This window comes from Mediterraneibacter sp. NSJ-151 (assembly GCF_022487435.1).
Lineage (GTDB): Bacteria > Bacillota > Clostridia > Lachnospirales > Lachnospiraceae > Schaedlerella > Schaedlerella hominis.
In genome coordinates this window covers 1-57671 of the sequence record NZ_JAKVPP010000003.1, presented here as the reverse complement: position 1 = coordinate 57671, position 57671 = coordinate 1, and the positions used below count along the sequence as shown (strand labels likewise).

General features: G+C 36.8%; 52 protein-coding genes and 2 tRNA genes (1 of these 54 running past the window's edge). 9 read left to right on the top strand and 45 right to left on the bottom strand.

The annotated features are described in order from the left end of the window. From gltA to LQE94_RS03600, 13 genes are all read right to left on the bottom strand, one after another. A protein-coding gene (gene gltA / locus LQE94_RS03660; RefSeq protein WP_022076085.1) for an NADPH-dependent glutamate synthase crosses the window boundary here: on the bottom strand, positions 1–61 show its start. It extends 1328 nt beyond the left edge of the window; only the first 61 of its 1389 coding nucleotides appear in the window; the start codon lies at positions 59–61; its stop codon lies beyond the left edge, outside the window. Next, the gene (locus LQE94_RS03655) at positions 61–951 is read right to left on the bottom strand and encodes a sulfide/dihydroorotate dehydrogenase-like FAD/NAD-binding protein (protein ID WP_118687774.1); all 891 of its coding nucleotides are present in this window, start codon (positions 949–951) and stop codon (positions 61–63) included. Before LQE94_RS03655 ends, gltA begins: the two co-directional genes overlap by 1 nt. 190 nt (positions 952–1141) lie before the next feature. Beyond that, positions 1142–2323: an iron-containing alcohol dehydrogenase gene (locus LQE94_RS03650; protein WP_240577041.1), complete on the bottom strand. Its 1182-nt coding sequence runs from the start codon at positions 2321–2323 to the stop codon at positions 1142–1144. Positions 2324–2592: 269 nt separating this feature from the next. After that, entirely contained in the window at positions 2593–3912 is a 1320-nt protein-coding gene (locus LQE94_RS03645; RefSeq protein WP_240577040.1) for a chitobiase/beta-hexosaminidase C-terminal domain-containing protein, read from the bottom strand. 12 nt (positions 3913–3924) lie between these two features. Then, a complete protein-coding gene (folD, locus tag LQE94_RS03640) occupies positions 3925–4761 on the bottom strand; it encodes a bifunctional methylenetetrahydrofolate dehydrogenase/methenyltetrahydrofolate cyclohydrolase FolD (protein WP_022076089.1) in 837 nt (278 codons plus the stop codon). Positions 4762–4776: 15 nt separating this feature from the next. Further along, complete coding sequence (locus tag LQE94_RS03635) at positions 4777–6447, bottom strand: formate--tetrahydrofolate ligase (RefSeq protein WP_240577039.1); 1671 nt, start codon at positions 6445–6447, stop codon at positions 4777–4779. Positions 6448–6449: 2 nt separating this feature from the next. Next, positions 6450–9056, bottom strand: coding sequence for an FtsK/SpoIIIE family DNA translocase (locus LQE94_RS03630; RefSeq protein WP_240577038.1), 2607 nt, complete (start codon positions 9054–9056; stop codon positions 6450–6452). A 44-nt stretch (positions 9057–9100) separates the two neighbouring features. Continuing rightward, the gene (locus tag LQE94_RS03625) at positions 9101–9817 is read right to left on the bottom strand and encodes a ClpP family protease (protein ID WP_118736971.1); all 717 of its coding nucleotides are present in this window, start codon (positions 9815–9817) and stop codon (positions 9101–9103) included. 143 nt (positions 9818–9960) lie between these two features. Then, entirely contained in the window at positions 9961–10692 is a 732-nt protein-coding gene (locus tag LQE94_RS03620) for a YebC/PmpR family DNA-binding transcriptional regulator (protein ID WP_118736972.1), read from the bottom strand. Between the two features lie 106 nt (positions 10693–10798). Continuing rightward, positions 10799–11146, bottom strand: a complete 348-nt coding sequence (locus LQE94_RS03615) for a type II toxin-antitoxin system PemK/MazF family toxin (protein WP_022076094.1) — start codon at positions 11144–11146, stop codon at positions 10799–10801. A 116-nt stretch (positions 11147–11262) separates the two neighbouring features. Continuing rightward, positions 11263–12429 carry an alanine racemase gene (alr, locus tag LQE94_RS03610; RefSeq protein ID WP_240577037.1) on the bottom strand — a complete coding sequence of 389 codons (1167 nt, stop codon included), beginning with the start codon at positions 12427–12429 and terminating at the stop codon, positions 11263–11265. Positions 12430–12452: 23 nt separating this feature from the next. Then, on the bottom strand, positions 12453–13946 hold the full coding sequence (locus tag LQE94_RS03605) for an NAD(P)H-hydrate dehydratase (RefSeq protein ID WP_240577036.1): 1494 nt from the start codon (positions 13944–13946) through the stop codon (positions 12453–12455). Positions 13947–14139: 193 nt separating this feature from the next. Next, the gene (locus LQE94_RS03600) at positions 14140–14787 is read right to left on the bottom strand and encodes a redox-sensing transcriptional repressor Rex (RefSeq protein WP_022076097.1); all 648 of its coding nucleotides are present in this window, start codon (positions 14785–14787) and stop codon (positions 14140–14142) included. A 226-nt stretch (positions 14788–15013) separates the two neighbouring features. Here LQE94_RS03600 and abc-f point away from each other — a divergent pair, with 226 nt between their 5' ends. The 3 genes from abc-f to LQE94_RS03585 all read left to right on the top strand — a co-directional run bounded on the left by abc-f (position 15014) and on the right by LQE94_RS03585 (position 18761). Then, the gene (abc-f, locus tag LQE94_RS03595; RefSeq protein WP_240577035.1) at positions 15014–16963 is read left to right on the top strand and encodes a ribosomal protection-like ABC-F family protein; all 1950 of its coding nucleotides are present in this window, start codon (positions 15014–15016) and stop codon (positions 16961–16963) included. A 218-nt stretch (positions 16964–17181) separates the two neighbouring features. Then, on the top strand, positions 17182–17868 hold the full coding sequence (locus LQE94_RS03590; protein ID WP_240577034.1) for a helix-turn-helix domain-containing protein: 687 nt from the start codon (positions 17182–17184) through the stop codon (positions 17866–17868). Beyond that, positions 17868–18761 carry an IS3 family transposase gene (locus LQE94_RS03585; RefSeq protein ID WP_330638870.1) on the top strand — a complete coding sequence of 298 codons (894 nt, stop codon included), beginning with the start codon at positions 17868–17870 and terminating at the stop codon, positions 18759–18761. The genes LQE94_RS03590 and LQE94_RS03585 overlap by 1 nt, the downstream gene beginning before the upstream one ends. A 103-nt stretch (positions 18762–18864) precedes the next feature. Here the strand turns inward: LQE94_RS03585 and LQE94_RS03580 are convergent, their stop codons facing one another. From LQE94_RS03580 to LQE94_RS03530, 11 genes are all read right to left on the bottom strand, one after another. Next, complete coding sequence (locus tag LQE94_RS03580) at positions 18865–20061, bottom strand: NADP-dependent isocitrate dehydrogenase (protein ID WP_118723689.1); 1197 nt, start codon at positions 20059–20061, stop codon at positions 18865–18867. 53 nt (positions 20062–20114) lie between these two features. Further along, positions 20115–20783, bottom strand: a complete 669-nt coding sequence (locus LQE94_RS03575; protein ID WP_240577033.1) for a GntR family transcriptional regulator — start codon at positions 20781–20783, stop codon at positions 20115–20117. A 21-nt stretch (positions 20784–20804) separates the two neighbouring features. Then, positions 20805–22193 carry a 2-isopropylmalate synthase gene (locus LQE94_RS03570; RefSeq protein ID WP_118723690.1) on the bottom strand — a complete coding sequence of 463 codons (1389 nt, stop codon included), beginning with the start codon at positions 22191–22193 and terminating at the stop codon, positions 20805–20807. Between the two features lie 254 nt (positions 22194–22447). Further along, positions 22448–23614 carry a phosphoglycerate dehydrogenase gene (locus tag LQE94_RS03565; RefSeq protein WP_240577032.1) on the bottom strand — a complete coding sequence of 389 codons (1167 nt, stop codon included), beginning with the start codon at positions 23612–23614 and terminating at the stop codon, positions 22448–22450. A 1-nt stretch (position 23615) separates the two neighbouring features. Then, on the bottom strand, positions 23616–24698 hold the full coding sequence (gene serC, locus LQE94_RS03560) for a 3-phosphoserine/phosphohydroxythreonine transaminase (RefSeq protein ID WP_240577031.1): 1083 nt from the start codon (positions 24696–24698) through the stop codon (positions 23616–23618). 30 nt (positions 24699–24728) lie between these two features. Further along, on the bottom strand, positions 24729–26402 hold the full coding sequence (gene ilvB / locus LQE94_RS03555; protein ID WP_118723692.1) for a biosynthetic-type acetolactate synthase large subunit: 1674 nt from the start codon (positions 26400–26402) through the stop codon (positions 24729–24731). A gap of 13 nt (positions 26403–26415) precedes the next feature. Continuing rightward, complete coding sequence (gene ilvD / locus LQE94_RS03550) at positions 26416–28089, bottom strand: dihydroxy-acid dehydratase (RefSeq protein ID WP_022075116.1); 1674 nt, start codon at positions 28087–28089, stop codon at positions 26416–26418. A 32-nt stretch (positions 28090–28121) separates the two neighbouring features. After that, positions 28122–29210: a 3-isopropylmalate dehydrogenase gene (gene leuB / locus LQE94_RS03545; protein ID WP_022075115.1), complete on the bottom strand. Its 1089-nt coding sequence runs from the start codon at positions 29208–29210 to the stop codon at positions 28122–28124. Positions 29211–29438: 228 nt separating this feature from the next. Then, positions 29439–29723 carry a preprotein translocase subunit YajC gene (gene yajC, locus LQE94_RS03540; protein ID WP_022075114.1) on the bottom strand — a complete coding sequence of 95 codons (285 nt, stop codon included), beginning with the start codon at positions 29721–29723 and terminating at the stop codon, positions 29439–29441. A gap of 108 nt (positions 29724–29831) precedes the next feature. After that, positions 29832–30965 (bottom strand): tRNA guanosine(34) transglycosylase Tgt, encoded by a 1134-nt coding sequence (gene tgt / locus LQE94_RS03535; protein WP_022075113.1) that lies wholly within the window; start codon positions 30963–30965, stop codon positions 29832–29834. 117 nt (positions 30966–31082) lie between these two features. Then, positions 31083–32819, bottom strand: coding sequence for a L,D-transpeptidase family protein (locus tag LQE94_RS03530; RefSeq protein WP_240577030.1), 1737 nt, complete (start codon positions 32817–32819; stop codon positions 31083–31085). A 210-nt stretch (positions 32820–33029) separates the two neighbouring features. Between LQE94_RS03530 and aroC the strand changes: the two genes are divergently transcribed. After that, the gene (gene aroC, locus LQE94_RS03525) at positions 33030–34130 is read left to right on the top strand and encodes a chorismate synthase (protein WP_240577029.1); all 1101 of its coding nucleotides are present in this window, start codon (positions 33030–33032) and stop codon (positions 34128–34130) included. Positions 34131–34205: 75 nt separating this feature from the next. On the opposite strand, the gene LQE94_RS03520 is transcribed toward aroC, so the two are convergent. The 5 genes from LQE94_RS03520 to dnaG are packed head-to-tail and all read right to left on the bottom strand — an operon-like array spanning position 34206 to position 40355. Next, positions 34206–35876, bottom strand: coding sequence for a nucleoside kinase (locus LQE94_RS03520; protein ID WP_240577028.1), 1671 nt, complete (start codon positions 35874–35876; stop codon positions 34206–34208). A 28-nt stretch (positions 35877–35904) separates the two neighbouring features. After that, positions 35905–36687, bottom strand: a complete 783-nt coding sequence (locus tag LQE94_RS03515) for a Nif3-like dinuclear metal center hexameric protein (protein ID WP_022075109.1) — start codon at positions 36685–36687, stop codon at positions 35905–35907. Then, complete coding sequence (locus LQE94_RS03510; RefSeq protein ID WP_022075108.1) at positions 36677–37390, bottom strand: tRNA (adenine(22)-N(1))-methyltransferase; 714 nt, start codon at positions 37388–37390, stop codon at positions 36677–36679. The genes LQE94_RS03515 and LQE94_RS03510 overlap by 11 nt, the downstream gene beginning before the upstream one ends. Before the next feature lie 11 nt (positions 37391–37401). Then, entirely contained in the window at positions 37402–38514 is a 1113-nt protein-coding gene (gene rpoD, locus LQE94_RS03505; protein ID WP_022075107.1) for an RNA polymerase sigma factor RpoD, read from the bottom strand. A gap of 56 nt (positions 38515–38570) precedes the next feature. Further along, positions 38571–40355 carry a DNA primase gene (gene dnaG / locus LQE94_RS03500; RefSeq protein WP_240577027.1) on the bottom strand — a complete coding sequence of 595 codons (1785 nt, stop codon included), beginning with the start codon at positions 40353–40355 and terminating at the stop codon, positions 38571–38573. Between the two features lie 245 nt (positions 40356–40600). Between dnaG and LQE94_RS03495 the strand changes: the two genes are divergently transcribed. Beyond that, positions 40601–40685: transfer RNA gene (locus LQE94_RS03495), tRNA-Leu, on the top strand. A 45-nt stretch (positions 40686–40730) separates the two neighbouring features. Further along, a tRNA-Leu gene (locus LQE94_RS03490) sits at positions 40731–40815 on the top strand. 109 nt (positions 40816–40924) lie between these two features. On the opposite strand, the gene LQE94_RS03485 is transcribed toward LQE94_RS03490, so the two are convergent. After that, positions 40925–41203, bottom strand: a complete 279-nt coding sequence (locus LQE94_RS03485) for a hypothetical protein (RefSeq protein ID WP_240577026.1) — start codon at positions 41201–41203, stop codon at positions 40925–40927. A gap of 179 nt (positions 41204–41382) precedes the next feature. Then, positions 41383–41595 carry a helix-turn-helix transcriptional regulator gene (locus LQE94_RS03480; RefSeq protein ID WP_172696939.1) on the bottom strand — a complete coding sequence of 71 codons (213 nt, stop codon included), beginning with the start codon at positions 41593–41595 and terminating at the stop codon, positions 41383–41385. Positions 41596–41762: 167 nt separating this feature from the next. On the opposite strand from LQE94_RS03480, the gene LQE94_RS03475 reads away from it, so the two are divergent. Then, complete coding sequence (locus tag LQE94_RS03475; protein ID WP_240577025.1) at positions 41763–42098, top strand: helix-turn-helix domain-containing protein; 336 nt, start codon at positions 41763–41765, stop codon at positions 42096–42098. Between the two features lie 51 nt (positions 42099–42149). Here the strand turns inward: LQE94_RS03475 and rplT are convergent, their stop codons facing one another. The 3 genes from rplT to infC are packed head-to-tail and all read right to left on the bottom strand — an operon-like array spanning position 42150 to position 43268. After that, positions 42150–42506 carry a 50S ribosomal protein L20 gene (gene rplT / locus LQE94_RS03470; RefSeq protein WP_022076029.1) on the bottom strand — a complete coding sequence of 119 codons (357 nt, stop codon included), beginning with the start codon at positions 42504–42506 and terminating at the stop codon, positions 42150–42152. Between the two features lie 30 nt (positions 42507–42536). Then, on the bottom strand, positions 42537–42734 hold the full coding sequence (gene rpmI / locus LQE94_RS03465; RefSeq protein WP_022076030.1) for a 50S ribosomal protein L35: 198 nt from the start codon (positions 42732–42734) through the stop codon (positions 42537–42539). A gap of 39 nt (positions 42735–42773) precedes the next feature. After that, complete coding sequence (gene infC / locus LQE94_RS03460; RefSeq protein WP_022076031.1) at positions 42774–43268, bottom strand: translation initiation factor IF-3; 495 nt, start codon at positions 43266–43268, stop codon at positions 42774–42776. A 407-nt stretch (positions 43269–43675) separates the two neighbouring features. On the opposite strand from infC, the gene LQE94_RS03455 reads away from it, so the two are divergent. Further along, on the top strand, positions 43676–45043 hold the full coding sequence (locus LQE94_RS03455) for a spore germination protein (RefSeq protein WP_240577024.1): 1368 nt from the start codon (positions 43676–43678) through the stop codon (positions 45041–45043). A gap of 46 nt (positions 45044–45089) precedes the next feature. On the opposite strand, the gene LQE94_RS03450 is transcribed toward LQE94_RS03455, so the two are convergent. The 9 genes from LQE94_RS03450 to cls form a co-directional block, all read right to left on the bottom strand. Next, positions 45090–45602: a hypothetical protein gene (locus tag LQE94_RS03450; protein WP_022076033.1), complete on the bottom strand. Its 513-nt coding sequence runs from the start codon at positions 45600–45602 to the stop codon at positions 45090–45092. A 54-nt stretch (positions 45603–45656) separates the two neighbouring features. Then, on the bottom strand, positions 45657–46832 hold the full coding sequence (locus tag LQE94_RS03445) for an aminotransferase class I/II-fold pyridoxal phosphate-dependent enzyme (protein WP_240577023.1): 1176 nt from the start codon (positions 46830–46832) through the stop codon (positions 45657–45659). 42 nt (positions 46833–46874) lie between these two features. Next, positions 46875–47801 (bottom strand): homoserine O-acetyltransferase MetA, encoded by a 927-nt coding sequence (gene metA, locus LQE94_RS03440; RefSeq protein WP_022074618.1) that lies wholly within the window; start codon positions 47799–47801, stop codon positions 46875–46877. A 2-nt stretch (positions 47802–47803) separates the two neighbouring features. Continuing rightward, positions 47804–49192 carry an AI-2E family transporter gene (locus LQE94_RS03435; protein WP_240577022.1) on the bottom strand — a complete coding sequence of 463 codons (1389 nt, stop codon included), beginning with the start codon at positions 49190–49192 and terminating at the stop codon, positions 47804–47806. 181 nt (positions 49193–49373) lie between these two features. After that, on the bottom strand, positions 49374–49697 hold the full coding sequence (locus LQE94_RS03430) for a DUF1540 domain-containing protein (protein ID WP_240577021.1): 324 nt from the start codon (positions 49695–49697) through the stop codon (positions 49374–49376). A gap of 67 nt (positions 49698–49764) precedes the next feature. Next, on the bottom strand, positions 49765–50280 hold the full coding sequence (locus LQE94_RS03425; RefSeq protein ID WP_240577020.1) for an SEC-C metal-binding domain-containing protein: 516 nt from the start codon (positions 50278–50280) through the stop codon (positions 49765–49767). Positions 50281–50685: 405 nt separating this feature from the next. Further along, positions 50686–50853, bottom strand: a complete 168-nt coding sequence (locus LQE94_RS03415; RefSeq protein WP_240577019.1) for a hypothetical protein — start codon at positions 50851–50853, stop codon at positions 50686–50688. Positions 50854–50999: 146 nt separating this feature from the next. Beyond that, a complete protein-coding gene (locus LQE94_RS03410) occupies positions 51000–52280 on the bottom strand; it encodes an adenylosuccinate synthase (RefSeq protein WP_240577018.1) in 1281 nt (426 codons plus the stop codon). 126 nt (positions 52281–52406) lie between these two features. Then, positions 52407–53966 (bottom strand): cardiolipin synthase, encoded by a 1560-nt coding sequence (gene cls, locus LQE94_RS03405; protein WP_240577017.1) that lies wholly within the window; start codon positions 53964–53966, stop codon positions 52407–52409. A 177-nt stretch (positions 53967–54143) separates the two neighbouring features. On the opposite strand from cls, the gene LQE94_RS03400 reads away from it, so the two are divergent. Continuing rightward, positions 54144–54347 carry a hypothetical protein gene (locus LQE94_RS03400; RefSeq protein ID WP_022076411.1) on the top strand — a complete coding sequence of 68 codons (204 nt, stop codon included), beginning with the start codon at positions 54144–54146 and terminating at the stop codon, positions 54345–54347. A 39-nt stretch (positions 54348–54386) separates the two neighbouring features. On the opposite strand, the gene pdxR is transcribed toward LQE94_RS03400, so the two are convergent. Next, on the bottom strand, positions 54387–55796 hold the full coding sequence (pdxR, locus tag LQE94_RS03395) for a MocR-like pyridoxine biosynthesis transcription factor PdxR (protein WP_022076412.1): 1410 nt from the start codon (positions 55794–55796) through the stop codon (positions 54387–54389). Between the two features lie 5 nt (positions 55797–55801). After that, positions 55802–57472 (bottom strand): glutamine--tRNA ligase/YqeY domain fusion protein, encoded by a 1671-nt coding sequence (locus LQE94_RS03390; protein WP_240577016.1) that lies wholly within the window; start codon positions 57470–57472, stop codon positions 55802–55804. Between the last annotated feature and the right edge of the window lie 199 nt (positions 57473–57671).

Below are 57671 nucleotides of genomic sequence, written 5' to 3'. Positions count from 1 at the left end.
TAGTTGCACGTACTTTTGGATCCTGTTCTCTTACAGGAACTTTCTTTAATACATCTGCCATTAGTTGTCACCTCCGCAATTTCCGCAGCCACCGTGATGTGTATCACCTTCCTGCAGTTTCAGAATCGCACGACCCTCTTCTGTCTTATACATCCGACTTCTCTTCATTGCCTGATCGAAATCTACAAGATGTCCATCAAACTCTGGTCCATCTACACATGCGAATTTAATTTCATCACCGACCTGCAGACGGCAAGCTCCACACATTCCTGTACCATCAACCATGATCGGGTTCATGCTGACAATTGTAGGAATCTCTAATTTTTTAGTTAACAGACAAACAAATTTCATCATAATCATTGGTCCGATTGCGACACATGAATCATATGTTTTTCCTTCTTTGCTAACCAAGTCTTCTAAGGTAGCTGTAACCATTCCGGAACGTCCGTAAGAGCCATCGTCTGTTGTTACATATAAATTACCAGCAACTGCTTCCAGTTTCTTTTCAAGAATTACCATATCTTTTGTCTTTGCACCAAGGATAACATCTGCTTCAATTCCATGAGCATGTAACCATTTTACCTGTGGATAAACAGGTGCGGCACCAACACCTCCAGCTACAAAAACGATTTTTTTCTTCTTTAATTCTTCGAGATCTTCATGAACAAATTCTGATGGACATCCAAGTGGTCCGACAAAGTCACGGAAGCTGTCTCCTTCTTTCAGATCAGCCATCTTTATCGTAGATGCTCCAACTTCCTGAAATACAATTGTGATTGTTCCGGCTTCACGATCATAATCGCAAATAGTAAGTGGAATTCTCTCTCCTTTGTCATCCATCTTTACGATAACAAACTGTCCCGGCTGACAGTGACTTGCAACACGTGGTGCATGTACATCCATCAAAAAAATCTTATCAGCCAGTTTTTCTGCTTTTAAAATTTTATACATGATCTTCCTCCTTTTATTTAGGTTTCTCTTATTCCTCTTTCATTTCTAACTCAATACCTAGTTCGGAAATAAAAAACGCCCTTTAATTATAATACGCTATATGGTTCAGCTTGGCAAGTGAAGATTTTAACGATACAACAAAAATGGGGCCGATGTTCTACTGACACCCGCCCCTTTTTTGCAAATTAAATTAGAAATCTACTTCTGTACCATAGTATGTGCATGTTAACAGTTTTTCCATGTTTGCAGGATCGATTGCACGTGGGTTAGAGCCTGTACATGCATCACCAACTGCAAGCTCTGCAATCTTGGCAACTTTTTCTTTGAATTCGTCTTCGTTGATTCCAAATTCTTTCAATGTCTTTGGAATATTCAATTTTGTATTGAATTCATCGATTTTGTTGCAAAGGCTATTGATCAATGCCTGCTCTGAAACACCTTCCAGTCCCATTCTACGTGCGATTTCAGCATAACGTGAAGCTGCTACAGGATCTTTTGCATTGTATTTGATAACGTATGGCAGATAAATAGCATTTGCACAACCATGTGGAATATGACCTGTTGAGAATGCTGCTCCTGTTTTGTGTGCCATAGAATGTACGATACCAAGCAATGCATTTGAGAATGCCATACCGGCAAGACACTGTGCATAGTGCATCTGCTCTCTTGCTACCATATTGCAGTTGTATGATGCTGGAAGATATTCCAGAACCATCTCGATTGCCTGCAGTGCAAGAGGATCTGTGAATGGGCAATTCAATGTTGATACATACGCTTCAATAGCGTGTGTTAAAGCATCCATACCTGTGTACGCAACCTGTTTTACAGGAAGTCCTGCAACAAGATCTGGATCTACGATTGCAACATCTGGAGTGATATTAAAGTCAGCAAGTGGATATTTTACACCTGTCTGATAGTTTGTGATTACTGAAAATGCTGTTACCTCTGTTGCAGTTCCAGATGTAGATGGAATTGCACAGAATTTTGCTTTCTGTCTTAATTCTGGAAAACTAAATGGAGTAATCAAATCTTCAAAAGTAACTTCTGGATATTCATAAAATGCCCACATTGCCTTTGCTGCATCGATTGGTGATCCTCCACCCATTGCAACAATCCAGTCTGGCTGGAATGCACGCATTACTTCAGCGCCTTTCATAACAGTCTCTACAGATGGATCCGGCTCAACGCCTTCGAATAATTCTACTTCCATTCCTGCCTCTTTTAAGTAGTTCACTGCTCTGTCAAGAAAGCCCTGACGTCTCATAGAGCCACCACCTACAACGAGGATTGCTTTTGTTCCTTTCAAATTTTTCAGTTCTTCCAGACATCCTTTTCCGTGATAAATGTCTCTTGGTAATGTAAATCGACTCATTATACTGCATCTCCTTCAATGTGTTATTTTTTTAACATGTTTATATTATAGCACTGTTAATCTTTTCACACAAGGCAATCTGGAAAATTAGATGAAGAATTATCACCAAAATTTTTTCTTTATTTTTGGTAATAAATACACTGGATTTTTTCAAAATTGCCGTTCTAAAAATCAGACTTCAAATGCATGCTATTTTTACTGTTTTTAATCTCATAAACAAAAAAAGAAATCTGAAGGATTCTTTTTTATCCAACAGATTTCTTTTTATATTATTGTAAATTCAATACATAATTTCTTTTTGTGACCTGTGTTGTTTTTCCATTCTTGTTGACAAGAATCGCAGAAAAAATCGTCTGTCCCTCCGGCATGTCAATTGGACCGGTGTATTGCGTTGATGCTGTTGTTGGTGTTGTATTATCCATTGTATAATATGCTGTATATCCTTCCGGAACTGTAATACTGATCTGCGTTGCAGAAGTATATTGCCCGGTAGATGGTGTAACAGCTGGTGCATCTTCAATTGGAATCTCAACCTGATATGTTTTGGTCGCAACCAAACTAGGGATTCCCTTTTTATTTACACAAATTGCTTTTATAACAACCGTACCATCTTCAATCAGAATCGGCTCAGTATATAACGTACTGTCAGTTGTCGGTTCATTCCCGTCTGTTGTATAATAAATTTTCCCATTTCCAGACAAGGAAACCTGTTGCACTTCTGTATATGTTCCTTCTTCCAGACTAAATTCCGGCATGTCAGAAACATAATCACTCATCTCTTTTAAAACATTTTTGCTACTGCCGTCCAAAGTACCTGAAATTTTATCTGCCTGATCCGTCTTGATATAAAATTGTGCAAGAGCCTCATACAAATCTGCATTTTCCGGCTGTGAATCAATCGCATTTAAGAACATGTTTTCTGCTTTATCCAATTCATCCTGGGCAATATATACTTTTGATAGTCCTACATATGCTGTCGCACGCGTATTATCTTTTGCAATTGCAAGATTGTAATACCGAATGGCTTTACTATATTCACTAGACTGATAAGCTTTCTCTGCTTTGTTTAAAGTTCCCGAATAAGAATTCTGATAAAGAAGGATCCCACTAATTCCAACTGCAACTAAAATAACCATAACAACAATCATCGTATTTCGACGTTTCTTTTTTGCCTGCTGCATCCGCAATGCTTTTTGACGCCGTCGTTCATCCGCTGTTCTATAATCCGTCTGTTGTGCCCTTGTATCACGTCCTGTTGGTCTGATCCTCTCTTCTCTAACTGTATCTCTCCCGCGATAATTGCTTTTTTGAGATGTCCGCATCTGATTTGAACGGATACGGTCTAACTCTCCCTGACTCAATACACGCGTTGAATTCTGTGGTTGTTGTCTTGAACGATTTCTTTGCTGCTGTACCTGACCACTGCTATTAGGCAACGGGCGTGTCACATCCTCTACAGAACCTTTTACTTCACGAGTAAGTACATCATCTAAAGGATTATAGTCCGGAACCATCTGAACTTCTGTGCCACAGTCAGGACATATAAGCATTCCCGCTGGAATATCTGCACCACAATTTGCACATTTCATAAATGGTTCCTCCTATTTTCTTACTGTTTCTACACAGTTGTTCATTAGCATTGCAATCGTCATCGGTCCTACGCCGCCTGGAACCGGGGTAATTGCAGATGTATGCTCTGCTACTTCGTCAAATGCAACATCTCCGCAAAGCTTATTATTCTCATCACGATGCATGCCCACATCGATAACAACTGCACCCTCTTTTACATAGTCTGCTGTTATAAATTGCTTTCTGCCAATTGCAACAATCAAAATATCAGCTCTCTTTGTAATATCTTTTAAATTATTTGTATGTGAATGCGTAACTGTAACTGTTCCATTTTCTCTTAAAAGTAATGCAGCCATCGGTTTTCCTACGATATTGCTACGTCCGACAATCACACATTCTTTTCCATCTATTGTAATCCCGGAACGTTTTAATAACTGAATAATACCTGCCGGAGTACAAGATAAAAATCCTTTCTCTCCAATCCACAGACGTCCTACGCTGACTGGATGAAATCCGTCTACATCCTTATCTGGAGAAATAGCACGTATGATCTTATCTTCGTCAATATGGGCCGGAAGCGGCAACTGAACCAGTATTCCATTTACATGTTCTTCTTTATTCAAACGATCAATTAAAAGCAATAACTCCTCTTCTGTTGTCTCTTCTGCCAGTTCATAGCTTTCTGATTCGATACCAATATAAGCACAGGCTTTCTTTTTGTTATTTACATAAACTGAAGATGCCGGATCGTTTCCCACTTGAACAACAGCAAGACACACTTCTTTTCCATTCGCCTTTAATACGGCTACTTCTTCTTTTAATTCATCCTTAATTTCTTTTGAAATCTTTTTTCCATCGATTAACTGCATTGTTTTTGTTTCTCCTTAAAACAGTCCTGTAATTTTTCCATCTTCAGACACATCGATATTATTGGCAGCTGGCACTTTTGGAAGTCCAGGCATAGTCATAACCGAACCTGTCAGTGCAACAACAAATCCTGCTCCTGCATCAACATAAACCTCACGAATATGAATATCAAAGTTTTCTGGTCTTCCCAGCTTCTTTGCATCATCTGAGAATGAATATTGATTTTTCGCCATACATATTGGAAATTTGCCAAATCCCATTGCTTCTATTTTTGTAATCTGCTTTTGTGCTGCCGGCTCATAAACCACACCATCTGCACCATAAATCTCTTTTGAAATTTTCTCGATTTTTTCTTTCAAAGACAATTCGTCTTCATAAAGCGTATGGAAGTGACTTTCTTTATTTTCCAATGTATTCAATACCTTTTCTGCAAGTGCAATTCCGCCTTCTCCGCCCTTTTCCCATACTTCTGAAAGTGCGAATTCACAGCCTCTTTCTTCGCAGAACTGACGAATATATTCATTTTCAGCATCTGTATCTGTTATAAATGAATTCAGTGTAACTATTACAGGTACTCCGAATTTCTGTATATTTTCAATATGTTTCTCTAAATTCACGATTCCTTTTTTCAGTGCATCCAGATTCTCTTCTGCCAAATCAGCTTTGGCAACTCCACCATTATACTTCAATGCTCGTACTGTTGCAACTAAAACAACAGCATCTGGTTTTAAACCTGCTTTTCTGCATTTGATATCCATGAATTTTTCAGCACCGAGATCTGCACCGAATCCAGCTTCTGTGATTGCAATATCTGCCATTTTTAAAGCCATCTTTGTTGCACGCACACTGTTACATCCATGTGCGATATTAGCAAATGGACCTCCATGTACTAAGGCCGGAGTGTGTTCCAATGTCTGAATCAGGTTCGGTTTGATTGCATCTTTGAGTAATGCAGTCATTGCACCTGTCGCCTGTAAATCATCTGCTGTAACAGGATCTCCGTTAAAATTGTATGCAACGATGATTCTTCCCAGCCTGCGTTTTAAATCCTGAAGATCATCGGCAAGGCAAAGAATTGCCATAATTTCAGAAGCTACGGTAATAACAAAATGATCTTCACGAACCATTCCATCCATCTTATTTCCAAGGCCCACAACAATATTACGCAATACTCTGTCATTCATATCAACACAACGTTTCCATACAACCTGTCGTGGATCGATCTGAAGAGCATTTCCCTGCTGAATATGATTATCTAACATTGCAGCGAGCAGATTATTAGCAGATGTAATTGCATGGAAATCTCCTGTGAAATGTAGGTTCAAATCTTCCATCGGAACAACCTGTGCATAACCGCCACCTGCAGCTCCTCCCTTAATTCCGAAACAAGGTCCAAGAGATGGTTCGCGAAGTGCAATGATTGCTTTTTTATCTAACTTGGCAAATGCCTGTCCTAATCCAACAGATGTTGTTGTTTTTCCCTCTCCTGCAGGAGTTGGATTGATTGCTGTTACCAATACCAGTTTTCCATCCGGATTATCTTTAATCTTATCCCAGAAATCTTCTGAAAGCTTTGCTTTATATTTTCCGTAAAATTCTAAATCATCCTCTGTAATACCTGCGTTTGCTGCCACCTCTTTAATTGGCAGCATCTGTGCCTCCTGTGCAATTTGAATATCTGTTTTCATTGCTAATCCTCCTTCTTACCTGTTCCTAAATACTCTTCAAATTCTTCTTTGGTCATCAATACCTTCCTCGGTTTTGTACCTTCTTCGGGTCCTACCACCTGTGCTTCTGCAAGCTGATCCATAATTCTTGCGGCTCGATTAAATCCTATTTTGAACATTCTCTGTAGCATTCCAATCGATGCCTTTTCTTTTTCTATAATGAAGAAGCCTGCATCCGCAAAATAATGATCCCGATTATCTTCCGTTTCTGAGGAATTTCCGGAAAAGACTGCACTACCGGAAAGTTCTACGGAATTATCATTACTTAGATGTTCTTCTAAGTCACTACTATAATTTGCCCCTCCATTTTGATTGATCAGGTAATCCACAACCTGCTGAACCTCTTTATCAGAAACAAAGGAACCCTGTACACGTACTGGTTTTGGATAACCAGTCGGATAAAAGAGCATATCTCCTTTTCCAAGAAGCTTTTCTGCTCCATTCATGTCTATAATCGTTCGAGAATCTACACCCGAAGATACCGCAAATGCAATACGTGATGGCATATTGGCTTTAATCAATCCTGTGATAACATTTACAGATGGTCTTTGCGTTGCCAGAATTAAATGTATACCAGCAGCACGTGCCAGCTGAGCCAAACGACAAATTGCACCCTCTACATCTTTTGGAGCTACCATCATCAAATCTGCCAGCTCGTCGACAATAATCACAATCTGAGCCATTTTTTTCGGATTATTTTCAGCTGGTTCGAGATTTGAAATTTTTTCATTAAATCCTTTCAAATCACGTACATTATATTCTGCAAACAATTGATATCGTTTCATCATCTCTGCAACTGCCCAGTTCAAAGCCCCAGCCGCTTTACGAGGATCTGTCACTACCGGAATAAGCAAATGTGGAATTCCATTATAAACATTTAATTCTACAACCTTTGGATCAACCATGATCAATTTGACATCTTCCGGATCTGCTTTGTAAATAAGACTCATAATAATTGTATTGATACACACGGATTTTCCAGAACCCGTTGCACCTGCCACAAGTAAATGAGGCATTTTTGCAATATCAGCTACAATTACTTTTCCTGCAATATCTTTACCTACAGCAAATGCAAGTTTTGCTTTACTTTTCTGAAATTCAGGTGCTTCTAAAAGATCTCGGAGCATTACTGCTGTATTTTCTTCATTAGGTACTTCAATCCCGACTGCTGCTTTTCCAGGAATCGGAGCTTCAATTCGAAGATCTGACACTGCCAGATTTAGTTTAATGTCGTCTGCAAGCCCTACAATTTTGCTAACTTTAACGCCTTGTTCTGGTTGAAGCTCATATCTTGTCACAGCCGGACCACAACTGGCATTTGTCACATGAACCTTCACTCCAAAATTCAAAAGAGTCTGCTCTAACTTCATTGCAGTGGCACGCAAATGTGCATTCGAATCGCCTCCGGATGCTTTTCCCTTTTTTAATAAATCTAATGATGGAGTAAGATACTTCTTAGCAGGTGCTGTATTCTGTGCCTGAACGGCTGCTTCCACAGATTCTGTTTCTTTTGTTACCGCCGCCTTTTCTTCTGGTGATGAGTGTTTCCGTGTCTGTTTCGTTGTTGTTTCAGTCATGTCTGTCTCTTCTGGTTCTTCCGATACAGACATAGATTCTATCGGTGCAATTGCTTCTTCGACAGCCATCGTTTCTGTCACTGGAACAGGTTCGCTCATATCTGGCACATCTACATCATCAAATGGAGATTCTATTGTAAGCTCCGGCATCTCATCCAATGGTTTGATACTCATATCTTCTACTGGTTCTTCTGGGATTAATTCCTTAAGTTCCGGTGACTTTCCACGTATAGGTGTTTCCAACAATGTTGTAGCAAACGAAACACCTGATACTTTTTTGTTGCGTTTTTGTGTCGGTTTCGATACAGTGCTTTGCTGTTCTTTTGCTTGTGCTTCTAATCTTGCCGTCTTTTCTTTCTTTTGTGCTGCTCTTTTCTGTGCTGACTTTATAGCTGTTGTTTCTTTTAATTTCTTAGCATCCTCATATACTACTTTACTCTTTCGCCCCAGTGGCTTAAGTAATGATTTTTCTGTAATTAAGATAACACATACGATTGCCAGAACTATCACAACGACATAAGTTCCTGCTTTCCCGATAAGCGAGCACAATAATTTCATTAAAAATCCGCCAAACAGGCCACCCGCTGTTCGGTTTACACTTGACTGGTGATAATATGTCATAAGCCCTGCTGTTGCGTCATATGGATTCATAATAAGTTCAAGCAATGTTGCAAGCAATACAACAAGTACAAATAATGCAATACTTTTTATGTACGCGTGGCTGTTTCCTCTGTTTGAAATTAGAAAAGCGACCACGCTAAATATAAGCACAGGGATTAAATATGCAATCCAGCCAAATAAGCCAAACAACACAGATGATACAGCTTCTCCGACCATACCTCCAATGCCGAAGTTGCTGATCAATAGTAAAATACATACAGCAAGTACGCATAAAATACATATTTCGTCGCGAATTGCAGCATTCTCCTGCTGCTGTTTTTTAGTTGGTTTTTTGGTTGTTGTCTTTCGTTTCTTGGTTGACTTTGCAGCCATGATACATCCCCCTTGGTGTTAAACATACTCAATATAGTATAACATTATTTTTTTTGTTCTTCAATCATTTCGTGTAGTTTATTCAATGCCTGACTGATTCCGCCAACCTCATTGATCATTCCTTCTTTCACCGCATCAATGCCTTCCAGCATAGTTCCGACATCTTTTACAAGTTGAGTTGGATCAAGCATTAGTTCTTCCAGTCTTGCCTGACTTATATTTGAATGTTTTGAAATAAAGCTGGTTATACGGTCTTGTGTACGTTCCATATTTCGATAGCTTTGATAGACCCCGATAAACATTCCATTGGAACGGACCGGATGTACAATCATTGTTCCACTTGGTACAATAAATGAATAATCTGCTGAAACTGCAAGCGGTCCTCCTATTGAATGACTACCTCCAAGCACCAGAGATACCGAAGGTTTACTAAGAGATGCAATCATTTCTGCGATTGCAAGTCCAGCTTCAACATCACCCCCTAATGTATTTAACAAAATAAGAACCCCCTCTGTTTCTTCATCATCCTCCACTTGTGCCAGTTTGGGAATAATGTGTTCATATTTCGTAGATTTTGTATTTCCGGATAATGCCTCATGCCCTTCTATTTCTCCAATAATTGTAATCATCTGAATTTTGTGATGATGTTTATCATTTTCTAACCATAGTGTTCCGGTTTCCTTTATTTCTTCACGGATTTCTTCCCGTTCTTCCCTGCTTTCTTTATTTTCTTTAGATGTATTTTTTAAAGATTTATCCATTATCCCAAATTCCTCCTTACATTTTCTATATAGTATGGAGTGAATTTTTTAAAATATACCTATTCTTATTATTCAGATATCATTTTTAATATATGACAAGCAAAAAGGATACTATATCCTTCGATACAGTATCCTCATTCATATTACTCGTCCCAGTTGTGATATACATCCTGTACATCGTCATCTTCTTCAAGAAGATCTAATGTCTTTTGAATATTTTTAAGGTCTTCCTCTTTCGTCAGCTCAACATATGTCTGCGGAATCATTGTCACTTCAGCATTCACCATAGCAATTCCTGCTTCTTCTAATTTCAGACGAACATCACTGAAATCTTCAGGAGTTGTAAGAATTTCATAGCTATCATCATTATCCACGAAATCTTCTGCTCCTAAATCAAGTGCAAGCATCATCAATTCATCTGCATCCATATCGCATTCTTCTTTATCAACAATGATCTGTCCTTTTTCGTCAAACATGAAAGACACACATCCAGGTGTTCCTACGTTACCACTGCCCTTTGTAAATGCATTTCTGACATTAGAAGCTGTTCTGTTCTTATTATCTGTCAGTGTTCTTACAATAATTGCTGTTCCATTCGGTCCATATCCTTCATATGTAATATGTTCATAATTATCGCCTGAACCTTCACCAGCTGCTTTTTTAATATTTCTTTCAATCGTATCATTCGGCATGTTATTTGATTTTGCCTTAGCGATCACATCACGAAGTCTACTGTTACTAGTCGGGTCAGGTCCGCCACCTTCCTTAACGGCTACAGCAAGTTCACGACCAATCTTAGTAAAGATTTTTCCTTTTGCTGCATCATTTTTTTCTTTTTTGTGTTTAATATTCGCAAATTTAGAATGTCCTGACATTTCTCATTCTCCTCTTCTTTTTTCTTTTCCGGTGTGACAAATTGCTTAGGCAACATGACACATTATCTTGTTTATACTACCACTATTTGGTTTATCTGTAAAGTGTTTATGTATCCAGACCAAGACTGATTTGAATTGCATGGTTAACCTTTCCCATCATTCTACTGTCTACATGGCATACATATTCCCGAAGTCGTTGCTTATCTATTGTTCGAATCTGTTCCAGCAATATAACAGAATCTTTTACTAAATGGTATCTTCCTGAACTAATTTCAATATGCGTCGGTAATTTTGCTTTATTCATACGTGATGTAATAGCAGCACAGATTATAGTCGGACTGTGACGATTTCCAACATCATTTTGAATGATCAGGACCGGGCGTACGCCACCTTGTTCCGAACCGATAATCGGACTTAGGTCTGCATAGTAAATATCTCCACGCTTTACAACCAAATTTTCCACACTCCGATTCTCATCATATTTTAATATTAGTATGTCCGCTTTTTTTATAGTTATTCTAAAAGCAGGAACGAGAATTCTTTGTGTAATTGTATTCACTTTAAGTTTTGCTATGCAAAATAATCAATCTGTTCTACTATTTTCCCATCCTGAATATAAACTCTTGGGATTCGTTTTCCAAGGCAGCATATAAATTCATAGTTAAATCTTCCACTAAGCTCTGCCAACTCGTCTATTGTTATAGTTTCTGTCTGATCTTTCCCTACCAGCACAACTTCATCCATAAATTTTGCTTCCGGGATATCAGTAACATCTACTAAAAACTGATCCATACAAACTCTTCCCAGAATACGAGCACGTTTTCCATGAATTAAAACAGCTCCTTTGTTTGAAAGAGAACGTGGATATCCATCTCCATATCCGACAGGTATTGTAGCTATTCGCATTGCTTTTGGTGCCACAAATGTACCACCGTAACTGATTGAAGTACCAGCTTCTACATTTTTCACAAAAGAAATATGACTGATTAATTCTAATGCCGGTTTTAATGAAATTGCATTTTTATTTACCTCATCAGACGGATACATTCCATATAAAGAGATTCCTGCTCTTGCCAGATTGTGCTTCATATTGGGAAAATCTATAATTCCAGCACTATTATCGCAATCAATATATGGAATTTCCAGATTTTTCTCTTCCAGTGCCTGTTTCATCCAAACAAATTTCTCATGCTGTTGATATGTATAGCTTTTATCTTTTTCATCTGCCTTCGCAAAATGCGTGAACATTCCTTCAATTTTTATATTTGGTAATTTACTTATCTGTTCAATAATATCTGCCGTTTCATCCGATACTGCAAAACCAATACGTCCCATTCCTGTATCGATTTTAATATGCAAATATGCCGTTTTATTTAATTTAACAGCCTGTTTTGATATTTCTATTGCCATTTCTTCTGTATATGTAGCAGGACGTACTTCGTAACGGATCATATCCTCATACTGATCTGGAAATACACATCCCAATACAAGGATTGGCTTACAAATTCCAGCCTTACGCAAGAGAGCAGCTTCATCAAGACTAGCTGTCGCATAACCCCATACATAATCCACTGATTCGAACATTCTGGCAATTGGAATCGCACCATGTCCATATCCATCTGTTTTAATAACCGCAACCAACTTTGCTCCTGTTCCGATTCGCTCCTTCATTTGTTCCATGTTATATGCAATTGCATCCAAATCAATTTTTGCATACACACGTGTATATTGTTTCATGTTCTATTCCTCCATATCAAATATTACTGTTCTACCTGCTTTAGTACATCTTTTATTCCTGAAATCAAATCTTCTGCCAGTACACTGTAAACGCCACAGCTTTTTCTTGCATAATCTCCTCCGTTTGCATGAAGATACACTCCTGACACAACACTATCATACAAATTCATATGTTGTGCTGTAAGCCCTGTGATCACACCAGCAAGAACATCTCCCGAACCTGCTTTTGCCATCGCACTATTTCCTGCAGTATTTACAAATAAAGGATGATCTTCTTTTGCTACAAGCGTACGAGCGTCTTTCAACGCACAAACAACAGGATACCGTTTCACAAAATCAGTCAATATATTCATACGATCTGCATTTAATTTTGCGACCGAGCACTTTAAAAGTCTCGTCATTTCCTTCATGTGTGGAGTTAATGCTATCGGAAATGTACTTTTTTCAAGCAATTCCATCTTTTCAGATAAAAGATTGATTCCATCTGCATCAATAATACATGGGACTTTACAGAATTGAAATACCCCTTGTAATAATTTATCTGCTGTTTTTTCCTGGCCAAGTCCACATCCAATACATACAACATCTGCCCAATTTAATAATTGTTTCAATTCTTCTTCAGAATATTCTGTATAAGTGGAGATAATTGCTTCTGGCAGCAGTTGTTGAAGAATGCTTCTGTTTTCTTTGGCAGTATATATCTGAACAAGCCCTGCTCCGCTTACATATGCTGCTTTTGCACTTAAATATGCTGCTCCGGCCATTCCCTTGCTTCCGGTAATCATAAGCACTTTCCCATATGTTCCTTTATGCGAATTTGCCACACGTTTCGGCAGACATGTGCAAAGATCATCTTGTTCCAGTGTATAACATATTTCTATATTATTTTGGTAAAGTTCTGTATTGATACCGATTGATTTTACAACTACTTCTCCTGCAAAATCTTTTCCCGGATACAGAACAGTTCCTAGTTTCTCACATTGTACAGAAACCGTCAAGTCCGCTTTAAATGCTATACCTAAAATTTTTCCGTCCAAAGAACTGACTCCCGAGGGTATATCTACCGCAACTTTATATCCTTCCATTGCATTTAAACACTCTATCACGGAAGCATATTTACCGCTTATCTCCCGGCAAAGTCCAACGCCAAAAATCGCATCTACGATCACGCCATACTCTTCATCAGGGATTTCTGTCTCTATCGATATCCCAATATTTTTACAAATACAATATTGTTGTTTACATTCATCGCTCATTGACTCTGTTTTTCCAACAAATGCAATTCCTACGGAATAATTCTCATCATGTAACAATCTTGCGATTGCAAATCCGTCTCCTCCATTATTTCCGGAACCACAAACTATCAGTATCTTTTTGTTCTTCAAAACTTTCGATTTTATAACCTCAGCAATTCCCAATGCAGCTCTCTCCATCAGCACCAAAGATGGAATTCCTATTTCATGAATTGTGTGTGCGTCAGCTTTTTGCATCCAATTTCCAGTAGGCAAATATCGCATTTTTACTCATCCTTTCTTAAAGCACGAAATAAAATAATTATCTCCAAACTATGAGAAACACGCTTCGCGAGTTTCTCAAGTTATCGCGGCAGTCGCCAAGGTCTCGTGCAAGCACGGACTTTGGCTCGTTGCTCGCGTAAATACAAATAACGTGCAAAGGCATTAAACAACCCTTTTGCACGTTATGATACTTCTAATCTTCCCCATGTTCTTCTTTGTATCGGGTAATATTATAGGACAACTTCATCAAGCTATCAGATAAATGGACACTTTCTACAATCACATCTTTCGGAAGATTCAAATCTGTATGTGCAAAATTCCAAATTGCTTTAATGCCATTACGTACCAGAATATCAGATACTTCAACCGCTTTTGTTTTTGGAATTGTGAGTGCTACAATATCAATATTTTCTTCCTGAAGAACTGTCTCTAATTCATCCATCATTCGAATCGGAATGTCTCTGATCACTTTTCCTTTCAATTCAGGATTCACATCAAAGATTCCTTTTAAAATAAATCCATTTCTTGCAAAAGATGCATAATTTGCAAGTGCCTGTCCTAAATTACCTGCTCCTATGATTACCATATTGTGACTCTGGTCCAATCCCAGTATCTTACCAATCTCCGTGCGAAGATACTTTACATTATAACCATATCCTTGTTGGCCAAATCCACCAAAATTATTCAAATCCTGGCGAATCTGTGATGCTGTTACATGCATTTTTTTACTTAAATCACTTGATGATATTCTTTCTACTCCGGCTTCATTGAGTTCACCAAGATATCTGTAATATCTTGGAAGTCTCCCAATAACAGCCTTTGATATTCCTCTTGACTCCACACTTATCGTCCTCCAAATATAAACTATATCTATTATAAAGTTTTATTTTAACAAAGTCAAACTTTTGACATACTTTTTTTGTATTTTATCTAAAATTTTTTTATATTTCGTCGGTTTTCACACTATTTTATCTGAATTTTTTTGTGAAATCTAAATTCTTTAGTTGTATTTTATCTGTATTTCGATATAATAAATACGATATGCTTAAATATAGGAGGATGTATATATGATACTTGCATGTCATAATCTAAATAAATCTTTCGGAGAACGCATCATTGTAAAAGATGGTTCTTTCCATATTGAAGATAGAGAAAAGGTTGCTTTTGTCGGTGTGAATGGTGCCGGAAAATCAACAATTTTAAAAATGATCATTGGCGAAGAGCCAACAGACAGCGGGAATATTGTTCTTACAAAAGGGAAAACAATTGGTTATCTTGCACAGCAGCAAAATCTAATCAGTGGAAATAGTATTTACGAAGAATTAAAAACTGCAAAAGCAGACATTATAAGACTTGAAGAACAAATTCGTACGATTGAACACGAATTAAAAGGCTTATCCGGTGATGAATTACAGACTCGCTTGAATACTTACAACCGTCTGATGTCTGAATTTGAATCCAAGAACGGATATGCATATGAAAGTGAAATCATAGGGGTGTTAAAAGGACTTGGTTTTCAGGAAAATGAGTTTTCAAAGGAAGCCAGCACGCTATCAGGTGGACAAAAAACGCGTGTTTCCTTAGGCAAACTTCTGTTAACAAAACCAGATATCCTATTATTGGATGAGCCGACCAACCATTTGGACTTAAATTCTATATCCTGGTTAGAAACATATCTGTTAAATTACCCGGGAGCTGTATTCATCGTATCACATGACCGTTTCTTCTTAAACAGAGTCGTAACTAAGGTTGTTGAAATAGATCAAGGGCATCTTCGTATGTATAATGGTAATTATAAAGATTACGCCGAAAAAAAACGTCAGTTACGCGATGCACAAATGAAAGAATATTTAAATCAACAAAGAGAAATCAAACACCAAGAGGCAGTAATTGAAAAATTAAAATCTTTTAATCGAGAAAAATCTATCAAGCGTGCTGAAAGCCGCGAAAAAATGCTTGACAAAATAGAACGTATTGACAAACCGATGGATTCCACACAGGAAATGCATTTTGAGCTGAATCCATCTTGTATCAGTGGTAATGATGTTTTAACAGTTGAACATTTAACAAAAAGATTTGAGACACAAACCCTGTTTTCCGATATTTCATTTGAAATCAAACGTGGTGAGCATGTTGCAATCATCGGAGATAACGGAACCGGAAAAACAACTTTATTAAAAATTTTAAATCAGGTATTAGATGCCGATGAAGGTGCTTTTACTTTAGGTTCTAAGGTAAAGATTGGATACTATGATCAGGAGCACCACGTACTTCATGATAATAAGACTATTTTTGAAGAAATTTCCGACGACTATCCATCACTAACAAATACTCAGATTCGAAACACTTTAGCTGCTTTTCAGTTTACTGCAGACGATGTGTTTAAACTCATCCGTGATTTAAGCGGTGGTGAAAAAGGTCGTGTTTCGCTTGCAAAATTAATGCTCTCCGAAGCAAACTTTTTGATTCTTGATGAGCCCACAAACCATTTGGATATCACTTCAAAGGAAATTCTTGAGCAGGCCTTAAACGATTATACCGGAACAATCTTATATGTTTCTCATGACCGTTATTTTATTAATCAGACTGCTTCACGTATTTTGGAATTGGTAAACCAGACATTTGTAAATTACATTGGAAACTATGACTATTATCTTGAGAAAAAAGAGGAATTAACTGCAAAATATGCTTCTGTTTCTCCGGAAACTTCTGTCAATTCAAAAGTTACTAATCCAAACACTTTTTCTGAATCTCAGGAGCCTTTTGGTCAAAAGTTAAGTTGGCAAGAGCAGAAAGAAGCACAGGCTCGTGAGCGAAAGCGTAAAAATGATTTAAAAAAGACAGAAGAACGAATTGCTGTTTTAGAAACACGAAATCAGGAAATTGATGAATTGATGACACAGGAAGATATTTATTCTAATTCTGTAAAATGTCAGGAACTCGCTATTGAAAAATCTTCAAATGAAGAAGAATTAGAAACCCTTTATGAACAATGGGCTGATTTAGCCGAAGAATAGATATATTTCAGAACAAAGAATGTGCTTTGCATATTCTTGCGCCTGCGGCGGTCGCTTGCGACACCTACATTGTACGCCGCAGTGCGCATCCTTAGCGGAGCGATTTTTATATATTAGGAAAGCACTTTCCTAATATATAAAAAAGACACCCTCTCACCTTGATATGCTACCCTCATATAGGACAATGAAATATAAAAGTCCTATATGGGGGTATTTTCATGTTCAGAAAGAGTAAGATAGAACCAGTAGAAAAAGTAAAAATAGTCGAACGCTACCTTGTAGGAGAAATTGGCATACGGCAAGCAGGAAAAGAATTGGGAGTTGATCATCATAGTATTCGAAATTGGATTTCTATTTATCAGTATGATGGACCAACTGGATTACTCAATCAACCGAAAAACAAATCTTATTCAAAAGATTTAAAAATATCTGCTATAAATGATTATCTTAACGGAGAAGGATCTCTTCAGGATATTTGCACAAAATACGGAATTCGTTCACACAGACAGCTTTCCGATTGGATTAAGGTGTATAATTCTGGTGGAATATTAAAAACATCCACTGGAGGTGCTTACATGAAAAAAGCAAAGAACACTACACTTGATGAGAGATTAAAAATAGTAACAGATTGTCTTGCAAATGATAAGAATTATGGTGCAATGGCACTCAAATATGATTGTTCCTATCAACAAGTTCGCAATTGGGTAATACGATACGAAAAGATGGGTCAAGCGGGTCTGGAAGACAGACGTGGACGTCGTATAGCTTCTCTTCCAAGCAGAACACCTGAAGAAGAGCTACGTGACAAGATAGCTGAACTGGAAAGAAGAAATCTAGACTTACAAATGGAGAATGATCTGTTAAAAAAAGTCAGAGAACTGGAAAGGAGGGGTCGCTATCTTTAATTCATCGGTTAGCCGAATATGAAGCCATCCAAAAGCTATCGTCTACTAAGCATTATCCCATAGATAGACTTTGTAAATATCTTAATGTTACACGTTCTGCGTATTACCGCTGGGTAAAATATCCGAAAAGTAATAATGAACTTCGAAACGAAAGACTATCCACTGAAATCCAAAGGATTCATAACCAGCATCCAGATATGGGATACCGAAGGATTCGTGATGAATTAGATGGACATAAAGGAATTCATGTGAATGATAAACGAGTACTTCGTATTTGTAGGAAATACGATATAAAATCAAATATTAAATGGAAACCTAAGAGTTGTACCAGAGGAAACAGAAATCCTGATCACATAGCAAAAAACTATTTACACCGTGAATTTCACGCCGAAAAACCGAATGAAAAGTGGCTTACAGATGTTTCTGAATTTAAATACTACAACGGAATAGAAGTTCATAAAGTTTATTTGAGTGCTATTTTAGATTTATATGATAGAAGGATTGTTTCCTTTAAAATCAGCGATCATAATGATAATCCATTAGTTATGGACACGTTTGATGAGGCTGTTCGTCAGGAGCCAGATGCACACGCATTAGTTCATTCTGATCGAGGCTTTCAATATACAAGCGCACAGTTTTATACTAGATTAAAAAAACATCATATGAAGCAGAGTATGTCTAGAGTTGCCCACTGTATTGACAATGGACCAATGGAAGGGTTTTGGGGAATTCTAAAACGAGAAATGTATTATAAACAGCGTTTTAATGACAGAAGCTCTTTGATTACTGCGATAGCTAATTACATAGATTACTACAACAACCAACGACTTCAAAGGAAACTGCATGTAATGACACCAATGAAATATCATGAGCAATATACAAAAGCAGCATAAAATATCGCCAGCCATAGCATGGCTGGCGATACAAAAATTTATTATTTTTTATTGTCCTCTTGACGGGGAGCATACCACCTTGGATTGGGTGTCTTTCATATATTTATAATCTTTTTGCAATTGCTTTAATAAATTCTTCACTATTGAGAACTGTTGGATTTTCTATTGTAGTAATAAGTGCAAGATCTTTTGTCATCTCTCCTGCTTCAATTGTATCAATTGTTGCCTTGTCAAGACGATCTGCAAATTCCATTAATTCTGCATTTCCATCCATCTCACCACGTTTTCTAAGTGCTCCTGTCCATGCAAAAATAGTTGCTACAGAGTTTGTAGATGTCTCTTCACCCTTCAGATGTTTGTAGTAGTGACGCTGTACTGTACCATGAGCTGCTTCATATTCATAGTATCCATCTGGAGAAACAAGTACAGATGTCATCATTGCAAGGGAACCAAATGCAGAAGAAACCATATCACTCATAACATCTCCATCATAGTTCTTACATGCCCAGATATAACCACCTTCTGATTTCATTACGCGTGCAACTGCATCATCAATCAGTGTATAGAAATACTCAATTCCAGCTTCTTTAAATTTTCCATCGTACTCAGCGTCATAAATTTCCTGGAAAATATCTTTAAATGTATGGTCATATTTCTTAGAAATTGTATCTTTTGTCGCAAACCATAAATCTTGTTTTGTATCTAATGCGTAGTTGAAACAGCTTCTTGCAAAACTTTCGATAGAGGAATTAATATTGTGCATACCCTGTACAATACCCGGTCCGTCAAACTCATGTACGAGTTCTTTTGTCTGTGTTCCGTCTTCTGCTGTATAAACCAATTCTACTTTTCCGGCAGCAGGAATTTTCATTTCAGATCCCTTATATACATCTCCATATGCATGTCTTGCAATTGTGATTGGTTTTTTCCAATTTTTTACACAAGGTTCGATTCCTTTCACAACGATTGGTGCACGAAAAACAGTTCCATCCAAAATTGCACGAATTGTTCCATTTGGGCTCTTCCACATTTCTTTAAGATCGTATTCATCCATACGAGCTGCGTTCGGAGTAATTGTCGCACATTTTACAGCAACCTTATATTTTTTTGTAGCAATTGCCGAATCAATCGTTACCTGATCATTTGTTTCATTTCTATGTTCCAGACCCAAATCATAATATTCTGTATTCAGTTCAATAAATGGTTCCAACAAATTCTCTTTGATCATCTTCCAGAGAATTCTTGTCATTTCATCTCCATCCATTTCAACAATAGGTGTTGCCATTTTGATTTTTGCCATTTTTTCGTCCTCCTATGTTTTCTTTTTTCAAACATTTTATTTTTGAACTAGCACTATTCTGTTTCGTTATATCCTTGTTTTTTTAAATTCTGAATCACATGCATAATATGTTCATTTGCCAACTGCTCAGCTAAATCTGTATCTTTATCTTTAATCGCACGTAAAATCTGTTTATGTTCTCGAATTGATTTTCTGGCACGTTCCTCAGAAATAACTGAAGACTTTCTGGCGCGCTGTACAAATTTGTGAAAATCAATCATCGTACGACTTAATATTCTGCTTCCGCTTGCCTCATAAAGCACTGTATGGAATCTTCCATCTAATACGGTCACCTGCTCTGCATTACTTCCTCCTTCTTTCTTTGTATGAAATTCAGAAAGTAATACAATCTCTTCTAATTCATCCAATTGCTCTTCTGTAATATTTTCTGTTGCCCAACGTGCACACAACCCTTCCAACATAGAGCGTATTGCATAAATATCCATTACATCTTTCGTTGAAATTCCTGTCACATACGCACCTTTGTTTGGAACAATCGTAACAAGTCCTTCTAATTCTAATTGTCTTAGTGCTTCACGTACCGGTGTACGACTAACCCCAAGTTCTTTGCCGATGGTATTTTCTCTTAATTCATCATGCTCCTGATATTTTCCTTTTATAATATCTTCTCGGATCTTCTGGAATACACGACTGCTTAAGGAATGATCCTGATAGTCTTCCATTCTTATTTGTTGCCTCCCAAGTTACAATGTAATATGTAATTCCTCACATATACTATCTATTTTGTCAACTAATTCCTCATCTGTCAAGACCGTAACTCGACCTTCTTCATATTGTTTGTCAACCCATGATTTTAATGTTGTTACAAGCATAGATGTTTTGTCGACCTGTCTCTCTTTTGGCAATTTATAATAAGCATTGATCCAATACGCAATCCCAGCTATTCCGGAAGTATTTGATACAGAAACCAACGCAGGTCTTCCTAAAAATTTATCTGTATCAAATATGTTATAAATTTCTTCGTTTTTCAACATTCCATCTGCATGGATTCCGGCTCTTGTTACATTGAAGTTCTTTCCTACAAACGGTGTTCTTGATGGAACTTTATACCCAATTTCTTTTTCATAGTAATCAGCCAATTCTGTTATCACTCTTGTATCCATACCATCTAATGTACCGCGTAATTGTGCATATTCGAAGACCATTGCTTCCAATGGGGTGTTTCCTGTACGTTCTCCAATCCCAAACAAGGAACAGTTTACTCCTGATGCTCCGTAAAGCCATGCTGTAGTTGAATTATTAACTGCTTTATAAAAATCATTATGTCCATGGAACTCAATCAACTCACTTGGAACACCAGCATGTACCATCAATCCATAAATAATTCCTGGAATAGATCGTGGGATTACTGCACCCGGGAAATTCACTCCATATCCCATTGTATCGCACACACGAATTTTAACCGGAATCTGATATTCTTCCATCAGTTTCATCAATTCTAAACAGAAAGGAATAACAAAACCATAAATGTCAGATCTTGTAATATCTTCCAAATGACATCTCGGACGCACTCCTGTTTCCATACATTCACGCACAACTGATAAATAATGTTCCATTGCTTCACGTCGTGTCATTTTTAATTTATAAAAAATATGATAATCTGAACAACTTACCAAAATTCCTGTTTCTTTCAAGCCGATATCTTTAACCAATTGAAAATCTTTTTTGCTTGCACGGATCCAACTTGTAACTTCTGGAAATTTATATCCTTTTTCAAGACATTTGTAAACTGCATCACGGTCTTTTTTACTGTAAAGGAAAAATTCACTTTGACGAATCTTTCCCTGCGGTCCACCTAAACGATGAAAATAATCATAAATTGTTACAATCTGTTCTGTTGTATAAGGAGCCCTCGATTGCTGTCCGTCACGAAATGTAGTATCTGTAATCCAGATTTCTTCCGGCATATGATGAGGAACAATACGATCATTAAATGCAATCTTAGGAATCTCATCATAATGAAATAAATTGCGGAATACATTTGGTGTTTCCACATCCACGAGCGGATACATATGTTCTTCTAGTTCCAAAAGATTTGTCTGCTTATTCATAAATACTTTTCTATTTTCCATTTGTGCTTTCCTCCAATTCATAAATCATTTACGCCATTACAGTTTCATCAAGACGCAACTTTTGTTGTATTCTGATGGAGCCGTAATGTGTTTACTTTTCGATGCAAGTATTCTTGTATATTTACATTCTTGTATAATTGTATACAACCATACAACATTTGTCAACACTTTAATGCATAAAAAAGCAGAAGTATAACATCGTCTAAGTACCCCGTTATACTTCTGCCTATAATTTTATTCTTATTAAGTTGATATTATTTAATCACTCTAACCTTCAAAACACCTTCGATAGCATTCAATTTTTCTTCCAATTCCTGCGTTACTTCTGCTTCAACATCAATCATAACATATGCATACTCTTTTCTACTCTTGTTAGTCATCTGAGAAATATTCATATTTTCCTGTGCAAGTAATGCTGTGAACTGACCTAACATGTTTGGAATATTTTTATGAAGAATAGTAATGCGGTTTCCACTCTCTTCTTTTGTTCCCATATTACAATCTGGATAATTTACAGAATGAGTAATATTTCCATTTTCCAGATAATCACGCAATTCTTTTGCTGCCATAACAGCACAATTATCTTCTGATTCCTCTGTAGATGCTCCAAGATGCGGAATTACAATTGCTCCTTTTACTCCTGCAATTTCCGGAATTGGAAAATCTGTTACATAACGTCTCACTTTTCCTTCTTCCAACGCTTCAATCATTGCTCCTGTATCTACCAGGACATCTCTTGCAAAATTCAATACAACAACATTTTCTTTCATCAACTGAATAGCATCACGATTAATCATCCCTTTTGTGCTATCTAAAGCCGGAACATGGATTGTAATATAATCGCATTCTTTATATATTTCATCCACTGTCTTCGCATGATGAATATTTCTTGAAAGCTTCCATGCAGAATCTACAGAAACATATGGATCATACCCATACACGTCCATTCCAAGATGTACTGCTGCATTGGCAACCAATACCCCAATTGCTCCAAGACCAATCACACCAAGTTTCTTACCCTGTATCTCTGTTCCTGCAAATGCTTTTTTTGCCTTTTCAGCTGCTTTTGCTAAATCCGCATCTGCTTCATGTTCTTTTACCCAGTCAATTCCACCGATAACATCTCTGGATGCAAGCAACATACCTGCAATCACAAGCTCTTTTACACCATTTGCGTTTGCACCTGGTGTATTGAAAACAACAATACCTTTTTCTGCACACTTATCTAATGGAATATTATTCACTCCAGCACCTGCACGTGCAATAGCTTTTAAGGATGTTGAAAACTCCATATCATGCATTGCTGCGCTACGGACTAAAATTGCATCCGCATTATCAACTGCATCTGTTTTCTGATAAGCTTCATTGAAAATATCCAAACCAATCTGTGCGATTGGATTTAAGCAATGATAATTATACATCTTATAAGTTCTCCTCCTCAAATTTTTTCATAAATGCAACGAGTGCTTCAACACCTTCATATGGCATTGCATTATAAATGCTGGCACGCATACCACCAACTGTTCTATGTCCTTTCAGGTTTTCAAGTCCAGCTGCTTTTGCTTCTTTTACAAATTTGGCATCTAATTCTTCATTTCCTGTTACAAAAGGAACATTCATCAAGGAGCGGTCTTCTTTAACAACTGTTCCCTTAAATAACTGACTCTGATCCAGAAAATCATAAAGTAATTTTGCTTTCTTTTCATTTCTTTCTTTCATTGCTTCAAGTCCACCCATTTTCTTGAGCCATTTGAATACTTTACCACAAATATAAATGCCATATGCCGGCGGTGTATTATACAAAGATTTTGCATCTGCCTGTGTTTTGTATTTCAACATTGTAGGTGTACCCGGAAGTACATCGTCACGAATCAGGTCTTCACGAATAATAACGATAACTGTTCCGGCCGGTCCGATATTTTTCTGAACTCCACCATAAATAACACCATATTTTGTCACATCAACAGGTTCAGACAAAAAGCAAGAAGAAACATCCGCTACTAAAATCTTTCCTTTTGTATTTGGAAGCTCCTTATACTTTGTTCCATAGATTGTATTATTTTCACAGATATATACATAATCCGCATTATCATCAATTGGAAGATCCGAGCAATCCGGTATATAAGAAAATACTTTATCCTCAGATGAAGCAATTCTGTTTACCTTTCCATATTTTTCTGCTTCCTGTGCTGCTTTTTTTGCCCATTGTCCTGTAATGATGTAATCTGCCACACCATTTTTCATCAGATTCATTGGAATTGCAGCAAATTGCTGTGAAGCTCCACCCTGCAGGAATAACACTTTATAATTATCCGGAATCCCCATCAAATCTCGCAGGTCTGCTTCTGCTTCTGTAATGATTTCTTCAAATGGTTTCGAGCGATGGCTCATCTCCATAACGGACATTCCTGTTTCCTTGTAATCCATCATTTCATCTGCTGCTGCCTGAAGCACTTCCTCTGGAAGCACAGCCGGTCCGGCTGAAAAGTTATACACTCTGCTCATTTTTTGTTCCTCCTATTTCTGCTTTCATTTCTATTTCATATCATCTTCGTCAAATACATCACTGATTGCTTTTCCTGGTGCAACCATCGGCCATACCTTATCATCACAGTCAATCTGACAATCAATCAATACTGGTACATTTGCTTTTAATGCCTCTTCAAAAGCTGATTTGAATTCTTCTCTTGATGTTGCACAAATTCCTTTTGCGCCCATCGCTTCTGCTAATTTTACAAAGTCAACGCTATCATTTAACACTGTTGCCGAGTAACGCTCTTCATAAAATAAATTCTGCCACTGACGAACCATACCCAAAACATGATTATTAATAACTACCTCAATAATTGGGATCTGATGTCTTACTGCTGTAGCAATTTCATTCATGTTCATACGAAAACATCCATCCCCGGCAATATTTATAACAGTCTTGTCTGGACATCCCACCTTGGCTCCTAATGACGCGCCAAGACCATATCCCATTGTTCCTAAGCCACCTGATGTAAGAAGCGTTCTAGGCTCGCTGTATTTATAATACTGGGCTGCCCACATCTGATGCTGTCCTACTTCTGTTGTAATGATTGCCTCCCCATTTGTCTGGCGATAAATTTCTTCTATTATAAATGGTCCTGTCAGTCCGGCTTCATGATATTTTAACGGATACTTTTGCTTATAATCTTTGATTTTTTCAATCCACTCCGTATGGGATTGCTGTTTTAATTTGCTATTTATTTTACTTAATACTTCTGCAATATCTCCTACAACTCCTGCTGTAATCAATACATTTTTATTCATCTCCGCAGGATCGATATCAATCTGAAGAATTTTTGCATTTTTTGCAAATTTTGCCGTGTTTCCTGTCACACGATCTGAAAAACGGGCCCCGATTACAACCAATAAATCGCATTCACTCACACCGTAATTTGATGCTTTTGTTCCATGCATTCCAAGCATTCCTGTATAACGTTCATCAGTTCCTGGAAACGCTCCTTTTCCCATTAATGAATCTGTAACCGGTGCATCCACCAAATTTACAAATTGCATCAATTCTTGGTTAGCATTAGAGATCACTGTTCCGCCACCTACAAAAATAAATGGTTTTTCAGACTTTTCTATCATTGAAACTGCCAAATCGATATCTTCTTCTTTAATTTCTACATTGGATTTTTTAGTCATTATAGGCTCTGTTTTTATGTATTCTGCTTTCTCTGCCGTAACATCTTTTGGAATATCAATCAACACTGGTCCCGGTCTGCCACTTCTTGCAATATCAAAAGCTTTACGAATGGTGTCTGCCAAATCATTTACATCTTTTACAATATAATTATGCTTTGTAATCGGCATTGTAATACCAGTAATGTCTATTTCCTGAAAACTGTCCTTACCAAGCAACGATACTCCTACATTACATGTAATAGCCACTAATGGCACGGAATCCATATAAGCAGTTGCGATTCCTGTTACCAGATTGGTAGCCCCAGGTCCGCTGGTAGCCAGACACACTCCGACTTTCCCCGTAGCTCTTGCATATCCATCTGCTGCATGCGAAGCACCTTGTTCATGCGATGTTAAGATATGACGTATTTCTGAACGATGTTTATATAATGCATCATACACATTAAGAATTGCTCCCCCCGGATAACCAAATACAGTGTCTACGCCTTGTTCTTTTAAACATTCAATTACTATTTCTGATCCTGTCAACTGCACCCTAAGGCACCTCCTAATTGTTTTTTGGCACTTCCAAAATTGCTCCTCGGTTTCCAGATGTAACCATAGATGCATACCTTGCAAGATAACCTGTTTTCACTTTTGGTTCTCTTGGAACCCATTTTGATTTTCTTTCAGCAAGTTCTTCTTCCGATACATCAAGCTGAATAGAAAGCTCTGGGATATTGATTTTGATAATATCTCCTTCTTCTACCAACGCTATTGGTCCGCCAACTGCTGCTTCCGGAGAAACATGTCCGATAGAAGCACCTCTGGAAGCACCACTGAAACGACCATCTGTGATCAGTGCTACTGAGGAACCCAACCCCATTCCTGCAATTGCAGATGTAGGGTTCAACATTTCACGCATTCCCGGACCGCCCTTTGGTCCTTCATAGCGAATCACAACAACATCCCCAGCTTTAATTTTACCTCCTTTGATTGCTGCGATAGCATCATCTTCACAATCAAATACTCTTGCCGGCCCCTCATGTACCAACATTTCATCAACAACGGCTGAACGTTTCACAACACTTCCATCCGGCGCAAGATTGCCTTTTAAAACTGCTAAACCTCCTGTTGGAGTATATGGATTATCAATCGGGCGTATAACTTCCGGATTTCTATTTACTGCTCCGGCAATATTCTCTCCAACCGTTTTTCCTGTGACTGTTAAACAATCTGTATGAAGAAGTCCTTTTTTATTTAATTCATTCATCACAGCAGGAACACCGCCTGCTTCATTCAAGTCTTCCATATATGTCGGACCTGCCGGTGCAAGATGACAAAGATTTGGTGTTTTCTCGCTGATTCCATTTGCAAAATCAATCTCAAAATCCATTCCAATCTCATGCGCGATTGCAGGAATATGAAGCATACTATTTGTAGAGCAGCCCAACGCCATATCTACTGTCAATGCATTCAAAATTGCATCCTCTGTCATAATATCTCTTGGTCGAATATTATTTCTCACAAGCTCCATTACTTGCATTCCTGCATGTTTTGCAAGCTGAATTCTTGCAGAATAAACCGCTGGGATTGTTCCATTTCCAGGAAGTCCCATACCAAGAACTTCTGTTAGACAGTTCATACTGTTTGCTGTATACATTCCTGAACATGATCCGCATGTCGGACAAACTTTATTTTCAAATTCACAGACATCTTCTTCTGTCATCTTACCTGCTGCATAAGAACCGACTGCTTCGAACATACTTGACAAACTTCTTTTTTCGCCCTTTACATGACCTGCGAGCATTGGTCCTCCACTTACAAAAATAGTAGGAATATTTACTCTTGCAGCTGCCATAAGTAATCCCGGCACGTTTTTATCACAGTTTGGAATCATAACCAAACCGTCAAACTGGTGTGCCATTGCAAGTGCTTCTGTCGAATCTGCTATCAAATCTCTTGTTACCAGAGAATATTTCATACCAATATGTCCCATAGCAATTCCGTCGCACACTGCAATTGCAGGAACCATAATTGGCGTACCGCCAGCCATTGCAACTCCTAATTTTACGGCTTCTGTAATCTTATCCAGATTCATATGTCCCGGAACAATCTCATTATAAGAACTTACAACTCCAATCAATGGTCGTTCTAATTCTTCCTTCGTTAATCCAAGTGCGTTAAACAAAGAACGATGTGGTGCCTGCTGCATACCTTTTGTTACTGTATCACTTCTCATGACAATTCATCCTCTCTTTTTATGACTTTTATCTATTTTGTAATATATGAACAGATTTTATTTCCCATTTCTGCTGTTCCAATCTGTACTTTTCCTTCTGACATAATATCTATTGTACGATATCCGTCTTTCAATACGTTCTCTACAGCATTTTCAATAGCATCCGCTTCCTGATCCAGGTCAAATGAAAAACGAAGCATCATTGCTGCTGAAAGAATCGTTGCGATTGGATTGGCAATTCCTTTCCCTGCAATATCCGGTGCTGATCCGCCGCTTGGTTCATACATTCCAAATTTTGTTTCATTCAGACTTGCTGAGGCAAGCATTCCGATGGAACCAGTCACCATACTCGCTTCATCTGAAAGAATATCTCCAAACATATTCTCTGTTAAAATAACATCAAACTGGCGTGGGTTTTTCACAAGCTGCATCGCACAATTATCTACAAGCATGTGTTCTAAAGTTACTTCCGGATAGTCTTTTGCAACTTCTTCTACAACTTTGCGCCACAATCTGGATGAATCCAACACATTTGCCTTATCTACACTCGTAACTTTTTTACGACGTTTCATCGCAATGTCAAAACCACGCTTTGCAATACGTCGGATTTCATCTTCTGTATATGTCAGAGAATCTGTCGCTGTTAAAACACCATTTTTCTCTTCCGTCGAACGTTCTCCAAAATACAAACCACCAGTCAGCTCACGCATGATCATCATATCAAAGCCGCCCTCTGTAATTTCTTCTTTTAAAGGACAGGCTCCTTTTAATTCGTCATATAACACCGCCGGTCTTAAATTTGCAAACAGATTCAATGCTTTTCTAATCTTCAGCAACCCCGCTTCCGGTCTTTTAGATGGTTCTAGTTTATACCAAGGTGACGTCTTAGCATCTCCGCCTATAGATCCAAGTAATACTGCATCACTATTCTTTGCAAGTTCAATTGTCTCATCCGTCAATGGAACTCCGTATGTGTCAATCGATGCTCCTCCCATTAAAAGTTGTGTATAGTCAAATTCATGTCCGTATACAACACCGACTTTATCTAACACTTTCATTGCTTCATTTACAACTTCCGGCCCGATACCGTCTCCTTTAATCACACCAATTTTCAGTTTCATAATGTTTCACCCTTCCATAAATAAAATGGTTTATCCGTTTGTCACAGATTATATATTCTACATTTAATTGCTCGAATGTACTTATAATAACGTATTTTTGCTTTCGTTTCAACCCTTTAATTCGTAAAAGTGTTGCATAATTATAAAAAAAGAAGCAATAAAAAGTGAATATTCGATAAATTTCTGCAACAAAAAAGGATGAAAAGTTTAACTTTTCACCCCTTTAACTTATGCTTCTGTAGATGTTCCTGGCTTCTCAAGCTGTGCAATTGCAGCTTTCTGCATTGGAATACGGCAGTTTTTATTGTTACCGAATTCTACGATCACATCCTCTTCTGAGATATCAATAATAACACCATAAAAACCACTTGTTGTTAAAACTGTATCTCCTACTTCCATTGTTGAAAGCATTGCCTGAACTCTCTTCTGTTCTTTTTTCTGAGGTCTCATAAGTAAGAACCACATTGCGCCAAGAATTACAACATAAATTAAAATAATTCCAATTCCTTGCATGATACATCCTCCTATATTAATAAGCAATACTATTACTATACACATAAATCAACTATTCTTCAAGTTAATTTTTGTTTTTTCTTTGCCTTTTTATAATTTTTTATATTTTTAGTCTAATGGTTGTGACATATTGTCTAATTTGCGTTTTTTGTATGCTTGATACTCTCCTGCATCAATAGCATCTCTTATTTCTTCCATCATTGTGTTATAAAAATACAAATTATGTAATACACAAAGACGCATACCTAGCATTTCTTTTGCTTTCAAAAGATGACGAATATATGCCCTGCTATAGCTTCTGCATGCCGGACACTGACAACCTTCTTCTATCGGACGATTGTCAAGTTCAAATTTCGCATTAAACAAATTCAACTTGCCATGATTCGTATAAACATGCCCATGACGTCCATTACGGCTTGGATATACACAGTCAAAGAAATCAACACCCCTGTCAACTGCTTCTAATATATTAGCCGGTGTTCCAACTCCCATCAAATATGTTGGTTTATTTTCAGGCAATACCGGAACAACTGCATCTAAAATGCGATACATTTCTTCGTGGCTTTCACCCACTGCCAGACCGCCTACCGCATATCCCGGTAAATCCAGTTTTGAAATCTGTTTTGCGTGTTCAACTCGAATATCTTCGTATACTCCGCCTTGGTTTATCCCAAACAGTAACTGTTGCTTATTGATTGTATCCGGCAATGAATTTAACCTCTCCATTTCATCCTTGCATCGTTTCAACCAGCGTGTTGTACGTGCAACCGAATTTTCCATATATCTACGATCTGCAACACTCGATGGACACTCGTCAAACGCCATTGCTATAGTAGATGCAAGATTTGACTGGATCTGCATACTCTGCTCAGGTCCCATGAAAATTTTACGTCCGTCGATATGAGAATGAAAATGCACACCCTCTTCTTTAATCTTTCTTAAATCAGCCAGAGAAAACACTTGAAATCCGCCCGAATCTGTCAAAATCGGTTTGTCCCAGTTCATAAACTGATGTAAACCACCTAATTTCTTTACAACTTCATCTCCCGGACGTACATGCAGATGATATGTATTAGATAACTCTACTTGTGTTTTTATCTGACGTAAATCATCTGTAGAAACTGCACCTTTAATTGCTGCTGCTGTTCCAACATTCATAAATACGGGTGTTTCGATTGTTCCATGCACTGTATGAAAACGACCACGTTTTGCTTTCCCATCTTTTTTTAATAGCTCGTACATAATTTCCTCTTTCTATAATAGGACAGCTGTTTTCAAAGAAGCTGTCCTATTTTGCTTTTTCTTATATAATTCCAATTCAAGTCGAACGTGTAATACAACTTTAAATGTATAAGTTCTCTAATTATGAACAATTACCGGAGTCCCCACTGATATTACATTATATAATGCTGCTGCCTTATCAAGTGGCATGTTAATACATCCGTGTGAACCTAATCCATCTCGATAGAGTGTTCCTCCAAAAGCAGGCTGCCATATCGCATCATGAAAACCAATACCGCTCCATGTAACACGCATCCAATATGATACCGGTGTCTCATAAATTGGTTTTCCGGTAACCGGATTATCTTCTCCGACCAGGGTTTTATTTAAGGATTTCTCCAAAATATCGTATACTCCCAAGGTTGTTTCTTTTTCCGGAATCGGCACCCCGGTAACGACATCGGTCTCCAGCACAACAGAGCCCCCTGAAATATACCACATATGCTGTGCTGAAATATCTACTTCTGCATAGGTATCACCCCAGTCTTGTGCACTATGTGATGCTGCTGTCTGATAATATGCCGGCTCTTTTGTAACAACTTCTCCATTCTTAATACTGTTTGTCAATGCTGTAAATTCAGTATCTTCATCAATTGACCAGCCATATGTTCCACCAGAAACTTCTACTGTTTTTCCTGTAGGCGTCGTAATTGTTCTGGTAGTTCCCACGGTATCATACTTATCTCCAAATGCTGTTAACCAGTCTCTGACTGCATTCTCATTAAAAGAAACCTTCATATTATCATCTACTGTTACCCAGCTATTAATAACAGATTTATCAACAACTACATTCTCTGTCATTGTATATGTAATACTTGCCTGTAAGTACTTATTCATCTCATCACAAGCAGCTTTTACCTCTTTTGAATCAGAAGTATAAACAGGTTTCTTATAGCACCCTTCTTTTTCCATATCAAGCTCTGATTTAAACTCTGTAATATATTGATTGATCTTTTCATTCAATACGTCCTGGTCTACTGCAGTACCTTTTACTTCCGGCTCAATTACAAATTGGTTTCCATCAAATTTAGGATATGCTGATTTAGGTTCTATTTGTTCTCTCGTCACTGTTTGCAGATTTTGAATCTCTTGTTGCAATTTACTTTCATCATACGAAACCTCCAGTTTAATATGACAAGATTTCTTAGAAAAAATACCTGCTGGCCATAAAAAAGCATTCTGGTCTTTAATTGCAGCTTCGGCTTCATCGGATGCTTTATACTCCAGATCAATCGTATCTCCATCAATAATATCTACTGCCTGTTCCATCTCCAGCACGGTTAAACTGTAATTTTTCACTTGATCTTTCATATATTTTTCAACATCTGTTGCTGTTTTCATAGAAAAATCATGACCGTTAATCTCTGTATTTATATAATAATGCGACATAAAGAAAAACGATATTCCTAAATAAACAATTGCAATCACACCTGCTATTGATCCCAGTGTTATCCACAATACTTTTTTCCCTTTTTTATTTTTTTTCTTATCTGTCTTATCATCCAAATTTATAATCTCACTTGTGAAATCATCTTGAGATGTAAACAAATCTTCATTTTCTGATTCATCATATTCCTCTATATTGTCTACCCCTTCAGGAACTTCTTCATCCTGAGCATCTGCTTCTGTAAAATCATTCTCTTCGATTTCTGCACTTTCATCAACCTCTTCAAATGCATCATCCTCAGTTCCCAAGTCCTCGTCTACTTCTTCAAATGTATCATCCTCAGCTTCTAGGAATTTATCTGTTTCTTTAAAATCAGTATTGTTGATTTGCTTTTCTTTATTACCTTTAGTTATCTTTCTTTGTTTCATGTTGTATCTCCCCTTTTATAAATCAACATCTAGGCTCAATTATATTATGAATTTCTGCAATTGTACAGTAAAATCTTAAGGTTTTATCAAAATTCAAATTTTCTTAAAAATTTCACCCCAATTAGTAATTGCATGTTCATTTTTCTTCTTATATAATAAGCTATATGTTTTTTAATGAAATATTACACAAACATAAGGAGGAAATTTTATATGAGTGGCTCAATATATGGACGTTTATTTCAAGTTTCTACCTGGGGTGAATCTCATGGTGCAGCAATCGGTGTTGTAATCGATGGATGCCCTGCCGGACTGAAACTTCAAGAATCTGATATACAGGCTTTTCTAAATCTCAGAAAACCAGGACAAAGCAAATACACAACTATGAGACAGGAAACAGACCAGGTCGAAATATTGTCAGGCATATTTGAAGGATATACAACCGGGACGCCGATTTCTTTAATGGTACGTAATCAAGACCAGCGTTCTCGTGATTACAGTAATATTGCATCTGTATATCGCCCTGGACACGCTGATTATACATTCACACAGAAATATGGCTTTCGTGATTATCGCGGTGGAGGACGTTCTTCCGGAAGAGAGACTATTGGCCGTGTTGCTGCCGGTGCTGTAGCATCTGCCTTACTAGATGAACTTGGTATACATATTTGCACTTATGCAAAATCTATCGGTCCTATCTGTGTTGATGAATCAGACTATCATTACAATGAAATTAATGAAAACAAATTATATATGCCTAATAATGAGATTGCCAAACACGCCTCTGAATATCTTGATAAGATGCTTGAAAATTCAGATTCTGCCGGTGGTATTATTGAATGTCGCGTTGAGGGACTTCCTGTTGGAATCGGCGAACCTGTTTTTGATAAACTGGATTCCTGCCTTGCACAAGCAGTATTCTCTATTGGTGCCGTAAAGGCTTTTGAAATTGGAGACGGGTTTCATGTTGCAGAATTAAATGGAAGCATAAATAATGATGCTTTTTATGTGAAAGATAACGAAATCCATAAAAAAACCAATCATTCTGGTGGTGTATTAGGCGGTATGAGTGATGGGGATACTTTAATTTTCCGCACTGCTATAAAACCTACTCCTTCTATTGCACAACCGCAACAGACGATCACCGAGGACAAGAAAAATACCGAATTAGTTATCAAAGGAAGACATGACCCAATCATTGTTCCTCGAGCTGTCGTTGTAGTAGAATCCATGGCTGCTATAACAATTGCAGATTTACTTTTGCAAAACATGCATAGCCGCCTGGATGGAATCAAAAAATTTTACGATTGCTAAACAACTATATTTAATACCAAAAACGAGTCCAGGTAATTTTCTCAATAAAAAAATTACTTAGACTCGTTTTTTGATTTATACGCGGAAACAACCGCCGCCGATAAATTCTCTCAACAATGAATTCGTCGGAACATTTTCATTGCTTATTCCTATAAAATAATCGAAAAACTTTAATAATCTTTTCGCTTCAATATATTCAGGAGCATGTTTATCAACTCCAAACAATAATGGTTCTACATATTGCTTAAGCACGGCTAATTCATACACAAGGGACGAATTGAACATCACATCTGCTTCTTCCTGAAATGGGAAAATATTTTCCTCTTCTCCTTTTCTGACTGAATTCCACATTGCAATTGTTTTGGTGGCCGATGTTCCACGTGTTTCAGCATCTCTTACAATACGACGTATTAATCTTCCATCTGTTGATGGAATACGATTGTGTTCATCTATATTCAACTGTGTAAGTGCACTAATATAAATTTTAAATTTATTGTTATTATTCAGATTTTCTGTTAATTTTGGATTTAGACAGTGGATTCCTTCTATTACTAAAATATCATTCTCACCTAATTGTTTCGGTATTGTTGAATAGTTACGCATTCCTGTCTTAAAATCAAAAATTGGAAGATATACTTTTTCTCCATTTAAAAGTGCTGTCATATCTTCATTAAACTTTTTTACATCAATTGCTTCTAAGCATTCAAAATTATAATTACCATCTTTATCTTTTGGAGTATTTTCACGATTTACAAAATAATTGTCAACTGCAATCGGATGCGGTGTAAGTCCGTTCACTTTAAGTTGAATGGACAGACGATGGGAAAATGTCGTCTTTCCAGAAGACGATGGACCTGCGATCAGCACAAACTTTATTTCTGGATGTTCTGCAATCTGCTCTGCGATTTCTCCGATTTTACGTTCCTGATAAGCTTCCTGAACAAGTACGATTTCACGCATATCATGCTTTGTAATCATATCATTTAAAGCCCCAACTGTATCGATTCCCTGTAAATCTCCCCATTCAATAGACTCATTCTGAACTTTAAATAACTTTTCACGAGGTTCAAATTCAGGGACACATATAGGGTCACTCATGGTTGGAAATTGAATCACAAAGCCTTTTCCATATAAATGAAGTGAAAAATTTCTTAAATATCCTGTATCTGGTACCATATATCCATAATAATAATCTTCAAACTCATTAATACTATAGATATTCACTGTAGATACTCTACGATATTCAAACAACTGTTCCTTATCATACATTTTATGTTTATGAAACAGTTCTATCGCTTTTGAAGTCGGTATCGACTTCTTTTCTATTTGAATCTTCTGCTCTGCCATCTCACGCATTCGAGCATCAACACGACTTAAAAACTCAGCATTAACCGTAATTTCACCATCTACTGTACAATAATATCCTTTACTTACAGAAAAATGTATTCGAACACGCTCAACCTTATCATGTCCGCCTATATCATGAACCGCTTTTACAAGTAGAAGACACATGCTTCGTCTATAAGTTTCAAACCCGGCTTTATCTGCAGTTGTAATAAAGCTTAGTTTTATGTCTCCCTCCACTTCTTTACTCAACTCTTGCAAGCGATTATCTTCTATAACAGCCAGTACAATTTGATGGTCATAATACTTTTGAAAATCCCGTGCTATTGTCTGATATTTTGTGCCTTCCTTGTATTCAACAATTTTATCATCAACTGTTACTTTACACATTCTTTCTTCCATCTTGCACTCACCTTTCTCCTGCTCTCACCTATACAACTTGAAATGGATGTGATACAGGTTCTGTTATAATTTCAACTCCCGGACATCTCTGTGATAAATATTTTTTCATATCATCCACAAAGATATATTCTGTTCCATAATGACCTGCATCGATAATCGCAAGTCCCTGTTCCATAGCATCTAAGCCTTCATGGTGCCCTATATCTCCTGTAACAAGCACATCAACATTATGTTTTAATGCTACTGCTATCTCACTTTTTCCAGATCCCGGAGAAATTGCAACTTTCTTAATCTCCTTGTCTAAATCTCCAAATACTTTTATATTACTAAGCACTAATTTTTCCTTCACATAATCGCAAAAAGATCTTAAACTCATAGTTGATTCTAATAATCCGACACGACCGATTCCTTGTGAAATTCCGAAAAATTCTCCTGTAACATCTAAAACTTCTGTTTCTTTTAATTGCAATATTTCTTCTGACAGCTCTGCCATCCCCAGTACATCATAATTTGTATGCATTGCATAATATGCTATGTCATCCTGAATCAGACGTAAAATCCTCCTTCCGACAAAATCTTGATCCGTAATAGATTTTAACGGTGAAAAAATCAACGGATGATGCGTGATTAACATATCAACATCCTGTTTTTCTGCAAGTTCTATCACTGGAGTAGTAGCGTCTAAAGCTAAAAGTATTTTTGATACTTTTTTGGTGCTACGTCCAGCTTGTAGTCCTACATTATCGAAAGTTAATGCAGCCTCTTTTGGATAGTTTTCTTCTATTATTTCTATGATTTCTTTACATTGCATAGTATTTCAACCCCTCCTTGATTTGGAAAAGTTCCTGATTTAATTCTGCTTTTCGCTCAGAAATATGTATTCCTTCTACTCGTTCCAACTTACTTAAAATATCTTTCCTAATGCCAGACTCTCGTTCGAGAAATTGTTTTAAAATCGGATTTTTTTCTTCTAGCAGTAATTTTCCATAACGTATTTCAATCTCTGACCAGAAAGCTGGTTTTATTTCTTCTATTTTTTCAGGGGGAATTACTTTCATCATCGGATAATATTTTCCATCATCTAAAACCATATTCTCTTCTATGAATAAAAAGCCTTTCTCTAAAAGAAAGGTTCTCACTTTAAACACTTCTGATTGTGGCTGCAGGATGCATTCTTTCAAGGAATTTGTTTTATTAAAATCCTCATTTAAAATATTAATCATCAGATTTCCACCCATTCCTGCAAGAATGACTGTGTCCACTTCGCCCTTTTGTAAATGTTGCAACCCATTAGACAAACGTGTTTGTATCTGATTTTCCAATTTATTTTCTTTAATATGTTCTGTTGCACGATCCAACGGACCTTCATTAATATCCATAGCCACCGCTCTTTGAACAATTCCTTTTTCCACAAGATAAATTGGGATGTAGGCATGATCTGTGCCTACATCCGCAATTGTATATCCTGGTGTTACCAGATCTGCAACTGCCTGCAGTCTCTTTGATAATTCCATATGATATCCTCTTAATCTAAATAATCACGAAGTTTTCTACTTCTACTTGGATGACGAAGTTTACGAAGTGCCTTCGCTTCAATCTGACGAATACGTTCACGTGTTACATCAAATTCTTTTCCTACTTCTTCCAATGTTCTTGCTCGTCCGTCGTTCATACCAAAACGAAGTCTTAAAACTTTCTGTTCTCTTTCAGTCAAAGTATCAAGCACTTCATCTAACTGTTCTTTTAATAAAGTCTGAGCTGCTGCTTCTGCCGGAACAGGAACATTATCATCCTGAATAAAATCTCCTAAATGACTGTCTTCTTCTTCTCCGATAGGTGTTTCTAAGGAAACTGGTTCCTGAGATATTTTTAATATCTCTCGCACACGCTCTACCGGCATGTCCAGTTCTTTTGCAATCTCTTCCGGCGTTGGTTCACGCCCAAGTTCCTGCAGTAATTGACGTGACACACGAATCAATTTATTAATTGTCTCTACCATATGAACAGGAATTCGGATCGTTCTTGCCTGATCTGCAATAGCACGTGTAATAGCCTGACGAATCCACCATGTAGCATAAGTACTGAATTTATAACCTTTGTGGTAATCAAATTTTTCAACCGCTTTGATCAAACCAAGATTACCTTCCTGGATCAAATCTAAAAATAGCATTCCTCGTCCTACATATCTCTTTGCAATGCTGACAACCAGACGAAGGTTTGCCTCAGCAAGTTCTTTTTTCGCTTCTTCATCGCCTTCTTCCATGCGCTGTGCCAGCTCAATCTCTCGCTCAGCACTTAAGAGCGGTACTTTACCGATTTCCTTTAAATACATACGAACAGGATCCTCTACACTAACTCCATCCGGAACTGAAAGATCAATATTCTCGACATCTACATCTTCTTCATCCGACATGATTGCATCCAAATCCACATCATCGTCATCATCCGAATTAATACGTAATACGTCAATGTTGTTCGCTTCAAGATATTCAAAAACCTTTTCCATTTGTTCCGTTGACAAATCCATATCACGGAAAAAATCGTTGATTTCTTGAATTTCAAGAATACTTTTCTTTTTCTTGCCCAGGGCAACCAATTCTTTCAGGCGCTCTAAAAATTTCTGTGTAATATCTTCCATGTGTCCTTCCTTCCTCTATCTGCATCGTCATACAGATATCTTGTTTTATTTTATCCTTAATCTAGAGAAATATGCAATTTTCCAATGTTCTGAAGCTTTCTCTTTGACTCCATAAGTCGCTGTAACCCAACCATATCTGTTGGATTTAAATTCATTGTTTGATGATCAATACTGTTATTCTTAACTTTTATTATGGTTTCTTTTATAGCACGATCTTTTTCTTCCTCGGTAGTTAACTCCCGTATACGAGTATTAAACAATGCTGCCACTTCCCTATGTTCTTCCTCTTCCGTAAAATGATTCAATATTCTTGCTGGATTTAATTCTCCTAAATGATATTGCTCATATAATAATTCGGCTACTTTTTGATAATTTGTTTCTGTAAAATCCTCCGGAGTAACATACTCCTCAATTATCTGGAACAACTTAGGCTGGTCAATCAACCATGTAAGCAAAATCTTCTGTGCTCTCTTATTCCCATCTTCCTTTTTTGATACTAAATCTTTATTTTGATTCAAATTTTTAGGGCGTTTCGTAGGACTTGCCAAACCTTCTTTAATCGCCGTCTTTGTGACAAGTTTTTGAAGACTGTCTGGGTTTACGCGATATGCTTTTGCAACAGCTTCTATATAGTTATTACGCTCCAGCTCATCCTCAAATTCTATTAAGCGTTTTGCTGTTTCCTGAAAAAAGGCTGTTTTTTCTTCTGGAGATTCCATATCATAATTCTTTGACAATATTTCCAAACTGAACATAAAGCCGTTCCTGGCATTTTCAATCCTTTTTTCAAACTCCTCTGCACCTAAATTTTTAATAAATTCATCTGGGTCCTTATATGGATCCATTCGGATAACTTTTGCTGCAATCCCAGCTTCTCTCATAATCGGAACTGCCCGAAGTGCTGCACGCGTACCGGCATCATCGCTATCATATGTAAGATATACTTCACTTACATATCGTTTGATCAATGAAGCATGTCCTGATGTCAACGCAGTTCCTAAAGACGCAACTGCATTCGTAAATCCTGCCTGATGAAGTGAAATAACATCCATATAACCTTCACAAACAAGGAAATATGATTTTCTCGATGTACGTGCCCGGTTCAGCCCATACAAATTTCTGCTTTTATCAAAAACAGCTGTTTCTGGGGAATTTAAATATTTTGGCTTTGCATCTCCCATAACCCGGCCACCAAATCCAATTACTCGACTATTTGCATCCATAATCGGAAACATAACACGATTCCAAAACTTATCATAAACTCCATTTTTTTCATCAATATTAATCAGCCCTGCCTGACGGATCAATTCTTCACTATACCCTTTACGTTTAAGATAATTGTACAGATCATTACTATACTTTGTTGCAAATCCAAGCCCAAAAGATTTTATGGTCTCTTCTGAAAGTCCTCTGTCTGTCAAATAATCATAAGCAACTGCACCGCGTTCAGATTTTAACTGAACATAATAATATTGTGCAGCAATCTTATTGATTTCCAACAAGGTCGCTTTCAAATCAGATCGTTCCTTTGCTTCTTTTGAATATTCTTCTTTAGGCAGTTCTACTCCTGCACGCTCTGCAAGATATTGAACCGCTTCAAGGAAAGAATAATTCTCATATTCCATAAGAAATGTAAATACTGTCCCACCAGCCCCACAACCAAAGCAATAATACATCTGCTTGTCTCTGCTTACAGAAAAAGACGGGGACTTTTCATTGTGAAACGGGCAAAGTCCAAAATAGGAACTTCCTTTCTTCTGAAGTCGTACATAATTGGAAATGACATCTACTATATCGTTTTTCATTCTGATTTCTTCTATTAGCTCTTCCGAATAATACATGATCTCCTCCTTTGTATACTCTCCATAATATTATATTCGACAAAACTTTCAAATTTCCTTTATTTTTTTATTTTTTATTTTCCCACAGTATTATTATATTCATTAGCTGTTTAACATTTCCTTATTTTTGTAATTTCAATAATTTTTCAAAAAATTTAAAAAAGTCAAAAAAATGTGTTGACATTCTTCTCAACTCATTGTATTATACTATTCGTGGCGTAAGTACAGCTACGAAAACAAAACAAGCGGAAGTGTCGGAACTGGCAGACGAGCAAGACTAAGGATCTTGTGATCAATGCGATCGTGTGGGTTCAAGTCCCATCTTCCGCATCTATTTCATAGATTATTTGTTTTATATGTACTTATTTACCATATGCGGAAGTGTCGGAACTGGCAGACGAGCAAGACTAAGGATCTTGTAAGCATTGCGCTTGTGTGGGTTCAAGTCCCATCTTCCGCATTTAATTTATCCCGAAAAGCACTGATAATTGCAGCGTTTTCGGGATTTTTTATTACTTAATTTAGCAAAAAGAGAAAAAAAGGGGCAGAGTTTTTTCTCTGCTCGTTTTTTATTCAACTATTTCATTCTTCTTGCTTTCCACTTCTGTTTTTACTACTTCATCTGGAATTATTTCTTTTTTGTCATCAGACATATGATTCACAATTTGTCGAGAACCTTTAAAAACTCTTCTTTTACCATCAGCCTTTGTATATCCAAGTATATATCTTCCATTCTCTACATCATTTTTCAAATATTGAACAGCATATCTCATATCATCAATTCCCAGTTGCACACTTGCCACACATTTTCCATCTTCGTCTTCAAAAAACCATGTCACTTCTTCCATCTTATTCCGGCCTCCTCATCTGTCTTGAACTTATATAAATTTTGGTATCCGCAAACAATCATATCTTTTTCTATAGATACCAGATAAATTAAACTCGTTTATATTATACATCATTTTCCATATGCATTACAAGACTGACATCATATAAGGTTGCCGACTCACATAGTGCGACCGGTAACCTATAATTTTACATTTCTTGTCAAATCTTCAATGGATACTCTAAAAAACGATGCAAGTTCTAGCAAAATATAAATATTAGGAACAGAGCGACCTGTCTCATATGCAGATAACGTCTGTCGGCGAATATTCAATTGTGCTGCAACCTCTTCCTGATTCATATCATTTATTTCACGTACTCGTCTTATATTCTTTCCAATTGTATTATTTAACATTTTCATCACCCGTTTATATTTTACCATTTGTTTCTTGATTCGTAGTATATTAATCCTATATTTGTTCTTTATACACTAAATGTGAGTATATTTATACTCTTATCTTGGATAGCACGATGGAAAATATTGGATAAAATAGATAGTATAACATGAAGGAGTGTAAAATTGTGCAGAATCGTGTAAAAGAACTTCGAAAAGAACGAAATATACTTCAAGAAGAATTGGCTGCAAAGCTAAATGTTTCTCAACAAACTATCAGCAGAATAGAAAACGGAACATCTTCTCTCCCAGCAGATATTTTAATTGATCTATCAAAATTTTTTGATGTATCTATTGACTACATACTTTGTTATTCAGATGCCCGTCACACCTTGGAATATCAACTAGAATGCAAGCAGGTGTCGGAGCGAAATTATCAATTATGTCGTGCATATGAACGTTTAGACAAAAGCAATCAAACTCTCATCTTTCAGCTTGTAGAGCAATTATCAAAACCAGAATAAAAAAGAAAGGGATCGAAAATCGAACCCTTTCTTTTTTTCTTCTGGTTGAAATTAAGCAAGTTTAGATTTAGCAACTTCTGCAAGTGTTGCAAATCCTTCTTTATCGTTTACTGCAAGCTCAGCAAGCATTTTTCTGTTCATCTCAACACCTGCGAGTTTCAATCCATACATAAATTTGCTGTATGAAAGACCATTCATTCTTGCTGCTGCATTGATACGAGCGATCCACAGCTGTCTCATCTGACGTTTGCGCTGTTTTCTTCCTGCGTATGCAGATGTAAGAGCTCTCATTACAGACTGTTTTGCAACTCTATACTGTTTTGAACGTGCTCCTCTATATCCTTTAGCAAGTTTTAATGTTCTATTGTGTTTCTTTTTTGCGTTCATTCCGCCTTTAATACGTGCCATTTCTTAATCCTCCTTCAATACTTTCAAATCTTACAGATATGGTAAAACTTTCTTCATGTTCTTTACGTTTGTTGCATCTGTGATTGTAGACTTTCTAAGATTTCTTTTTCTCTTAGTTGTCTTCTTTGTTAAGATATGGCTCTTGTAAGCTTTATTTCTTTTCAGTTTTCCTGTTCCTGTTGCTTTGAAACGTTTTGCTGCCGCTCTATTTGTTTTAATTTTTGGCATGATGATTTCCTCCTTTATCGTTGCTTCTGTTTTTTATTTTTAACGTTTTATAGTTAAAACCATGCTCATGTTCCGGCCTTCCATCTTTGCCGGCTTCTCGACTGTTGCTACATCCTCAAGCATAGCTGCAAAATCATCAAGAATATGCTTGCTCTGCTGTACATGTGCCATTTCTCTTCCTCGGAAACGAAGTGTAACCTTTACTTTATTTCCTTTTGTGATGAATTTCTTCGCATTATTCACCTTTGTATTCAAATCATTTGTATCGATATTCGGTGACAAACGCACTTCTTTAACTTCAACAGTCTTCTGTTTTTTCTTTGCTTCTTTTTCTTTTCTTGTCAGCTCATATTTGTATTTTCCATAATCGATAATCTTACATACCGGTGGCTTTGCTGTTGGTGCAATCTTGACAAGGTCAAGTTCTGCTTCCTGTGCAAGCTTAAAAGCTTCTCTTGCTGACATGACTCCCAGCTGTTCTCCGTCTTCACTAATCAGACGAACCTCTCTGTCTCTAATCTGTTCGTTAATCATTAAATCGCTAATTGTCGTATACCTCCGTCAAATGAATTTCCTTTAGGTTGTTTGTTTGCGAAACATATTTTTGAAACAAAAAAATCGAGTGAATCTGCTCCACCCGAATCAATACATCTATCTTTCAAAAGATAAAATCATCAATATCAAACCAGTAGTCACTTACTTGTGCTATGGTGAGAGTGGATACTCTTCTTTCTTTTGCCTCATGCAGATATTAATTTATCACACTTCACCACAAATGTCAATATGTAAATTATTTTTTTAGCATGATTTTTAATATTTCTTAATATCCTTCTCGTAAAGCATAACAGACCTTTTGCAAAATGTAAAGACAGCGAATAATTCTTTTGTGCTGAGGGGATTCTATAATTATTGTAATGAATCAAAAGAAAGAGGCTTATATTATGATTACTAAATTTCAAGGACAAATGACTTCATCGTTTTATGAAAACATTAAATACATGGATACAACGCTTCCAATCCATGAAAGTTTTGATATAATCCGCCGCAGTATCAAAATCGCAGACAAACAAGCAGTCTTCTATTTTATTGATGGTTTTACCAAAGATGAAACTCTGTTAAAAATACTGGATTCTTTATACAAATTAAAATCAGATGAACTACCCTCTGATGCCACATTATTTGCAGAATGCCTTATTCCACACGCAGAAATAGACATCATACAGGATTACGATGAAATTATAAGAGATGTTCTTTCAGGAATAACATGTTTATTTATAGAAGGATATTCTTTCTGCTTTGCAATTGATTGCAGAACATACCCTTCTAGAAATGTTGACGAACCAGAAAAGGACAAATCTCTTCGTGGCTCACGTGATGGTTTTGTTGAAACAATTGTATTTAACACAGCTTTAATCCGAAGAAGAATCCGTGATCCCCACCTTATTATGGAAATTACAGAGGGTGGTCAGACTTCTCGGACAGATATCGCAATTTGCTATATGAAAGACCGGGTTAACCAGCCCTTACTTGAAGAAATCAAAAACATCCTCCAAAATATGCAAGTAGATGATCTTCGCATGAATCAGCAAAGCCTTGCTGAAGCAATGTTCAGACGGAAATGGTTTAACCCTTTTCCAAAATTTAAGTTCTCTGAACGTCCTGATACTGCTGCCGCCTGTATTTTAGAAGGAAAAGTTGTAATTCTAGTCGACAATTCTCCTTCAGCAATGATTTTGCCAACTTCCGTCTTTGATATGGTAGAAGAAGCAAATGATTACTATTTTCCAAAAATCACCGGTATCTATCTGAAATTTTCACGTGCATTGATTTCTTTTGGAACTGTATTTTTAACTCCGGTATTTTTGTTGTTTATGCAAAATTTAGAATTGCTCCCTGATATTTTTTCCTTTGTTGTGGTACAAGATACTGTAAACATTGCCCTCTTTTATCAATTTTTAATCTTAGAATTATCGATTGATGGTTTACGGCTTGCAGCCTTAAATACACCCAGTATGCTAAGTACTCCGCTTAGTGTGATTGCCGGTATCGTAATGGGAGAATTTTCAGTACAATCCGGCTGGTTTAATTCCGAAGTAATGCTATACATGGCTTTTGTTGCTGTAGCAGACTACACCCAGCCCAATTACGAACTTGGTTATGCATTAAAATTCATGCGTTTAATTCTTTTAATTATGACAGCTTGTTTTAATATTATAGGTTTTGTTATCGGTTGTATCATCGTCGCATGTTTTCTTATTTTCAATCGCACGATCACCGGAAGAAGCTATATAAAAATCAATAAAAATTAAAAAATCGACTGTTGCATCACCATTTTTGCAACAGTCGATCTATTTTCTATTTTGTAGTACTTCCAAATCCACCATTTCGAATATCTGTTACATCATCATCTACTGTAATTCCATATTCAACAAATATCCCCTGCATAAAACCATTTCCCGCTGAAATCTGTACTGTCTTACCTTCATTTGTATCATTCGTAAGCTTTGCAAAAATATGTCCTTCATTATCCGAATAAAAATAATCACTATCGATAATGCCAACCGTATTATTTAACTGTAAACGGAATTTGAATCCAAGTCCACTTCTAGGATAACATTTCAAAACCCAATTTGGTTCCATCTCAACTCGAACGCCTGTTGGAATCTTTATTGTCTCGCCTGGCTGAAGACAAATATCCATCGGTGCGTAGAAATCGTATCCTGCCGAACCTGCAGTTGCTCTTTTAGGTAACGAGATATTCTCATAGATTTTTTTAATCTCTGCTTCACTTGTTTCCTCAAAAGTATCCTTCCAGTCATTTACGAATCTTTCTTCACTTACTTTATGAAATTTTGCAATTCGCTGCATACTGCCATTCTCCCATCTAACGTATTAAATATTTTTCTTGTAAATATTTTGTATCTATTTTGAAAATATATTTGATTCTTCCAACACTGATAACAACTCTGAAATCGTTTCTTCGCCAACTACCAAAGCCATTCTCACATAACCTTCCCCTCTACTGCCAAAAGCATTTCCAGGTGTAACAATAACGCCTGTTTTCTCCATTAAATCCAGGCAAAATTCAACAGATGATTTATATTTTTCCGGAATTTTTGCCCACACAAACATTGTGCCTTGGCTATCCGGTACATCCCACCCAATTGAGCGTAAACCACCACAAAGCATTTTATTTCGCTTTTCATACTCCTGACGTTGTTCTTCTACCACATCAAGCGGTCCTGTCAATGCCGCAATTGCTGCATATTGAACAGGAAGAAACACTCCATAATCTATCTGTGAACGAAAAACCTTTAATTTATTTATAATCTGCTTATTTCCTACCACAAAAGAGATTCTTGCTCCTGTCAGATTAAAAGACTTTGACAAGGAATAAAACTCAACTCCCACCTCTTTTGCACCATCAAACGATAAAAAGGAACGTCCTTGTTTTCGTGTATAAATAATATCGGAATAAGCATTATCATGAATGATAATAATGTCATGCTCTTTTGCAAATATTATCAGGCGTTCATAAAATTCATCCGGCGCACATACACATACCGGATTTAACGGATAAGATACAATCATATATTTTGTCTGCGCAAGTATCTCTTCCGGTATTGCATCCAAGTCTGGCAGATACCCATTTTCCTCTTTAATCGGATAATACTCTATCTTTGCATCAGCCATCATTCCACTTGTTTCAAACAATGGATACCCTGGATTTGGCACAAGGATTGTATCTCCCGGATTACACAAAACCATTCCTATATGTGCCATGCCTTCTTGTGAACCATTTACTGAAGTAATTTCATCTTTTTCAACATTCACATTAAAACGACGTTTATAATGAAATTGAAGTGCCTCTAACAATTCCGGCCTGTCTTCCAATGAATATTTATAATTCTCCGGATTCTTGCATGCATCCTCCATTGCTTTCATAATATGCGGTGCCGGTGGAAAATCAGGTGTTCCGACCGATAAGTTATACACTTTTCTTCCTCTCCGGATAAGTTCTGCTTTCTTTTGATTCAGCGTGGCAAATACACCTGTTTTTAATGCATTTACCTTATCTGAAAAATATGTATCTTCCATTATATCTTCCTCGTAATACTCTTATCTTGTTTTTACACATTCTTAGCTAAAATCCGGTGCTCCGTACAGATTATATGGAGTCACCTGATATACGTAATAATTCAGCCAGTTACTATATAAAGTATTTGCGTGCGATCTCCACAGCAAATTTGGTTTATTGTCCGGATTATTATCCGGATAATAGTTGATTGGTATCTGGATATCCAATCCTTTTGCGCAGTCTCGCTTATACTCTGTATCCAATGTCATACGATCATATTCAGGATGTCCCATAACAAAAACCTGTTTTCCCTCTTCTGCCATACACAAGAAAACACCTGCCTCATCTGAATCAGCAAGGATTCTAATACGGTCATCGGCCTCCAGTTCTTTTAAAGGAACCTCAGTATGTCTGGAATGTGGTGCATAAAATATATCATCAAACCCACGTACCAGCGGAATCTTACGATCACGTACATGATGTGGAAACACACCAAACTTCTTTTCCGATAACATCACCTTATCAATCCCATAGTGATAATAAATTCCAGCCTGCGCTCCCCAACATAAATGAAGTGTTGATGTGACATTTGTTTTCGTCCACTCCATAATTTCTTTTAATTCTTCCCAGTAGTCAACCTCTTCAAACGGCATCTGCTCTACCGGTGCCCCTGTAATAATAAATCCATCAAATTTTTTATTCTTAATACTTTCAAACGACTCATAAAATTTATAAATATGACTGGTTGAAGTATTTTTAGAAACATGGCTGCTAACTCTCACAAATGTCACGTCAACCTGCAACGGTGTATTAGACAACGACCGCAGTATCTGAAGTTCCGTATCCTCCTTTAATGGCATCAGATTCAAAAGTCCGATGCTGATTGGACGTATCTGCTGATGTGCCGCACGATATTCATCCATTACAAATATATTTTCTTGTTCCAGTATTTCTTTTACCGGTAAATCATTTTGTACTCGAATTGGCATTTCTATTCCCCTTTATATTTTTTAAATTCATTTCTGTCAGAATGAACGTATGTCCCGTCTGTGTCCACATAACTCAACTCATCATAACACGATGCCTCTATCGGCAGATTCTTTTTCTCCAGATTATGGTTTATAAGCATTGTCACAATATAAGACAATACTGCAAATGTAGGCACACCAAGAATCATTCCTGGTATTCCAAACAAACCTCCTCCTAACAAAATCGAAAACACAACCCAAAAAGCCGACAGACCTGTCGAATTTCCGATAATTTTAGGTCCGATAATATTTCCATCTATCTGTTGTAAAATCAAAATAAAAATTAAAAAGTACAGACCCTTTATCGGATTTGAAAGAGTGATCAAAATCGCACTCGGTATCGCCCCTATATATGGACCAAAAAACGGAATTACATTTGTAACACCTACAATCACACTGACAAGTAATGCGTATGGCATCTTTAATATACTCAGACCAATAAAGCACAATATTCCAATAATAACAGAGTCAATGATCTTCCCGATAATAAACCCGCCAAAGATTTCATTGCTTTTAATCGTCAGATGCAAGATCATATTCGCAGAATTTGGTTTGAAAATCGCGTAAACTATCTTTTTTGCCTGCTGGGAAAATACTTCTTTCCCCCAAAGCACATAAACAGAGATGATGATTCCAATAATTCCGTTAAACAATTCTTTTACAACATTAATCACTCCAACTGTCAGGTTAGACATTACAACATTAACTTGTTCTAATAAATCTGTCTTCATCCAATTTTGAATAAAATCCGTCGCCTGCATGAGTACATTTGTAAAAAGCTGTCCGGTAGTAGTATCTTTTGACATCATCTTTGTAATTTGATCAACTGCTGTATTCAACTGGCTCGGAACTGTGGATACCATGTTCCAAATACTCTTATATAATTCTGGAAGCATCATATTGCACAGTGCTGTAATAATTGAAATCAACAAAACAACCGCAACAAATATACCTGTACCTCTTGAAATCTGCGCTGCTTTTTTACTATTTGGAAAATGTTTATTGATATGTGGAATCAAATATTCATCTACTTTTTTTACAATTGGGTTTAAAAGATACGCAATCGCAAACCCATATATTATAGGCTTAAGTATTCCCAATACAAGATAAATAACATTTGAAATCCTTTCCAATCGTAAAAGTGCAAAATAAATCAAAAGGCAGACTATAACTACCAACAGTAGGGTTAGCCCCTGACTAAATTGTTGTTTCAATTTTGAAGGTCCATTGTTTCCAAATTTAGGTCTATTAATATAATACCCGCTGTTCTCAACCGACTTTTTCTTTTCTTTTTCTTTCACTTTATCGTCTTTTTTTGTGACATCTTTATCTTTCTCAGCTGACTGATCCATAGCGTATTGTCACCCTTTCTTTCATGAAATCTTTATTTTTATGCATTAAGAAGATTATAACGCGGCAAAGATATTACGTCAACAACAGTATAACATCAAATATGTCAAATACTAGGAAATAGAATTTTCTGTGCAATAAAAAATCCAGGAATTTCTTCCTGGATTAATCATACTTATCGTTTTAGCAATCGCATGTAAATGTCGCACATTCTGTTCCATCACAATCACATGCATTACTTCCTTCTACGCTGATTTTCCCTGCATGGCAGGCATAATGTTCGTTATACATACACTCTGTTGCCTTACAGTCAATCTTTGTCAAATCTGAAGCCTGACCTGTCATGCTGGAATTGGAATATGAATCTCCTGTCCGTTCCTGAAAACTGTCGCAACAAGTTTCACTTGTTGTTCTGGCATCATGACCTCCAACTTCAATACTATCCAGGTCACATAAAAATTTCTGATTGTGTACACATGTCTGTACAGTACATCTTAAATCTGGCATAATAAAAGTTCCTCCTTTTTTTGAACTCCCTCTTATTATGTCTTAATTCACATCATATTATGCACAATTAGATATTACGTCCACAACATTTTTTATATTTTTTTCCACTTCCACATGGACATGGATCATTTCTTCCGATTTTTTTCTCTTTACGGATTGTTCCTGACTGTTTTTGTTCTCTGTAAAGACGTTTCTTTGTTTCTTCATCAAAAATATCATCCCACTGTGGCAATCCATACAGCCAGTCTGCTTTTGCATCAATCATATTCTTATAAAGTAATTCTTTATCGAATACTAAATTAATTTCAGTGTCTTCTGTCATTGTCTCAATTGGATTGGCAACTTTTAAGCTGTCATTGATTCCATCCAAGAATCCAACCATTGTCATAACATTCTGTCCATATTTTGCTGCCACTTCTTTTAAAGTTCCACGAACCTCTTCGTCTGGATTCTTTAAAAGTTCTACATAAATATCTTTCTCAATTGTAAAATATTTACTCCAGAAATTTTCTAATTCTGTTTTGCTTAAGCTCTGATCATACGCAGTAGCTCTCCACTGTTCTAATAAACTTTTATCGCTCATCGTATTTAACTCCTTTATCTAAGTAATAACTCGTCTTTTAATATTCTATGTCAATTCACAATGATTTGCAACTAAAATATTTCTTTTATCGTTTAAACATTCTTCATAATACCCAGAAATTGTTTGTATTTTCTTAATAATTCAGCTATAATGCTTACAGTACTTTTTAGAAAGGATTGATTCTATGCACAAATTAACTCGGATATTTGCTCTGATAGGTGCCATCCTCTTAGCGGGACTTTATATCTGCACCTTAATATTGGCACTGATTGACTCAGCTTATACATCAGATTTATTAAAAGCAGCTATTGCTTCCACAATTATCTTACCGGTTTTATTATATGCTTATATTCTAATTTATCGTTTAGCAAAGCATTCCGATGATTCTCCTGAAAAATAATTTTTTTACACATATAACATTTCTAATTCCATAACAATACAGTTTTGAGGTATTGTTATGGATTTTATTTGCTCTTCCGACCGATTTTTGTAAAGCAATCCCTTTTTCATTAAATATTCTTCTGTTGAAATGACTTTTTGTTTTTGTTTAATTTTCATGCTGTTTTGCTGCATATCAACATCTCCTCCTTTTTACTTCAGCTCTATCATTATATTAGCCGAACAATAAAAATATGCCGGAAATTATTTTTTATAAGAATATTAACGCACATTTCCCCGCAAAAAAAGTGCCAGAAAAACTTCTGACACTTTTTGCATTCTTATTTATTTCTATAAATAATATCATCTCGTCCTGGTCCGTTGCTGACCATAGTGATTGGATATCCAATCTGCTCCTCAATAAATTCAATGTATTTACGGCAGTTTTCCGGAAGGTCCTCATATTTTTTGATACCACGAATATCCTCTTTCCAGCCTGGAAGCACTTTGTATACTGGTTTTGCTTTCTCAAGCAAATGTGTTACAGGAAATTCTGTCGTCACTTCTCCGTTAATCTCATATCCAACGCAAACCGGAATCTCTTCAAGATATCCAAGTACATCTAAAACTGTAAATGCAACATCTGTTGCTCCCTGCATTCTGCATCCATATTTAGAAGCAACACAGTCAAACCATCCCATACGTCTTGGACGACCTGTAGTAGCTCCAAATTCACCGCCATCTCCGCCGCGTTTTCTCAATTCATCTGCTTCATCACCAAAAATCTCACTTACAAAAGCACCTGCTCCTACAGCACTCGAATATGCTTTACATACAGTGATAATCTGTTTAATTTCATATGGTGGAATTCCTGCACCGATTGCACCATATGCAGCCAGTGTAGAAGATGACGTAACCATTGGGTAAATTCCATGATCTGGATCTTTCAATGAGCCCAGCTGTCCTTCAAGAAGAATGTTTTTTCCTTCTTTAATTGCATTATGAAGGAACAACGATACATTACATACATATGGTTCTACCATTTTCTTATATTCCATCAATTCGTTATATAAATCATCTGGATTCAATAATGGTTTATGATATAAGTGCTCCAACAATACATTTTTCTGTTCTGCGATTCGAACAACTTTTTCTTTAAGCAAATCATCATCAAACAATTCACTTACCTGAAAACCAATCTTAGCATACTTATCTGAATAAAAAGGTGCAATTCCTGATTTTGTAGATCCAAATGATTTTCCTGCCAGACGTTCTTCCTCGTAAGCATCAAACAGTTTATGATAAGACATCACAATCTGTGCACGATCTGATACAAGAATCTTTGGAGCCGGAACTCCTTTTTCTACTATAGACTGAATCTCTCCAAATAATTTTGGAATATCTAATGCTACTCCATTACCAATAATACTTGTTGTATGATCATAAAACACACCTGAAGGCAGAGTATGCAGAGCAAACTTTCCATAATCATTCACGATTGTATGTCCTGCATTAGCTCCTCCCTGAAAACGAACGATAATATCTGATTCTTTTCCGAGCATATCGGTAATCTTACCTTTTCCTTCATCGCCCCAGTTCGCTCCAACCACTGCTTTAACCATATCAAATCCTCCTGCGTATTTGAACTTTTTAATTCTTATTAGGTACTCTTATTAATGAGCCACCTAATGAATTATACTATATTTTTCAAACAAAGTAAAATCTTTTTTACGAAATTTTGCTGGTTTTTACATTAATGGTGCAATTAACCGCAATACTCGTCCACAAATAAACATAAACGGACTTATTTTTTTAACATCTGCAACTGATACCCTTTCGCATTGCGTCAATGTCTTTTGGAAATCTGCCTCCACATCATGTACGATTGGATTATTATAAATAAATGTCCCGCACTCAAAATGAAGAAACAAACTACGATAATCCAAGTTAATCGTTCCAACTGTTGCTGTATCATCATCGGACACAAATATTTTTGCATGTACAAAACCTGGCGTAAACTCATATATTTTCACTCCGGCTTCGATAAGTTCTTCATAGTATGTCTTTGCCACCGCAAATGCATACCACTTATCCGGAATATGCGGCATAATAATTTTTACATCGATTTCACTTTTTGCAGCGCGGCATAAAGCATCCAGCATTTCGCGATCCAGTATTAAATATGGCGTCATAATATGCACATATTTCTTGGCATGATTTAAAATATGGCAATAAACTTCTTCACCAACATTTTCATGATCATATGGACTGTCTGCATATGGAATAACAAACCCTAATTCTCTTTTCAGTTCTGTTGACATGTCTGTCAAATATGATTCATACTGTTCCGGAAGCAGCTCCGTTGCATTCCACATCTGTAAAAACATCATTGTCAAACTCTGCACCGCATCACCTTGAAGCATGACAGCTGTATCTTTCCAATAGCCAAAACGTTCTTTTTTATTTATATACTCATCTGCAAGGTTAATTCCGCCTGTAAATCCTACCTTTCCATCAATAACACAAATCTTACGATGATCACGGTTATTCTGTACGGTTGACAAAACCGGTCGGATTGGACTAAACATTTTACATTTAATACCATAGCGTTGGATTTCCTCTGGATATTTGTATGGAAGCAGAGAAATGCTGCACATACCATCATACATAAAACGAACTTCTACGCCCTCTGCCACTTTCTGCTTCAAAATCTCAAGTATTGATTCCCACATATATCCTTCCGCGACAATAAAATACTCTAAAAAAATATATTTTTGAGCCGTTTTCAACTGTTTTAAAAGCTCCGGAAATTTTTCTTCTCCGCAACTAAAATACATTGCTTTTGTATTGCGATATGTTGGGTAATGCAGCTGATTCGCCATATATCTGGCAAGATTTGCGTTGGCTGGCTTACTAACCTGCAATTCTTCTACAATTTCCTTTTGTTGTTTCAAATACGGCCAGGTTTCCATCTGAACATCACACAACCGTTTGCCAAACATCCTCGTTCCAAGTTCAAGTTTTACATAAACATAAAACAAACATCCAAATACAGGAAAGATTAAAATCAATAGCATCCATGTGCATGTAAATTCCGGACATGTTTTATCATTTATGATATATACGACAATTAAAATCTGAGCAATCAGCTCTAATGAATACACATATACCGCATAATCCCGCAGAATTGTAGACAGTACAAACATTGCTCCCAGTTGTAGTAAAATCAATAATAAAACTAATGCTGTACGGCTGAAGACAATTTCCAGTATTTTATTTTTTGCTTTTTTCACCGCTGGATGATTCATCATTCTCCTCCTGTTAGGTTCACCTGCCTTGTATAATACCGCATATTATAGCACGATTTTTGTGCTTGGGCAAATTCTCTTATGCAGAAAATCCAAGAAAGAATTGTATTTTACCCCAAAAAGTATTAAAATACATTAAGATTCAAGATTATTTCTGATTGAAAGGGGATCAAAACCATGAATAAATTTATAAAATTGCTTTCTAGATGTCTGCTTGCCGGAATAGGTATTGGTATTTCCGTTTATGCTTTCAAAAAGTACTTTTCACATGAGCATACAGAAGATGATATTTTTGAAGAAGACGATTTTGATTTAGACAACGATCTTCAGCCAGTGAAAGAACGGGAATATGTTTCTTTAAAAAGAGATGAAAACCTTTAATTATGAAAAAAGACGCATAAAGTAAGAAAAAAACTTACTTTATGCGTCTTTTTCTGTCCATGCTTCTTTTAACAATCGCACTGCCTCAACAATACTTTTCTCCTGCATATTTGCATATCCAAGAAGAATCGTAGCCTGTTTTTGCATCTGTTGTTTAACATAGTATTCTGACAATCCGTACACTTTCACGTCTTTATCCGCTGCTCTTTGAATCAACTCTGTCTCCGACATTTTATTCTTACAATGTAGTAACAAATGCACTCCTGCATTTTCTCCTGAAATATCAAACTGCGTTCTGAGACATTTTAATGATGCAAGCAATCTGTCATGACGCCCTTTGTATAAGGCCCTTGTCTTGTTCAAATGCCGCTCATAATATCCTTCTTCAATAAATTTCTGTAATATAAGCTGATCCACTTTTGAAACAGTTGAATTTAAAAATCCGCTTTTTTCCCAATATTGTTGAAGTAATATGCGAGGTAATACAATATAACTTACACGTATTGCAGGTGCTATAGATTTCGAAAAGGTTCCCACATAAATTACTTTTTCATGATTATCATATCCTTGTAATGCTGGGATAGGTTTCCCTTTGTAACGGAATTCACTGTCATAATCATCCTCTATAATATACCTGTCTGCTTTCTTTTCTGCCCATTGAAGGAGCTCTAGTCTGCGTTTTACCGGCATAACAATTCCAAGTGGATATTGATGCGATGGCATAACAAATGCAATGTCAGCATTCGACTGCTCCAGTTTTGAAACATCCATCCCCTGTTCGTCTATATCTACCGTGCATGTCTCGTATGACAAATTATAAAACAACTGATAGTCTCGTTTATAAGTCGGATTCTCAAATGCAATTTTATGGTGATTTCCCATTACCGTTGTAAGAACCATATATAGATAATCATTTCCTGCGCCTACAATAATCTGATCAGGCGAGCAGTTAACACCTCTCGCCTGATGTAGATAATTGCATATCGCATTTCTCAATCCCAGTTCCCCCTGCGGGTTTCCCAGCCGAAACATTTCAGCTTTATCGTCTGCCAAACATTCCTTTGATAATTTTCTCCATGCATTATAAGGGAATCCTCTTAAATCCACCCCATTGGGAGTAAAATCATACAAATACTGTCTCTTTTGCGACTGTTCTTTCTCCTGATACTCTCTCGAACTATTCTTAATTTGATATAATCCTTTAATATCTGTTACATAATATCCCTTATAAGGTACTGCCTTCACATATCCTTCTGAAAGTAATTGTTCATATGCCAGTTCCACTGTACTTCTACTTACTTCTAAATATTTACACAACGATCTTGTTGAAGGCAGTTTCTCGCTGCTCTTCATACGTCCGTTCTGAATATCTTCTTTGATATATGAATAAATCTGTTCATATAATGGTTTGCCTGATTTTGGCTGTAAGCTAATTGTTAATTCATTCATAAACCTTATTTCTTTGGAAGTTTAAATGAACTCTTCAATGAAACAATGCGGTTAAACACCAGATTCTCTGTTGTTGAATCCTTCGCATCAATACAGAAGTAACCTGTTCGTACAAACTGGAAGCTATCATATGCTTTCGCATCCTGAAAACTTGGTTCTACATAGCATTCTTTTAAAATTGTCAATGAATTTGGATTCAAGTTCAAAGAACCATCTTCTTTGTTATATACACCCTTCTCTTCATCAACAAGATTCTCATACAATCTCACTTCTGCTTTTTGAGCTGTTGGCGCTGCTACCCAGTGAATTGTTCCTTTCACTTTTCTTCCTGTAAAGCCGCTTCCACTCTTTGTTTCCGGATCATAAGTACAATGTACAACTGTAACATTACCATCTTCATCCTTCTCATATCCAACACATTTAACAAAATATGCTGACATCAGGCGGACTTCATTATCTGGAAAGAGTCGGAAATATTTCTTCGGTGGTTCTTCCATAAAGTCATCTCGTTCAATATAAAGTTCACGGCAGAATGGTACTTTTCTTGTTCCAAGCTCCTCATTTTCAAGATTGTTAGGTACATCCAGATATTCAATCTGTCCTTCTGGATAATTATCGATAACAAGTTTGATAGGATCTAATACTGCCATCATTCGAGATTTTTTCAACTTCAGATCTTCACGGATACAATACTCTAACATTGCATAATCAACCGAACTCTGTGCCTTTGAAATTCCGCACATTTCAATAAACATCTTAATTGATTCCGGTGTGAATCCTCTTCTTCTAAGTGCTGCAATGGACACAAGACGTGGATCATCCCAGCCATCTACAATCTTGTCTTCTACCAGCTTCTTAATATAACGCTTACCAGTCACTACATTTGTCAGATATAATTTTGCAAACTCAATCTGTCTTGGCGGCATAGTAAATTCACATTCTCTTACTACCCAATCATACAATGGTCTGTGATCTTCAAACTCCAATGTACAAATAGAATGTGTGATTCCTTCGATTGCATCCTCAATTGGATGTGCAAAATCGTACATCGGATAAATACACCACTTATCTCCTGTATTGTGATGCGTCATATGTGCAACACGATAAATAACAGGGTCTCTCATGTTAATATTTGGTGATGCCATGTCAATCTTAGCACGAAGTACTTTTGTTCCATCTTCATACTTGCCCTCACGCATCTCTTCAAACAACTGAAGATTCTCTTCTACACTTCTGTTGCGGTATGGACTTTCTTTTCCAGCTTCAGTTAAAGTTCCTCTATACTGACGGATCTCTTCCGCTGTCAGATCACACACATATGCTTTTCCTTTTTTTATCAATTTCACTGCGCAATCATACATCTGATCAAAATAATCTGATGCAAAATATAAATGTTGCTTCCAGTCAGCTCCTAGCCATTTGATATCTTCTTTGATCGAATCTACGAATTCCATCTTCTCTTTTGTCGGATTCGTATCATCAAAACGCATGTGAAATTCCCCATCATATTCCTGCGCTAATCCATAGTTCAGCAAAATAGATTTCGCATGTCCAATATGCAAATATCCATTCGGCTCCGGTGGGAATCGTGTACACACATGATCATATACACCTTCCGCCAGGTCTTTATCTATTTCCTGTTCTATAAAGTTTTTTGAAACAGTTTCGTTCTCCATAGTTGCCTCCTACTATCGTAAAATCTGCAATTGATTTTACCATAAATCAGATATGACAGCAAGATGATTTTCAGAAAAACCAGGGTTGTTTCATGAACTATCCATGGGCAGATCTAACTTATTGCATCCTTGCTATCACATCTCTCATATTGTTTCTGATTCATTGGTCATGTAAAAAAGCGCAAATTAACTCTATATC

What these genes read in the sequence shown, in the direction of transcription:
- LQE94_RS03655 (WP_118687774.1), bottom strand. Translation starts at nt 951, where the DNA reads ATGTATAAAATTTTAAAAGCAGAAAAACTGGCTGATAAGATTTTTTTG.
- LQE94_RS03650 (WP_240577041.1), bottom strand. Translation starts at nt 2,323, where the DNA reads ATGAGTCGATTTACATTACCAAGAGACATTTATCACGGAAAAGGATGT.
- LQE94_RS03645 (WP_240577040.1), bottom strand. Translation starts at nt 3,912, where the DNA reads ATGAAATGTGCAAATTGTGGTGCAGATATTCCAGCGGGAATGCTTATA.
- folD (WP_022076089.1), bottom strand. Translation starts at nt 4,761, where the DNA reads ATGCAGTTAATCGATGGAAAAAAGATTTCAAAAGAAATTAAGGATGAA.
- LQE94_RS03635 (WP_240577039.1), bottom strand. Translation starts at nt 6,447, where the DNA reads ATGAAAACAGATATTCAAATTGCACAGGAGGCACAGATGCTGCCAATT.
- LQE94_RS03630 (WP_240577038.1), bottom strand. Translation starts at nt 9,056, where the DNA reads ATGGCTGCAAAGTCAACCAAGAAACGAAAGACAACAACCAAAAAACCA.
- LQE94_RS03625 (WP_118736971.1), bottom strand. Translation starts at nt 9,817, where the DNA reads ATGGATAAATCTTTAAAAAATACATCTAAAGAAAATAAAGAAAGCAGG.
- LQE94_RS03620 (WP_118736972.1), bottom strand. Translation starts at nt 10,692, where the DNA reads ATGTCAGGACATTCTAAATTTGCGAATATTAAACACAAAAAAGAAAAA.
- alr (WP_240577037.1), bottom strand. Translation starts at nt 12,429, where the DNA reads ATGAAACAATATACACGTGTGTATGCAAAAATTGATTTGGATGCAATT.
- LQE94_RS03605 (WP_240577036.1), bottom strand. Translation starts at nt 13,946, where the DNA reads ATGCGATATTTGCCTACTGGAAATTGGATGCAAAAAGCTGACGCACAC.
- abc-f (WP_240577035.1), top strand. Translation starts at nt 15,014, where the DNA reads ATGATACTTGCATGTCATAATCTAAATAAATCTTTCGGAGAACGCATC.
- LQE94_RS03590 (WP_240577034.1), top strand. Translation starts at nt 17,182, where the DNA reads ATGTTCAGAAAGAGTAAGATAGAACCAGTAGAAAAAGTAAAAATAGTC.
- LQE94_RS03580 (WP_118723689.1), bottom strand. Translation starts at nt 20,061, where the DNA reads ATGGCAAAAATCAAAATGGCAACACCTATTGTTGAAATGGATGGAGAT.
- LQE94_RS03575 (WP_240577033.1), bottom strand. Translation starts at nt 20,783, where the DNA reads ATGGAAGACTATCAGGATCATTCCTTAAGCAGTCGTGTATTCCAGAAG.
- LQE94_RS03570 (WP_118723690.1), bottom strand. Translation starts at nt 22,193, where the DNA reads ATGGAAAATAGAAAAGTATTTATGAATAAGCAGACAAATCTTTTGGAA.
- LQE94_RS03565 (WP_240577032.1), bottom strand. Translation starts at nt 23,614, where the DNA reads ATGTATAATTATCATTGCTTAAATCCAATCGCACAGATTGGTTTGGAT.
- serC (WP_240577031.1), bottom strand. Translation starts at nt 24,698, where the DNA reads ATGAGCAGAGTGTATAACTTTTCAGCCGGACCGGCTGTGCTTCCAGAG.
- ilvD (WP_022075116.1), bottom strand. Translation starts at nt 28,089, where the DNA reads ATGAGAAGTGATACAGTAACAAAAGGTATGCAGCAGGCACCACATCGT.
- leuB (WP_022075115.1), bottom strand. Translation starts at nt 29,210, where the DNA reads ATGAAACTGAAAATTGGTGTGATTAAAGGAGACGGTATCGGGCCGGAA.
- yajC (WP_022075114.1), bottom strand. Translation starts at nt 29,723, where the DNA reads ATGCAAGGAATTGGAATTATTTTAATTTATGTTGTAATTCTTGGCGCA.
- tgt (WP_022075113.1), bottom strand. Translation starts at nt 30,965, where the DNA reads ATGTACGAGCTATTAAAAAAAGATGGGAAAGCAAAACGTGGTCGTTTT.
- LQE94_RS03530 (WP_240577030.1), bottom strand. Translation starts at nt 32,819, where the DNA reads ATGAAACAAAGAAAGATAACTAAAGGTAATAAAGAAAAGCAAATCAAC.
- aroC (WP_240577029.1), top strand. Translation starts at nt 33,030, where the DNA reads ATGAGTGGCTCAATATATGGACGTTTATTTCAAGTTTCTACCTGGGGT.
- LQE94_RS03520 (WP_240577028.1), bottom strand. Translation starts at nt 35,876, where the DNA reads ATGGAAGAAAGAATGTGTAAAGTAACAGTTGATGATAAAATTGTTGAA.
- LQE94_RS03515 (WP_022075109.1), bottom strand. Translation starts at nt 36,687, where the DNA reads ATGCAATGTAAAGAAATCATAGAAATAATAGAAGAAAACTATCCAAAA.
- LQE94_RS03510 (WP_022075108.1), bottom strand. Translation starts at nt 37,390, where the DNA reads ATGGAATTATCAAAGAGACTGCAGGCAGTTGCAGATCTGGTAACACCA.
- rpoD (WP_022075107.1), bottom strand. Translation starts at nt 38,514, where the DNA reads ATGGAAGATATTACACAGAAATTTTTAGAGCGCCTGAAAGAATTGGTT.
- dnaG (WP_240577027.1), bottom strand. Translation starts at nt 40,355, where the DNA reads ATGTATTATTCGGAAGAGCTAATAGAAGAAATCAGAATGAAAAACGAT.
- LQE94_RS03485 (WP_240577026.1), bottom strand. Translation starts at nt 41,203, where the DNA reads ATGGAAGAAGTGACATGGTTTTTTGAAGACGAAGATGGAAAATGTGTG.
- LQE94_RS03480 (WP_172696939.1), bottom strand. Translation starts at nt 41,595, where the DNA reads ATGTTAAATAATACAATTGGAAAGAATATAAGACGAGTACGTGAAATA.
- rplT (WP_022076029.1), bottom strand. Translation starts at nt 42,506, where the DNA reads ATGGCACGTATTAAAGGCGGAATGAACGCAAAAAAGAAACACAATAGA.
- rpmI (WP_022076030.1), bottom strand. Translation starts at nt 42,734, where the DNA reads ATGCCAAAAATTAAAACAAATAGAGCGGCAGCAAAACGTTTCAAAGCA.
- infC (WP_022076031.1), bottom strand. Translation starts at nt 43,268, where the DNA reads ATGATTAACGAACAGATTAGAGACAGAGAGGTTCGTCTGATTAGTGAA.
- LQE94_RS03455 (WP_240577024.1), top strand. Translation starts at nt 43,676, where the DNA reads ATGATTACTAAATTTCAAGGACAAATGACTTCATCGTTTTATGAAAAC.
- LQE94_RS03450 (WP_022076033.1), bottom strand. Translation starts at nt 45,602, where the DNA reads ATGCAGCGAATTGCAAAATTTCATAAAGTAAGTGAAGAAAGATTCGTA.
- LQE94_RS03445 (WP_240577023.1), bottom strand. Translation starts at nt 46,832, where the DNA reads ATGGAAGATACATATTTTTCAGATAAGGTAAATGCATTAAAAACAGGT.
- metA (WP_022074618.1), bottom strand. Translation starts at nt 47,801, where the DNA reads ATGCCAATTCGAGTACAAAATGATTTACCGGTAAAAGAAATACTGGAA.
- LQE94_RS03435 (WP_240577022.1), bottom strand. Translation starts at nt 49,192, where the DNA reads ATGGATCAGTCAGCTGAGAAAGATAAAGATGTCACAAAAAAAGACGAT.
- LQE94_RS03430 (WP_240577021.1), bottom strand. Translation starts at nt 49,697, where the DNA reads ATGCCAGATTTAAGATGTACTGTACAGACATGTGTACACAATCAGAAA.
- LQE94_RS03425 (WP_240577020.1), bottom strand. Translation starts at nt 50,280, where the DNA reads ATGAGCGATAAAAGTTTATTAGAACAGTGGAGAGCTACTGCGTATGAT.
- LQE94_RS03415 (WP_240577019.1), bottom strand. Translation starts at nt 50,853, where the DNA reads ATGCAGCAAAACAGCATGAAAATTAAACAAAAACAAAAAGTCATTTCA.
- LQE94_RS03410 (WP_240577018.1), bottom strand. Translation starts at nt 52,280, where the DNA reads ATGGTTAAAGCAGTGGTTGGAGCGAACTGGGGCGATGAAGGAAAAGGT.
- cls (WP_240577017.1), bottom strand. Translation starts at nt 53,966, where the DNA reads ATGAATCATCCAGCGGTGAAAAAAGCAAAAAATAAAATACTGGAAATT.
- LQE94_RS03400 (WP_022076411.1), top strand. Translation starts at nt 54,144, where the DNA reads ATGAATAAATTTATAAAATTGCTTTCTAGATGTCTGCTTGCCGGAATA.
- pdxR (WP_022076412.1), bottom strand. Translation starts at nt 55,796, where the DNA reads ATGAATGAATTAACAATTAGCTTACAGCCAAAATCAGGCAAACCATTA.
- LQE94_RS03390 (WP_240577016.1), bottom strand. Translation starts at nt 57,472, where the DNA reads ATGGAGAACGAAACTGTTTCAAAAAACTTTATAGAACAGGAAATAGAT.